General features: G+C 67.1%; 54 protein-coding genes (1 of these 54 cut by a window edge). 23 read left to right on the top strand and 31 right to left on the bottom strand.

Annotation, left to right across the window (positions count from 1 at the left end):
- The 5 genes from JX613_RS11205 to JX613_RS11185 all read right to left on the bottom strand — a co-directional run.
- On the bottom strand, nt 1-498 hold the start of the coding sequence (locus JX613_RS11205) for a TIGR03862 family flavoprotein (protein WP_207101547.1). The gene continues 711 nt to the left of window position 1, outside the view; the window shows 498 of its 1,209 coding nt (coding positions 1-498); its start codon is at nt 496-498; its stop codon lies off the left edge, out of view.
- Nucleotides 495-1,523: a DNA polymerase III subunit delta gene (gene holA / locus JX613_RS11200; protein ID WP_207101546.1), complete on the bottom strand. Its 1,029-nt coding sequence runs from the start codon at nt 1,521-1,523 to the stop codon at nt 495-497. The genes JX613_RS11205 and holA overlap by 4 nt, the downstream gene beginning before the upstream one ends.
- 7 nt (nt 1,524-1,530) lie before the next feature.
- Nucleotides 1,531-2,013, bottom strand: a complete 483-nt coding sequence (gene lptE, locus JX613_RS11195) for an LPS assembly lipoprotein LptE (protein ID WP_207101545.1) — start codon at nt 2,011-2,013, stop codon at nt 1,531-1,533.
- Nucleotides 2,000-4,537 carry a leucine--tRNA ligase gene (gene leuS, locus JX613_RS11190; protein WP_207101544.1) on the bottom strand — a complete coding sequence of 846 codons (2,538 nt, stop codon included), beginning with the start codon at nt 4,535-4,537 and terminating at the stop codon, nt 2,000-2,002. Before leuS ends, lptE begins: the two co-directional genes overlap by 14 nt.
- A 93-nt stretch (nt 4,538-4,630) precedes the next feature.
- Entirely contained in the window at nt 4,631-5,110 is a 480-nt protein-coding gene (locus JX613_RS11185; RefSeq protein ID WP_207101543.1) for a DUF3576 domain-containing protein, read from the bottom strand.
- A gap of 268 nt (nt 5,111-5,378) precedes the next feature.
- Here JX613_RS11185 and JX613_RS11180 point away from each other — a divergent pair, with 268 nt between their 5' ends.
- The 7 genes from JX613_RS11180 (at nt 5,379) to hspQ (ending at nt 11,799) form a co-directional block, all read left to right on the top strand.
- Nucleotides 5,379-6,413: a porin gene (locus JX613_RS11180; RefSeq protein ID WP_207101542.1), complete on the top strand. Its 1,035-nt coding sequence runs from the start codon at nt 5,379-5,381 to the stop codon at nt 6,411-6,413.
- A gap of 70 nt (nt 6,414-6,483) precedes the next feature.
- Nucleotides 6,484-7,137, top strand: a complete 654-nt coding sequence (locus tag JX613_RS11175; protein WP_207101541.1) for a YggS family pyridoxal phosphate-dependent enzyme — start codon at nt 6,484-6,486, stop codon at nt 7,135-7,137.
- Nucleotides 7,138-7,225: 88 nt separating this feature from the next.
- Nucleotides 7,226-8,371 (top strand): phosphoserine transaminase, encoded by a 1,146-nt coding sequence (locus tag JX613_RS11170; protein WP_207101540.1) that lies wholly within the window; start codon nt 7,226-7,228, stop codon nt 8,369-8,371.
- 115 nt (nt 8,372-8,486) lie between these two features.
- Nucleotides 8,487-10,076: a phosphoglycerate dehydrogenase gene (serA, locus tag JX613_RS11165; protein WP_207101539.1), complete on the top strand. Its 1,590-nt coding sequence runs from the start codon at nt 8,487-8,489 to the stop codon at nt 10,074-10,076.
- Between the two features lie 55 nt (nt 10,077-10,131).
- Nucleotides 10,132-10,869, top strand: a complete 738-nt coding sequence (locus JX613_RS11160) for a metallophosphoesterase (RefSeq protein WP_207101567.1) — start codon at nt 10,132-10,134, stop codon at nt 10,867-10,869.
- Nucleotides 10,860-11,333: a CreA family protein gene (locus tag JX613_RS11155; RefSeq protein WP_207101538.1), complete on the top strand. Its 474-nt coding sequence runs from the start codon at nt 10,860-10,862 to the stop codon at nt 11,331-11,333. Before JX613_RS11160 ends, JX613_RS11155 begins: the two co-directional genes overlap by 10 nt.
- Before the next feature lie 133 nt (nt 11,334-11,466).
- The gene (hspQ, locus tag JX613_RS11150) at nt 11,467-11,799 is read left to right on the top strand and encodes a heat shock protein HspQ (RefSeq protein ID WP_207101537.1); all 333 of its coding nucleotides are present in this window, start codon (nt 11,467-11,469) and stop codon (nt 11,797-11,799) included.
- Here hspQ and JX613_RS11145 read toward each other — a convergent pair.
- On the bottom strand, nt 11,792-12,274 hold the full coding sequence (locus tag JX613_RS11145) for an ATP-binding protein (protein ID WP_207101536.1): 483 nt from the start codon (nt 12,272-12,274) through the stop codon (nt 11,792-11,794). The two genes, hspQ and JX613_RS11145, sit on opposite strands and share 8 nt — an antisense overlap.
- Nucleotides 12,275-12,313: 39 nt before the next feature.
- Nucleotides 12,314-12,634 carry an STAS domain-containing protein gene (locus JX613_RS11140; protein WP_207101535.1) on the bottom strand — a complete coding sequence of 107 codons (321 nt, stop codon included), beginning with the start codon at nt 12,632-12,634 and terminating at the stop codon, nt 12,314-12,316.
- 285 nt (nt 12,635-12,919) lie between these two features.
- Between JX613_RS11140 and JX613_RS11135 the strand changes: the two genes are divergently transcribed.
- The 5 genes from JX613_RS11135 (at nt 12,920) to JX613_RS11115 (ending at nt 19,444) form a co-directional block, all read left to right on the top strand.
- Nucleotides 12,920-14,329 (top strand): circularly permuted type 2 ATP-grasp protein, encoded by a 1,410-nt coding sequence (locus tag JX613_RS11135; protein WP_207101534.1) that lies wholly within the window; start codon nt 12,920-12,922, stop codon nt 14,327-14,329.
- Between the two features lie 10 nt (nt 14,330-14,339).
- On the top strand, nt 14,340-15,296 hold the full coding sequence (locus JX613_RS11130) for an alpha-E domain-containing protein (RefSeq protein ID WP_207101533.1): 957 nt from the start codon (nt 14,340-14,342) through the stop codon (nt 15,294-15,296).
- The gene (locus JX613_RS11125; RefSeq protein WP_207101532.1) at nt 15,296-16,138 is read left to right on the top strand and encodes a transglutaminase family protein; all 843 of its coding nucleotides are present in this window, start codon (nt 15,296-15,298) and stop codon (nt 16,136-16,138) included. Before JX613_RS11130 ends, JX613_RS11125 begins: the two co-directional genes overlap by 1 nt.
- A gap of 206 nt (nt 16,139-16,344) precedes the next feature.
- Entirely contained in the window at nt 16,345-17,070 is a 726-nt protein-coding gene (locus tag JX613_RS11120; RefSeq protein ID WP_207101531.1) for a proteasome-type protease, read from the top strand.
- Nucleotides 17,071-17,164: 94 nt separating this feature from the next.
- Nucleotides 17,165-19,444, top strand: coding sequence for an NADP-dependent malic enzyme (locus JX613_RS11115; RefSeq protein ID WP_207101530.1), 2,280 nt, complete (start codon nt 17,165-17,167; stop codon nt 19,442-19,444).
- 81 nt (nt 19,445-19,525) lie between these two features.
- On the opposite strand, the gene JX613_RS11110 is transcribed toward JX613_RS11115, so the two are convergent.
- Nucleotides 19,526-19,936, bottom strand: coding sequence for a YbhB/YbcL family Raf kinase inhibitor-like protein (locus JX613_RS11110; RefSeq protein WP_207101529.1), 411 nt, complete (start codon nt 19,934-19,936; stop codon nt 19,526-19,528).
- Nucleotides 19,937-19,994: 58 nt separating this feature from the next.
- Nucleotides 19,995-20,933 carry an oxygen-dependent tRNA uridine(34) hydroxylase TrhO gene (gene trhO / locus JX613_RS11105; protein ID WP_207101528.1) on the bottom strand — a complete coding sequence of 313 codons (939 nt, stop codon included), beginning with the start codon at nt 20,931-20,933 and terminating at the stop codon, nt 19,995-19,997.
- Nucleotides 20,934-21,030: 97 nt separating this feature from the next.
- Between trhO and pncA the strand changes: the two genes are divergently transcribed.
- Together pncA and pncB are read left to right on the top strand one after the other, a co-directional pair.
- Nucleotides 21,031-21,627 carry a bifunctional nicotinamidase/pyrazinamidase gene (gene pncA / locus JX613_RS11100; RefSeq protein WP_207101527.1) on the top strand — a complete coding sequence of 199 codons (597 nt, stop codon included), beginning with the start codon at nt 21,031-21,033 and terminating at the stop codon, nt 21,625-21,627.
- Between the two features lie 4 nt (nt 21,628-21,631).
- Nucleotides 21,632-22,924 carry a nicotinate phosphoribosyltransferase gene (gene pncB, locus JX613_RS11095; RefSeq protein WP_207101526.1) on the top strand — a complete coding sequence of 431 codons (1,293 nt, stop codon included), beginning with the start codon at nt 21,632-21,634 and terminating at the stop codon, nt 22,922-22,924.
- On the opposite strand, the gene JX613_RS11090 is transcribed toward pncB, so the two are convergent.
- The 6 genes from JX613_RS11090 to JX613_RS11065 all read right to left on the bottom strand — a co-directional run bounded on the left by JX613_RS11090 (nt 22,921) and on the right by JX613_RS11065 (nt 27,153).
- A complete protein-coding gene (locus JX613_RS11090; protein WP_207101525.1) occupies nt 22,921-24,357 on the bottom strand; it encodes an inorganic phosphate transporter in 1,437 nt (478 codons plus the stop codon). The genes pncB and JX613_RS11090 overlap by 4 nt on opposite strands.
- A 9-nt stretch (nt 24,358-24,366) precedes the next feature.
- Nucleotides 24,367-24,819, bottom strand: a complete 453-nt coding sequence (locus JX613_RS11085; protein WP_237168509.1) for an NUDIX hydrolase — start codon at nt 24,817-24,819, stop codon at nt 24,367-24,369.
- Nucleotides 24,816-25,238, bottom strand: coding sequence for an alternative ribosome rescue aminoacyl-tRNA hydrolase ArfB (gene arfB / locus JX613_RS11080; protein WP_207101524.1), 423 nt, complete (start codon nt 25,236-25,238; stop codon nt 24,816-24,818). Before arfB ends, JX613_RS11085 begins: the two co-directional genes overlap by 4 nt.
- A 63-nt stretch (nt 25,239-25,301) precedes the next feature.
- On the bottom strand, nt 25,302-26,174 hold the full coding sequence (locus JX613_RS11075; RefSeq protein ID WP_207101523.1) for a nitrilase-related carbon-nitrogen hydrolase: 873 nt from the start codon (nt 26,172-26,174) through the stop codon (nt 25,302-25,304).
- Nucleotides 26,171-26,755, bottom strand: coding sequence for a GNAT family N-acetyltransferase (locus JX613_RS11070; RefSeq protein ID WP_207101522.1), 585 nt, complete (start codon nt 26,753-26,755; stop codon nt 26,171-26,173). Before JX613_RS11070 ends, JX613_RS11075 begins: the two co-directional genes overlap by 4 nt.
- The gene (locus tag JX613_RS11065) at nt 26,752-27,153 is read right to left on the bottom strand and encodes a ketosteroid isomerase-related protein (RefSeq protein ID WP_207101521.1); all 402 of its coding nucleotides are present in this window, start codon (nt 27,151-27,153) and stop codon (nt 26,752-26,754) included. The genes JX613_RS11070 and JX613_RS11065 overlap by 4 nt, the downstream gene beginning before the upstream one ends.
- A gap of 139 nt (nt 27,154-27,292) precedes the next feature.
- On the opposite strand from JX613_RS11065, the gene JX613_RS11060 reads away from it, so the two are divergent.
- A complete protein-coding gene (locus tag JX613_RS11060; RefSeq protein ID WP_207101520.1) occupies nt 27,293-28,681 on the top strand; it encodes a phosphohexomutase domain-containing protein in 1,389 nt (462 codons plus the stop codon).
- A gap of 243 nt (nt 28,682-28,924) precedes the next feature.
- On the opposite strand, the gene JX613_RS11055 is transcribed toward JX613_RS11060, so the two are convergent.
- From JX613_RS11055 to cysQ, 8 genes are all read right to left on the bottom strand, one after another.
- Entirely contained in the window at nt 28,925-30,322 is a 1,398-nt protein-coding gene (locus JX613_RS11055) for a hypothetical protein (RefSeq protein WP_207101519.1), read from the bottom strand.
- A complete protein-coding gene (locus JX613_RS11050) occupies nt 30,319-32,007 on the bottom strand; it encodes a DUF5927 domain-containing protein (protein WP_336512297.1) in 1,689 nt (562 codons plus the stop codon). The genes JX613_RS11055 and JX613_RS11050 overlap by 4 nt, the downstream gene beginning before the upstream one ends.
- Nucleotides 32,004-33,032, bottom strand: coding sequence for a glycosyltransferase family 2 protein (locus tag JX613_RS11045; protein WP_207101518.1), 1,029 nt, complete (start codon nt 33,030-33,032; stop codon nt 32,004-32,006). Before JX613_RS11045 ends, JX613_RS11050 begins: the two co-directional genes overlap by 4 nt.
- Nucleotides 33,033-33,125: 93 nt before the next feature.
- Complete coding sequence (locus tag JX613_RS11040) at nt 33,126-34,175, bottom strand: glycosyltransferase family 2 protein (RefSeq protein ID WP_336512296.1); 1,050 nt, start codon at nt 34,173-34,175, stop codon at nt 33,126-33,128.
- Nucleotides 34,172-35,158 carry a UDP-glucose 4-epimerase GalE gene (gene galE, locus JX613_RS11035; RefSeq protein WP_207101517.1) on the bottom strand — a complete coding sequence of 329 codons (987 nt, stop codon included), beginning with the start codon at nt 35,156-35,158 and terminating at the stop codon, nt 34,172-34,174. The genes JX613_RS11040 and galE overlap by 4 nt, the downstream gene beginning before the upstream one ends.
- 4 nt (nt 35,159-35,162) lie before the next feature.
- On the bottom strand, nt 35,163-36,059 hold the full coding sequence (locus tag JX613_RS11030; protein WP_207101516.1) for a UTP--glucose-1-phosphate uridylyltransferase: 897 nt from the start codon (nt 36,057-36,059) through the stop codon (nt 35,163-35,165).
- Nucleotides 36,060-36,238: 179 nt separating this feature from the next.
- Nucleotides 36,239-37,039, bottom strand: a complete 801-nt coding sequence (locus JX613_RS11025) for a 3-deoxy-manno-octulosonate cytidylyltransferase (RefSeq protein ID WP_207101515.1) — start codon at nt 37,037-37,039, stop codon at nt 36,239-36,241.
- Nucleotide 37,040: 1 nt separating this feature from the next.
- Nucleotides 37,041-37,838, bottom strand: a complete 798-nt coding sequence (cysQ, locus tag JX613_RS11020; RefSeq protein WP_207101514.1) for a 3'(2'),5'-bisphosphate nucleotidase CysQ — start codon at nt 37,836-37,838, stop codon at nt 37,041-37,043.
- A 130-nt stretch (nt 37,839-37,968) separates the two neighbouring features.
- Here cysQ and JX613_RS11015 point away from each other — a divergent pair, with 130 nt between their 5' ends.
- From JX613_RS11015 to JX613_RS10980, 8 genes are all read left to right on the top strand, one after another.
- Complete coding sequence (locus JX613_RS11015; RefSeq protein WP_207101513.1) at nt 37,969-38,790, top strand: ABC transporter; 822 nt, start codon at nt 37,969-37,971, stop codon at nt 38,788-38,790.
- Between the two features lie 166 nt (nt 38,791-38,956).
- The gene (gene dnaK, locus JX613_RS11010; protein WP_207101512.1) at nt 38,957-40,873 is read left to right on the top strand and encodes a molecular chaperone DnaK; all 1,917 of its coding nucleotides are present in this window, start codon (nt 38,957-38,959) and stop codon (nt 40,871-40,873) included.
- 80 nt (nt 40,874-40,953) lie between these two features.
- Nucleotides 40,954-42,108, top strand: coding sequence for a molecular chaperone DnaJ (gene dnaJ / locus JX613_RS11005; RefSeq protein ID WP_207101511.1), 1,155 nt, complete (start codon nt 40,954-40,956; stop codon nt 42,106-42,108).
- A 48-nt stretch (nt 42,109-42,156) separates the two neighbouring features.
- Nucleotides 42,157-42,924 carry a RadC family protein gene (radC, locus tag JX613_RS11000; protein ID WP_207101510.1) on the top strand — a complete coding sequence of 256 codons (768 nt, stop codon included), beginning with the start codon at nt 42,157-42,159 and terminating at the stop codon, nt 42,922-42,924.
- Between the two features lie 262 nt (nt 42,925-43,186).
- On the top strand, nt 43,187-43,747 hold the full coding sequence (petA, locus tag JX613_RS10995; protein WP_207101509.1) for a ubiquinol-cytochrome c reductase iron-sulfur subunit: 561 nt from the start codon (nt 43,187-43,189) through the stop codon (nt 43,745-43,747).
- A gap of 12 nt (nt 43,748-43,759) precedes the next feature.
- Entirely contained in the window at nt 43,760-45,082 is a 1,323-nt protein-coding gene (gene petB, locus JX613_RS10990) for a cytochrome b (RefSeq protein ID WP_207101508.1), read from the top strand.
- Nucleotides 45,083-45,095: 13 nt separating this feature from the next.
- A complete protein-coding gene (locus JX613_RS20180; protein ID WP_207101507.1) occupies nt 45,096-46,514 on the top strand; it encodes a cytochrome c1 in 1,419 nt (472 codons plus the stop codon).
- Nucleotides 46,515-46,623: 109 nt separating this feature from the next.
- Nucleotides 46,624-47,499, top strand: coding sequence for a ribokinase (locus JX613_RS10980; RefSeq protein ID WP_207101506.1), 876 nt, complete (start codon nt 46,624-46,626; stop codon nt 47,497-47,499).
- Between the two features lie 3 nt (nt 47,500-47,502).
- Here the strand turns inward: JX613_RS10980 and phoB are convergent, their stop codons facing one another.
- From phoB to mutS, 8 genes are all read right to left on the bottom strand, one after another.
- Nucleotides 47,503-48,192 carry a phosphate regulon transcriptional regulator PhoB gene (gene phoB / locus JX613_RS10975; protein ID WP_207101505.1) on the bottom strand — a complete coding sequence of 230 codons (690 nt, stop codon included), beginning with the start codon at nt 48,190-48,192 and terminating at the stop codon, nt 47,503-47,505.
- A 4-nt stretch (nt 48,193-48,196) separates the two neighbouring features.
- The gene (gene phoU, locus JX613_RS10970) at nt 48,197-48,916 is read right to left on the bottom strand and encodes a phosphate signaling complex protein PhoU (RefSeq protein WP_207101504.1); all 720 of its coding nucleotides are present in this window, start codon (nt 48,914-48,916) and stop codon (nt 48,197-48,199) included.
- 17 nt (nt 48,917-48,933) lie between these two features.
- Nucleotides 48,934-49,734, bottom strand: coding sequence for a phosphate ABC transporter ATP-binding protein PstB (gene pstB, locus JX613_RS10965; protein ID WP_207101503.1), 801 nt, complete (start codon nt 49,732-49,734; stop codon nt 48,934-48,936).
- A gap of 21 nt (nt 49,735-49,755) precedes the next feature.
- Nucleotides 49,756-51,090, bottom strand: coding sequence for a phosphate ABC transporter permease PstA (pstA, locus tag JX613_RS10960; RefSeq protein ID WP_207101502.1), 1,335 nt, complete (start codon nt 51,088-51,090; stop codon nt 49,756-49,758).
- On the bottom strand, nt 51,087-52,292 hold the full coding sequence (gene pstC / locus JX613_RS10955) for a phosphate ABC transporter permease subunit PstC (protein ID WP_207101501.1): 1,206 nt from the start codon (nt 52,290-52,292) through the stop codon (nt 51,087-51,089). Before pstC ends, pstA begins: the two co-directional genes overlap by 4 nt.
- A 61-nt stretch (nt 52,293-52,353) precedes the next feature.
- Nucleotides 52,354-53,382, bottom strand: coding sequence for a substrate-binding domain-containing protein (locus JX613_RS10950; RefSeq protein ID WP_207101500.1), 1,029 nt, complete (start codon nt 53,380-53,382; stop codon nt 52,354-52,356).
- A gap of 126 nt (nt 53,383-53,508) precedes the next feature.
- Nucleotides 53,509-54,624, bottom strand: a complete 1,116-nt coding sequence (gene aroC, locus JX613_RS10945) for a chorismate synthase (RefSeq protein WP_207101499.1) — start codon at nt 54,622-54,624, stop codon at nt 53,509-53,511.
- A partial coding sequence (mutS, locus tag JX613_RS10940) for a DNA mismatch repair protein MutS (protein WP_207101498.1) occupies nt 54,621-56,167 on the bottom strand: 1,547 nt, incomplete at its 5' end. The genes mutS and aroC, both read right to left, overlap by 4 nt.

Below are 56,167 nucleotides of genomic sequence, written 5' to 3'. Positions count from 1 at the left end.
CGCCAGCACCGCCACGCGCGGCCGGATCACCCGCAGCCCATCGGGCGTGTCGAACCGGAACCCGCCGCCGATCCAGCGCCAGCGGGTCCGCAGTTCCACTCCACCCGCGCGCAACCGCCCAAGCCAGGCCCGCAGCAGGGGCGAGGCCTTCATGCCCACCGGAAACACCCGCCCCGTGGACCCGGTGAATAGCTCAACCCCCAACCCGCGCGCCCAGGCCATGACCTCGGCGGGACCAAAGGCCCTTTCACTTTGGCCTAAATATCCCAGGGTCCGGGGCAGCGCCCCGGTTCCAACGGTGAACCTTTGCGCGAACGCCGGAAACGGCTCGTCCTTCGTCAGGTTCAGCCCCGACTTCCCCGCCATCAGGAATTTTCGCGCGGGCGTGGGCATCGCCTCGGCCACGACCACCCTGCGGCCCGGCGCGGCCAGGGCCTCGGCCGCCATCAGCCCCGCAGGCCCCGCGCCGATCACCAGCGCATCGACGGCTTCGCTCACCGTCGCCCTCGGGGCGTCATCGCCAGGCGGATCAAGGCGCGCTCCACCAGCGCCATCTGCGGCGCGCGCGTCGAACTGCGCAGCATCAGGTCGCAGTCCAGCAGCGACCGCACCGCTTCCTCCAGCGGGCCCATGCCCCAGCCTTGCGCCTGCCGGGCCATGCGGTCGCGGCGGGGGCCGAAGACCGGCGGACGCATCCTGGACAGCGCCACCCCCGGCCCGGCGGGGTCGGCTGCGGCCAGGTGAAGCGCGCGGAAATGGCGCAGCGCGGCGATGCAGAGCGTGACCGGGTTTACACCCTGCCCCTCGATCCGGCGCATCATGGGGCCGAACTCGGCCTCGCGGCGTTCGGCGACGATGTGGATCAGCTCGTCCAGATCGGCCTCGATGGTGGCGGGGGCCATCAGGGCGATTTCCTCCCCTGTCAGGGGGGTATCGTCGCCATGCTTGTAAAGCCCGATCTTCTCGATGGTCTGGCGCAGGTCGCCGGGATCCAGCGCGCGCGCCAGCGCCATCATGTCCTTCATCGCGGGGGGCGGCACCTGGCGCAGACCGGCATCGGCCAGCCAGCGCGCGATCTCCTCCTCGCCCGGCGGATCGTCATAGATGGGGGCGGTGACAGCCGTGGGATGCGGCTCGAACAGCTTGCGCAGGGCCGAGGCCTTGCCCAAGGCCCCCGCTGTCACCACCATCGCCGCATCGCCCGGCTTCCATTCCGACAGCGCGGCGCGAATCGCATCCGCGGCAAGGTCCGGCGCATCCTCGACCAGCACCACGCGGGGGCCGGGAAAGAAGCCCACCTCCTTGACCGCGTCCAGCAGCCCTGCGGGATCCTTGCGCAGCCCCGCGCCGGGCAGGCGGGTCAGGCGCATCTCCTCGTCGGCCTTTTCGCCGACCAGCGCCTTGACCGCCTCGGCGCGCTTCATCGCGACGCGCATGGCGTCCTGCCCATAGATCAGCAGCGCCGGGCGCGAGGGGTCAGGCCGCGCCAGATAGCGCGCGATTTCCGCGCCCTTGAGGATCATGCGCGGGTCATTCGGGCAGTTGGCTTGCTGCCGCCAACAGCCGCGTGACGACCTGGTCGGCCAGCATCTCGGCCAGGCGGGACCGGGCGTCGCCCTCGGCCGACAGGGTGGCGATGGTGGTGCCGGTCGTGGAATAGGAGGAAAAGTTGCTGACCCGCCCCTGCGCCAGCACCCGGCCCGCCCGGTCGGTCAGCGCGAAATCGGCGGTGCCGTTCAGGGAATAGCGGTTCGTCACCTCGTCCGTGGTGATGGCCTGCGGCACGACGCCTACGGTGATGCGGTAATCCAGGTCGTAATCCGTCCCCTCGCCCCCCAGGCGTTCGCCCAGGCGGCGGTTGAAGGCGAAATCCTGGTAGGTCTGGGGATCGCGCGGGCGGACCTTGCCGAACAGCCGCCGGCCCGCCCCGTTCGGGCCATAGACCGGCGTCAGCCCGCAGCCCGCCAGTGCCAGCAGCCCCAGAAGCGCGGTCCGGCGGTCAGGCGACCACATTGACGATCCGCCCCGGCACGACGATCAGCTTCTTGGGCGCGGCACCCTCCAGAAAGCGGCGCACGGTCTCATCCGCCAGCACCATGGCCTCGATCTGGTCCTTGGGCATGTCCTTGGCCACGCTGATCTCGGCCCGGCGCTTGCCGTTGATCTGGATCGGCAGGGTGACGGTATCATCCTCCAGCATCAGGGGATCGGCCTTGGGCCAGGGCGCATCGACCAGCAGGCCTTGGCCCCCCGCCATGGCCCAGACATCCTCGGCCAGATGCGGCACCATCGGTCCCATCAGCTGCGCCATGATCCGCAGCACGGCGCGGCGGGCCTCGCCCCCGGCCCTGGACTTGCCCACGGCGTTTGCCAGTTCATAGATCTTGGCGACCGCCTTGTTGAAGGCGAAGCCCTCGATGGCCTTGGTCACATCGTTGATCGCCCGATGCGCGGCGCGGGTCAGGTCGGGATCCTCGGCCCCCTCGCCCGCCTCGTCGGCCAGGCGCCAGACGCGGGCCAGGAACTTGTTCGCGGCCTCGGCCCCGGCCGAGGTCCATTCCACATCGCGTTCGGGCGGGCTGTCGGACAGCATGAACCAGCGGGCAGTATCGGCGCCGAAACTGGCGACGATGTTGACCGGGTCCACGACGTTCTTCTTCGACTTCGACATCTTGGCCGAGTGGATGATCTCGACCGCCGTGCCATCCGCCAGTTTCCCGTCCGTCACATCCTCGGGCAGGTGATAGACTGGCCGTCCCCGGTCGTCGCGGGTCATGTAGATCTCGTGCGTCACCATGCCCTGCGTGAACAGCGCGTCGAAGGGCTCCTTCGCGCTGTCCGGCAGATGCCCGGTCTTGACCATCGCGCGGGCGAAGAAGCGCGAATAGAGCAGGTGCAGGATCGCGTGCTCGATGCCGCCGATATACTGGTCCACGTTCATCCAGTAATCGGCATCCGCCCGGTCAGTGGGCGTCGCCGCGTGGGGCGAGGTGAAGCGCGCGTAATACCAGGACGAATCGACGAAGGTGTCCATCGTGTCCGTCTCGCGCAGCGCCGCGCCGCCGCATTGCGGGCAGGTGGCCTGCCGCCAGGTCGGGTGGCGGTCCAGAGGGTTGCCGGGCACGTCGAAGGTGACATCCTGCGGCAGCAGGACGGGCAGGTTCTCCTTGGCCTCGGGCACCGTGCCGCAGGTGTCGCAATGCAGGACCGGGATCGGGCAGCCCCAATAACGCTGGCGGGAAATCCCCCAGTCGCGCAGGCGGAACTTGGTCACGCCCTCGCCATAGCCATGAGCCTCGGCATGGGCGATGGCGGCGTCCACGGCGGCCTCGCCGGTCTGGTCGGCCGCGCCGCTGAAGCCGCGCACATAGGTGACGGTCTCGGATTTCAGCGGAACGTAGGGTGCCTTTGCGACCAGCGCGTCGGCCTGCTCCACCGACATGCCGCGTTCGCCAAAGGTCGCCCGGATCGGCAGCCCGTATTTCGTCGCGAACTCGTGGTCGCGCTCGTCATGGGCGGGGCTGCCGAAGATCGCGCCGGTGCCGTAGTCCATCAGCACGAAATTCGCGATCCAGATCGGCAGGTGCCAGTCCGCGTCCAGCGGATGCTTCACGGTCAGGCCGGTGTCGAAGCCCAGCTTGGGCGCGGTCTCGATGGCTTCCTCGGTGGTGCCGATCTTGCGGCACTCCTCGACGAAAGCCGCCACGCGCGGATCGGCCGCTGCCAGGTCGCGCACCAGCGGATGATCCGGCGACAGCGCCACGAAGGACGCCCCCATCAGCGTGTCGGGGCGGGTGGTATAGACCTCGATCGCGGCAAAATCCTCGGGCGCATCGACCGTCTCGAACCGGAACTGCAGCCCGCGCGACTTGCCGATCCAGTTCGACTGCATCAGCCGCACCTTCTCGGGCCAGCCGGTCAGCCCGTCCAGCGCCGACAGCAGCTCATCGGAATAATCCGAGATGCGGAAGAACCACTGCGTCAACTCGCGCCGTTCGACCGTGGCGCCCGACCGCCAGCCCTTGCCGTCGATCACCTGTTCATTGGCCAGCACCGTCATGTCCACCGGATCCCAGTTCACCTGGGCCGACTTGCGGGTGATCAGGCCGGCATCGAGCATGTCCAGGAACATCGCCTGCTGCTGGTGGACGTAATCGTCGTCGCAGGTGGCGAACTCGCGGCTCCAGTCGATCGACAGGCCCAGCGGCTTCAACTGGTCGCGCATGGTGGCAATGTTGGCATAGGTCCAGTCGCGCGGATGGCCGCCCTGCTCCATCGCGGCGTTTTCCGCGGGCATCCCGAAGGCGTCCCATCCCATCGGGTGCAGCACGGAATACCCCTGCGCGCGCTTGAAGCGGGCCACCACGTCGCCCATCGTGTAGTTGCGCACATGCCCCATGTGGATCCGCCCCGAGGGATAGGGGAACATCTCCAGCACGTAATACTTGGGCCGGTCGTCCCGGGTGGCGGTAAAGCTGCCCGCATCCGCCCAGGCGGCTTGCCAACGGGATTCGCTGCTGGAGGGATCATAGGGCATGGTGCGGACCTTTGGCGTCATTCGTCGCCGCAGGGTTTATACGCCGCCCCCTATCGGGTCCAGCCCGTAGGGTGGGGTTTCACCCCCCCACCCTCACAACCGCCCGTCCTGGATCCGCAACTGCCGCGCCCGGGTCAGGATCGCGTCCTCGACCGCGCGCACGGTGCCGGGTTCCACCGCCGCCCCGCCCGGCCCCTGCAACGACAGCTTGAGGCTGCGCGCGTCCAGCGCCGGATCGGCGATCTTGATCGTGGCGCGATAGGACCGCCCCCCGCCCGGCGGCGTGCCGTAGCCCGTCTGGATCACGCCGGTGAAGGGATCGACCATCTGCACCGGCAGGAAGTTCAGCACCTCCAGGCTGGCGTTCCACAGGTACTTGTTCACGCCCACGCTGGTGTTGGGGTTTTCCGAACTGCGGAACGTGTCCCAGATGGTGGTGCGGCGAACCTCGGGGCGCATGTCGGAACCGCCATAGGACGCGCTGTTCCGCGCGCCATTGCTGCCCCCGCAGGCGGCCAACCCGGCGCAAAGCGCGGCTGCGATCACCAGGCGCGCGGCTTGTGCGGTTTTCATGCGGTCCCCCGTCTTGTCGGCGTCTTTCTTGTCGGCGCCAGCTTTAGCGCGGATCGCCCCCGCCCCACAAGCGCCTTGGTCCCCAAGGCCGGGCATGGCCGCAGGGCCGTTCACAAGAGAGTGTGGCCCTTGTGCATCACAGAATCCGCCGTGGCCGGGGCACCAGCGCGATTCCGTTGCATCACGGGAAAGGACAGGGGAAACAAGGCAGCATACCCAAGGCGGTAATGCCGGTTTGGGCATCAGAGAGACAAGAGGGAACTTGACCATGAAAAAGGCTCTTATCGCCTCCACCGCGCTGGTCCTGATCGCCGGTGCCGCCGCCGCCGACGTGACCATCTCGGGTTACGGCCGCACCGGCGTGATCTATTACGAAGACGGCCTGCAGAACCAGGTGGTCGAAGACGGCATCCTCCGCAGCGGCAACGACACCCAGATCATCTCGCGCCTGCGGATGAACATCGACGCCGCGACCTCGACCGACCAGGGCGTTGACTTCGGTGCCCGCTTCCGGATGCAGTGGGACCAGAACAGCGACAACGCTGGCGAACTGAACGCCGGCAAGCTGTATGTGACCTCCAGCGGCCTGACCGTTGAAATCGGCAACGTCGACACCGCGCTGGACTCGGCCGGCCTGATCTATGGTTCGGAACTGGGTTCCTATGACCGTTCGGTCGGCGGCAACGCCCTGGGCGCCTTCTACGCCTATGAAAGCGAAGCCTATGGCGACGAAGACCGTTCGGGCATCGCCGCGACCTATGCCGTCGACAACCTGGAAGTTCGCTTCTCGTATGTCGACCCGGACCAGACCGGCCTGAACGAAGACAGCACCATCGGTGACGTCAAGGAAGAATACAGCTTCTCGGTCGACTACACCTGGAACGAGCGTCTGGAACTGTCGGGCGGCTTCGCGCTGAACGGCGCTGGCGTCGACGATCACGACGTGTACTTCGTGGGTGCCCGTTACGCGGTCATGGAAAATGCCCGCATCGGCCTGAACTGGATCGACAACGGCGAAGCCGGCAGCATCACCGGCATCAGCAGCGACCCGACCAACCCGCTGATCGTCGAGGACTTCGGCAACACGGTCACCCTGTACGGCGACTATACCCTGGCCGACGGCCTGACCAACATCGAAGCCTATATCGCCAACAACAGCGGCGATTGGACGCAGAAAGAAACCGACAACGCGTTCGGTATCGGCGTCAACTACGACTTGGGCGGTGCCCGCCTGGGCGCCTCGCTGCAGCGCGACTACCAAGAGCGCGTGACCGCCGACATGGGCGTGCGCTTCGACTTCTGATCCCCGGATCGGTCGTCAAACTTGAGGAGCGGGCCTTGCGCCCGCTCTTTTCTTTTTGTCTTGTCGCACCATGGGACTGGATGACATCAAGCGCCGCATCGCTGCGGCCGAGGAAGGGGCCGGACGCGCGCCCGGCAGCGTCACGCTGATCGCGGTCAGCAAGGTGCAGCCCGCGGACCGCGTGACCGCCGTGCTGGACGCGGGCCACCGCGTCTTTGGCGAGAATTACGTGCAGGAAGCGCAGGGCAAATGGCCCGGCTGGCGCGACTGTTATCCGGGCGTGGAATTGCACATGATCGGCCCCCTGCAATCGAACAAGGCCAAGGCTGCGGTGGAGTTGTTCGACGCCATTCACACCCTGGACCGCATGACCCTGGCCCGCAAGCTGGCCCAGCAGATCAGCCAGGGCGCGCGCCAGCCGCAGTTGTTCATCCAGGTCAACACCGGGGACGAGCCGCAGAAGGCCGGGATCCTGGCCGACGAACTGCCGGTCTTCCTGTCCTCGTGCCGCGACCTTGGCCTGTCGCCGCAAGGCCTGATGTGCATCCCGCCCGAAGGCTGCGATCCCCTGCCCCATTTCCGCCTGCTGCGCGCCCTGGCGCAGGATCACGGCCTGCCGAACCTGTCCATGGGCATGAGCGCCGATTTCGAGGCGGCCATCGCCGAGGGCGCGACCCATGTCCGCGTCGGTTCCGCCATCTTCGGCGCGCGCGACTACGGCTAGATTTTTCTTGCGAAACGCCTTGGTCCCGCGTATGTCCGGCGGCGGGACACCCTTCCCCAACGAAGGGCCATATAGCTGGAAGGCTAGCATGAAAGATCTGACGATCCCGGCTGCGCGCCCGGTCAATCCGCGCTTCTCCTCTGGCCCCTGCGCCAAGATCCCCCACTACACCCTGGACATGCTGTCGGACGCCCCCCTGGGCCGCTCGCACCGCGCCGCCGTCGGCAAGGCCAAGCTGGCCGAGGCGATCGAGCTGACGCGCGAGGTCCTGGGCGTTCCCGCCGACTACCGCATCGGCATCGTCCCCGGTTCCGACACCGGCGCGGTCGAGATGGCGATGTGGTCCCTGCTGGGCGCAAGGCCCGTCGAGATGCTGGCCTGGGAAAGCTTCGGCGAAGGCTGGGTCACCGATGCCGTCAAGCAACTGAAGCTGGACGCGACCGTCCGCAAGGCCGAATACGGCCAGATCGTGGATTTCGCGCAGGTCGATTTCGACAAGGATGTCGTTTTCACCTGGAACGGCACCACCAGCGGCGTGCGCGTGCCGAACGGCAATGCGATCCCGTCGGACCGCGCAGGCCTGACCATCTGCGACGCGACCAGCGCCGCCTTTGCGATGGACCTGCCCTGGGACAAGCTGGATGTGGTGACCTTCAGCTGGCAGAAGGTGCTGGGCGGCGAGGGCGCGCACGGGATGCTGATCCTGTCGCCGCGCGCGGTGGAACGTCTGGAAACCTATGTCCCCGCCTGGCCCCTTCCGAAAATCTTCCGCATGACCAAGGGCGGCAAGCTGATCGAGGGCATCTTCAAGGGCGAGACGATCAACACGCCCTCGATGCTGGCGGTCGAGGATTACCTGGTCGCGCTGAAATGGGCGCAATCCCTGGGCGGCGTGAAGGCGCTGATCGCGCGCGCCGATGCCAATGCGGCGGCGGTGCGGGATTTCATCGCGGACAAGGACTGGATCGCCGACCTGGCCGATGATCCGGCCACGGCGTCCAACACCAGCGTCTGCCTGCGCTTCACCGATCCGGCCATCAAGGACGGTGCGGCCTTCGCCAAGGCCGTTGCGAAACGGCTGGAGAAGGAAGGCGTGGCGCTGGACGCGGGGGCCTATCGCGACGCGCCGGCGGGGCTGCGGATCTGGTGCGGATCGACCGTCGAGACCAGCGATGTCGCGGCGCTGATGCCCTGGATCGAATGGGCCTATCGCGCCGAACTGGCGGCGCAATAGTTGCGTCCCGCGATGGCCGGGGGGCCAGCCCCCCGGACCCCCCGGGATATTTTCATGAAGAAGATGAACACAACGCCCTTGGGTGAAGGGTGCCGCATGAAAAGGATGAACTGACATGCCGAAGGTTCTTGTCTCCGACAAGCTGTCGGAAACCGCCGTCCAGATCTTCCGCGACCGCGGGGTCGAGGTCGATTACCTGCCCGACCTGGGCAAGGACAAGGACAAGCTGGCCGCCGTGATCGGGCAGTATGACGGGCTGGCGATCCGGTCCGCGACCAAGGTGACGGAAAAGCTGTTGCAGAACGCGACCAACCTCAAGGTGATCGGCCGCGCCGGGATCGGGGTGGACAACGTGGACATCCCGGCGGCGTCGAAAAAGGGCGTGATCGTGATGAACACGCCCTTCGGCAACAGCGTCACCACCGCCGAACACGCCATCGCCATGATGTTCGCCGTGGCCCGCCAACTGCCGGAGGCCAGCGCATCCACCCATGCGGGCAAGTGGGAAAAGAACCGCTTCATGGGGGTCGAGCTGTTCAACAAGACCCTGGGCGTGATCGGGGCGGGCAATATCGGGTCGATCGTCATCGACCGCGCCCTCGGGCTGCACATGAAGGTGCTGGCCTATGACCCCTTCCTGTCGCCCGAGCGCGCCAAGGAGATCGGCGCGACCAAGGTCGAACTGGACGAGCTGCTGGCGAAATCCGACTTCATCACCTTCCACGTTCCGCTGACGGAAAAGACCCGCAACATCCTGTCGCGCGAGGCCATCGCGAAACTGAAGCCCGGGGTGCGCATCATCAACTGCGCCCGCGGCGGCTTGGTCGATGAGGAGGCGCTTGCCGATGCGCTGAAGGAAGGCCGCGTCGCCGGTGCCGCCTTCGATGTCTTCGCGGTCGAGCCCGCCACCGACAGCCCGCTGTTCAACCTGCCCAACGTCGTCGTGACCCCGCATCTGGGCGCATCCACCACCGAGGCGCAGGAGAACGTGGCCCTGCAGGTGGCCGAGCAGATGTCGGATTACCTGCTGACGGGCGCGGTGCAGAACGCGCTGAACATGCCCTCGGTCACCGCCGAGGAGGCCGCCGTCATGGGGCCCTGGATCAAGCTGGCGGGCCATCTGGGCGCCTTCGTGGGCCAGATGACCGAGGAGCCGATCAAGGCGATCAATGTCCTTTATGACGGCGTGGCGGCAACGATGAACCTGAACGCGCTGAACGCGGCGGTGATCGCGGGCGTGATGAAGGCCACCAACCCGGACGTGAACATGGTGTCCGCTCCCGTGATGGCCAAGGAACGCGGCGTGCAGGTGGCCACCACCACCCAGGACAAGGCGGGCGTGTTCGAGGGTTACATCAAGCTGACGGTCGTCACCGACACGCGCGAACGGTCGATCGCGGGCACGGTCTTCAGCGACGGCAAGCCGCGCTTCATCCAGATCCGGGGCATCAATGTCGATGCCGAGGTGGGCGCGAACATGCTTTACACCCGTAACAAGGACGTGCCGGGCGTGATCGGCGCGCTTGGCATGACGCTTGGCGACCTGGGCGTGAACATCGCGAACTTCACCCTGGGCCGGTCGGCGCAGGGCAACGACGCCATCGCGATCCTGTATCTGGACGAGCCGATCAGCGACGCCGCCCTGGCCGCGCTGCAGGCCACCGGCAAGTTCCTGCAGGCCCGCCGGTTGCAGTTCGAGGTTTGACGATCCCGCCGCGTCCCCTTACGCAGGGGGCGCGGCTTTTTCGAGCGGGGCGATGATGCGGCTTTACGTCATTGGCGATGTCCACGGGCATCTGGACCAGCTGAAGGCCGCGCATGACCGCGTCTTCAGCGACGGCGGCCGGGATGCGGTGATCGCCCATGTGGGCGACCTCATCGACCGGGGGCCGGATTCGCGCGGCGTGGTCGAATACCTGATGACCGGGCAGGCGCAGGGGCGGCCCTGGACCGTCACGCGCGGCAATCACGACCGCTTCCTGCCGCAATACCTGCTGCAACCCGACTGGGTCGATCCCTCGCTGAGTTCCCGGGAACACTGGACGCTGCATTCCGGCCTGGGCGCGCCGGAAACGCTGCGGTCCTATGGCGTCGATACCGCCCTGCCGCCCGAGCGGATGCTGGCCGAGGCCAAGCGCGCGGTGCCTGCCGCCCATGTCACCTATCTGGCATCCTTGCCGCTTTATTTCCTGCATCCCCTAGCCCTGGTCGTTCATGCGGGCATCCGGCCCGGCGTCGATCTGCAGGACCAGGTCGAGGAGGATCTGGTCTGGATCCGGCAGGATTTCCTGAACAGTCCCGTGGACCACGGCACGCTGGTGGTCCATGGCCACACCGCGATCCGGACCGCCACCCATTACGGCAACCGCCTGAACGTCGATGGCGGCGCAGCCTATGGCCGCCCCCTTTGCGCCGTGGTGATCGAGGACGGCGCGGTGCATCTTCTGACCGACGGGGGCCGCGTCCCCCTGCAACCGGAGAACCTGCCATGCGAATGATCGCCGCCGCCGTCCTGATGCTGCCCGTCCTGGCCCCCGTCCTGACCCAGGCAGAGGAAATCGCCCAGGTCGGCGTGGACTGGATGGGCAACGACATCGTCATCGAGGCCATTGCCGATCCCGAGGTGGGCGGCGTGACCTGTCACCTCGCCTATTTCGAGCGATCCGTCTTGGACCGCCTCAGCCAGGGCAACTGGTTCGAGGATCCCTCGAACAGCGCCATCCAGTGCGCCCGCACCGGAGCCATCGACGTGGGCAGGCTGCAGCCGGGCCAGCCCGCCGACGTGTTCAGCGAAGGGCGCTCGCTGTTGTTCAAGTCGCTGCGGGTCAAGCGCATCTATGACGCGGAAAACCGCGTGCTGGTCTATCTGGCCCATGCCAGCGAGCTGAGCGAGGGCTCGGCCAAGATGTCGATGTCCACCGTGCCCCTGCTGGCCGGGGACACGGGCGGCGCCGCAGACTGAGGCTTTCCGGCTGTGGCCCCCGGGTCGCGGCGGCTGCCTCAAATCGTGCAAATGCTGGTGATCTGGTGGACAGAATCGCCCGGCGGGATTAGAACGCCCGTCAGCCTTGTCCACCAAGCGCAGCGGAACATTCATGCAGGCACATCACCGAATCGCCAAATACGGCCTGGGCCAGGTCGTCCGTCACCGGAACCGTCCGTTCCGCGGGGTGATCTTCGACGTGGACCCCGAGTTCGCGAACACCGAGGAATGGTATGATTCGATCCCCGAGGACGCGCGCCCGGCCAAGGACCAGCCCTTTTATCACCTTTATGCCGAAACCGAGGCCACCTATTACGTCGCCTATGTCTCGGAACAGAACCTGATGCCCGACCAGTCGGGCGAGCCCCTGGACCATCCCGAGGTGGTCGAGATGTTCGGCGATTTCGAGAACGGGCGCTATCCGCTGATGGGCGTGCTCAACTGACGGGGGTATAGGGCACGGTGAAGGCCAGGCAGTTGCGGGGGCCTTCGCGGTAATAGCACAGCGATTGCGTCAGCCCCTGGATCAGGAACCAGCCGAAGCCCCCTTCCGGCAGATCCAGCGGATCCAGCGCGGGCAGGCTGCGCGGCTTGAGGCAATCGGCGGGCAGCCTGCTGCCGTCATCGGTGATCGCGCAGGACAGGCCGTTGTCCTGCATCACGATGCACAGGTGCATGCAGCCCGACCCCACGCCCTGGGTTGCCGCATGTTCGGCGACGTTGTTCATCACCTCGGCCAGGACCAGTTCCAGCCGGCCCATCGCGTCGGCATCGACCGCTGACGCAAAGCGGTTGCGCATGTCCACCAGTGTCTTGCGCACCTCATGGGGATCGGCGCGCAGGACACGGTGAAACATCGGCTGCGACCTGGTCACGGGGCGCGATTGCAGCCCGGCATTCTGCCGTTCGATCGAACTCATCACACTGACTCCACAAAAAAACTGTTGCCGCCCTCATTCCTACGGGGCGCTGGCGGATCCTATCTGGAAGACGCTGTCCATCCGCGTCAGCCGGAACACGCGTTCGACATTGGGCGTCAGCCCGTCCAGAACCAGCGGCAGCGATTCAGGCAGGGCCTTGCGCACCGCGATCATCGCGCCAAGGCCCGAACTGTCCATGAAATCGACATGGCGCATGTCCATCCGGACGGGCTTTCTGACACGCAGCACGATCTCGCGCAGGCGGTCCTTGAACCGGGTGGCGATGGCTGCGTCGATGCGCGCATCCTCGACCGTGATGATCAGCTGGTCTTCGGTTTCGGTAACGGTCAATGTCGGCATTCTGTTCCCCTGCGCTTCCCCGGCCAGACCTAGGGCAAAAAGATTACCATCCGGTAAGCGCGGTTGCAGGTTCCTTGCCTGCGGTCGGAACCCGGTCTTTCCCTTGCGTCCTGCCCAAAACTTCGGCACGCCCGCCTCCTGCCGCCGGGCGCTGCCCATCTTCGGGTCCATCCCTGCGGAACTTTCGCGCAGCAACCGCCATTCCCCTGTGGACTTGGCAAAAACCGTCTCTGATCATCAGGGGGAAGAAGGCCTGCGAAGGGTCCGGTGTCAGCGGGTGGACGAATGAACTATTACAACGAGATGTTTGAGGGATCGCAGGTCCGCGAGCCCTATGCGCGGCTCAGCGAGTGGGTCGAGACGATGCCCGCCGATTTCCGGCAGATGAAGCAGGCCGAGGCCGAGGCCCTGTTCCGCCGCATCGGCATCACCTTCGCGGTCTATGGCGAGGGGGGCGACCCGGACCGGCTGATCCCCTTCGACATGATGCCCCGCGTCTTCGAGCAGGCCGAGTGGCGCAAGCTGGAACGCGGCATCAAGCAGCGGGCGCGCGCGCTGAACGCCTTCCTGCGCGACGTTTACGGCCGGGCCGAGATCGTGCGCGCGGGCCGCATCCCCGCCCGGCTGGTTTATCAGAACGAGGCCTACGAGAAGGCCGTGGTGGGCATCGTGCCACCGCGCGGCGTTTATTCCCACATCATCGGCATCGACCTGGTGCGCACCGCCAAGGACCAGTTCTTCGTGCTGGAGGACAACTGCCGCACCCCGTCGGGCGTCAGCTACATGCTGGAAAACCGAGAGATCATGATGCGGATGTTCCCCGGCCTGTTCCGGGCCAACCGGATCGAGCCGGTGGACCAGTATCCCGACCTGCTGCGCCGCACGCTGGAATCGGTGGCCCCCGCCAAGTGCCACGACCGCCCCACCTGCGTGGTCCTGACGCCCGGCCATTTCAACAGCGCCTATTACGAACACAGCTTCCTGGCGAACCTGATGGGCGTCGAACTGGTCGAGGGGGCCGACCTGTTCGTGGACGGCGAATTCGTCTATATGCGCACGACGCAGGGGCCACGGCGCGTCGATGTGATCTATCGCCGGATCGACGATCCGTTCCTGGATCCGCTGTGCTTCCGCCCCGATTCGATGCTGGGCGTGCCGGGGCTGATGGATGTCTACCGCTCGGGCGGGGTGTCGATCTGTTCGGCCCCGGGCGCGGGCGTGGCCGACGACAAGGCGATCTATACCTTCGTCCCTGAAATGGTCCGCTTCTATCTGGGCGAGGAACCCTTGTTGCAGAACGTCCAGACCTGGACGCTGTGGAAGGACGACGATTACCGATACGTCATGGAAAACCTGGCCGACCTGGTGGTGAAGGAGGTCCATGGCTCGGGCGGATACGGGATGCTGGTCGGTCCCAAGTCCACCAAGGACGAGATCGAGGCCTTCCGCGCCAAGATCGAGGCCAATCCCGGCAACTACATCGCCCAGCCGACGCTGGCCCTGTCGACCTGCCCCACATTCGTCGAAGAAGGACTGGCCCCGCGCCATGTGGACCTGCGGCCCTATTGCCTGTGCGGCGACCGGATCGAGCTTGTGCCGGGGGGCCTCACGCGCGTGGCGCTGCGCGAGGGCAGCCTTGTCGTGAACTCGTCGCAGGGCGGGGGCGTCAAGGACACCTGGGTTCTGTCGGAATAAGGGGACGCACATGCTCAGCCGCACCGCCGCCAACCTGTTCTGGATGGGCCGCCACCTGGAACGCGCCGACACCGCCGCCCGCCTGCTGGACGTGGGCCAGCGGATCACGCTGCTGCCCAACACCGCCTCGGGCTATCAGAACGAATGGAACTCGCTGTTGCAGGCGTCCGGCACCGCCACCCTGTTTGCCGAGAAATACGGCGAGATCAGCCAGGAAAACATCGAGGAATTCATCTTCTTCGACCGCGACAACCCGTCATCGGTGATGTCCTGCATCGAACGGGCGCGCGAGGCGGGCCGGATCGTGCGCACGGCCCTGACCAGCCAGGTCTGGGACGCGCTGAACGTGGCCTACCAGGATCTGCGCAAGCTGGAAAAGACGCCGTGCGACAGGATCGACACGGGCTCTCTGACGGATTTCACGACCAGCCACACCTCGACCGTGCGCGGCGCGATCAATGCCACGCAGCTGCGCAACGACGGCTGGCATTTCATGAACCTGGGCTATGGCCTGGAACGGGCCGATGCCACCGCGCGCCTTCTGGACGTGAAATACTATGTCCTGCTGCCCCGGATCGAGTTCGTGGGATCGGGGCTGGACACCTATCAATGGCAGGTGATCCTGCGGGCCTTGTCGGCGCATCGGTCCTATCACTGGGCTTACGGCGGCGACATCACGGCGGCCCGGGTGGCGGATTTCCTGATCCTGAACGGCGAAAGCCCGCGCTCGCTGATCACCGCGCTCTACGAGGCGGTCTGGAACCTGGAAGGCATCGCCAAGCGCTATGGCGAGACGGTGCCCACCAACGCCCGCGACAAGGCGCGCGAGGTGCTGGGCCGCCTGCAGGCCCATGACATCGACATGATCTTCGACGAAGGCCTGCACGAGTTCCTGACCTGGTTCATCGGCGAGATCGGCACCATCTCGACCCTGGTCCATGAAGACTATCTGCTGGGGGGGTCGTGATGAAGCTGCGCATCGTTCACCAGACGGTTTACCGCTATGACCGGCCGGTCCGGAACATGGTGCAAAGCCTGCGCCTGACGCCCTCGATCTTCGAGGGGCAGCGCACGCATGACTGGCTGATCGAGGTATCGGGCGGCGTGCGCGGCCCGGGTTTTCGCGACGGCGCCGGCGACTGGATCGAGGGCTGGACCGTGCGCGGCCCCACCGCAGAGGTGGCCGTCACCGTCACCGGCCGGATCGAGACGCGCGACACCGCGGGCGTGCTGCGCGGCCATCGCGAGCTGATCCACCCGCTGGCCTATGGCCGCGACACGGCGGCGACCAAGGCAGATGCGGCGCTGAAGGATCTGGCCGCATCGGTCGCCGGGGCGTCGGATTCGCTGGATCTGGCGCACAGGCTGTCGTCGGCCGTGTCGGACGCCATCGCCTATGTCCCGGGCGAGACCGGGTTCCACACCACCGCCGCCGAGGCGCTGGAACAGGGCAAGGGCGTCTGCCAGGACCATGCCCATGCCCTGATCGCCCTGGCGCGTCTGCGCGACCTGCCCGCGCGCTATGTGTCGGGCTACCTGCAGGCCAGCGCGGCGGCCGAGGCGCACGAGGCCGCCCATGCCTGGGCCGAGATCCATGTGGACCGCCTGGGTTGGGTGGGCTTCGATCCGGCCAACCGCTGCTGCCCCGATGAACGCTATGTCCGGCTGGGATCGGGGCTGGACGCCTCTGACGCCGCGCCCATCCGGGGCATCGCCGCGGGCCAGGGGATCGAGACGATGGATGTCGCGGTGAATGTCGAGGAGGTGGAACGCTTCCAGGCGCAAAGCCAGGGCCAGACGCAAAGCTGAAAAAAGGGGGCTGCCGCCCCCTCTTGGCCTGTGGCCAATTATCGGGCCTGCCGGCCCCTTCTCCGCTGAAAAAGGTCCACTGGACCTTTTTCCGGGCGCTCCGAAGCCCGGCGGATATTTGGGCCAAGGTGAATGAAAAGGACGGATTGCGACAGGGTCCGGCGGCCTTTAGATTGCGGCGCGATCATCACGGGGAAGACGCGGCCATGACCTATTGCGTCGGCTTGAAGCTGGATGCCGGACTGGTGCTGCTGTCGGACACGCGCACCAATGCCGGAATGGACAACATCGCCACCTATCGCAAGATGTTCTTCTTCGAGCAGCCCGGCGAACGCGCCATCGTGGTGATGACGGCGGGATCGCTGTCGGTCACGCAGACCACCCTTGCCCGCCTGAACGAGGCCATCAACGACGAGATGGCGGACGAGACGACCTCGATCATGAAGGCCCAGACCATGCTGCAGGTCGCCACCATCATCGGCGACACGCTGTCGCGCACCCGGCGCGAGATCGCCGAACAATGCCGCGACCTGCGCCAGCAGGCATCGGCCAGCATGATCGTCGCGGGCCAGCGCTGCGGCGGCGACATGCGCATGTACCTGATCTATCCCGAGGGCAACTTCATCCAGGCGACCGAGGACACGCCCTTCCTGCAGATCGGCGAACACAAATACGGCAAGCCCATCCTGGACCGCGTGGTCACGCCCGCGACCAGCCTGGCGGACGCGCAGAAAGCCGTGCTGCTGTCGATGGATTCGACACTGCGGTCCAACCTGTCGGTGGGGATGCCGCTGGATCTGGCAATCATCGAAAAGGACGCCTGTTCTGTGACCACCCGCCGCCGGATCGAGGATGGCGACGCCGATTTCGCGCGGATGAGCGCGGCCTGGTCCGCCGCCCTGCGCGACAGCTTCGTCAAGGTCACGATCTGACCCGCGCGTTCGCGCAACACAACCTTGCCCGCGAAGCCTGTTGAGCCAGCGGTGACGCGACGTTAAACGGGACCACCAGTCCCGGAGAAGCACCATGGCCGACAAGACCCCCCGCAGCGCCCGCATCACCCCCGAGGAGGCCCTCGCCTATCACATGGAGCCGCGACCGGGGAAATTCGACGTGGTGGCATCCACCCCCATGGCCACGCAGCGCGACCTGTCGCTGGCCTATTCGCCGGGGGTTGCCGTTCCCGTCCAGGCCATCGCCGACCGGCCCGAGACGGCCTATGATTACACCACCAAGGGCAACATGGTCGCCGTGATCTCCAACGGCACGGCCATCCTGGGGATGGGGAACCTGGGCGCCTTGGCGTCCAAGCCGGTGATGGAGGGCAAGGCGGTGCTGTTCAAGCGCTTCGCCGACGTGAATGCCATCGACATCGAGCTGGACACCGAGGACGCGGACGAATTCATCAACGCCGTGCGCCTGATGGGCCCGACCTTCGGCGGCATCAACCTGGAAGACATCAAGGCGCCCGAATGCTTCATCATCGAGCAGCGCCTGAAGGAATTGATGGACATCCCCGTCTTTCACGACGACCAGCACGGCACGGCGGTGATCTGCGCGGCGGGGCTGCTCAATGCGCTGGAACTGTCGGGCAAGCGGATCGAGGACGTGAAGATCGTCCTCAATGGCGCGGGTGCCGCCGGGATCGCCTGTCTGGAACTGCTGAAATCCATGGGCGCGCGGCATGAAAACTGCATCATGGCCGATACCAAGGGCGTCATCTACCAGGGCCGGACCGAGGGGATGAACCAGTGGAAATCGGCCCATGCCGTCGTGACGGATGCCCGCACGCTGGAGGATGCGATGAAGGGCGCCGACGTGTTCCTGGGCGTGTCGGCCAAGGGCGCGGTCACGCAGGCGATGGTCGAAAGCATGGCCGACAACCCGGTGATCTTCGCCATGGCCAACCCCGACCCCGAGATCACGCCCGAGGATGCCCATGCCGTCCGCCCCGACGCGATCGTCGCCACCGGGCGCAGCGATTACCCGAACCAGGTGAACAACGTCCTGGGCTTTCCCTATCTGTTCCGCGGCGCGCTGGACATCCACGCCCGCGCCATCAACGACGAGATGAAGATCGCCTGCGCCGAGGCCCTGGCCAAGCTGGCGCGCGAGGATGTCCCGGACGAGGTCGCCGTGGCCTATGGCCGCAAGCTGCAGTTCGGGCGCGACTACATCATCCCGACGCCTTTTGATCCGCGCCTGATCCATGTCATCCCGCCTGCGGTGGCGCGTGCGGGCATGGACACCGGCGCCGCCCGCCGCCCGATCATCGACATGGAGGGTTACGTCCAGTCGCTGAAGAACCGCATGGATCCGACCGCCGCGATCCTGCAGGGCATCCACGCCCGCGCCCGCCAAAGCCAGGCCCGCATGATCTTCGCCGAAGGCGACGACCCCCGCGTGCTGCGCGCGGCCGTGGCCTGGCAGCGCGGCGGCATGGGCCAGGCCCTGGTCGTGGGGCGCGAGGCCGATGTGAAGGAAAAGCTGGAGGCGGCGGGGCTTGCCGACGCCGTGCGCGAACTGACGGTGGTGAACGCTGCCAATTCCCGGCACCTGGATGCCTATCACGAATTCCTCTACGCCCGCCTGCAACGCAAGGGCGTGGACCGCGAGGATGCGCACAAGCTGGCCAACCGCGACCGCCATGTCTTTGCCGCGCTGATGCTGGCGCATGGGCATGGCGACGGGTTGGTGACGGGCGCGACCCGCAAGAACGCCCCGGTCCTGGCGCAACTGGGCCATGTCTTCGACCTGCGCCCGCAGGACGGGGCGGTGGGCATCACCGCCGTGCTGCACAAGGGCCGGATCGTGCTGATCGGCGACACGCTGGTCCATGAATGGCCCGAGGCCGAGGATCTGGCCGACATCGCCACCCGGGGCGCCGCCGTGGCGCGCGGCCTGGGGCTGGAACCCCGCGTGGCCTTCCTCTCCTTCTCGAACTTCGGTTATCCGGTCAGCGAACGCGCCATCAAGATGGCCGAGGCGCCCAAGGTCCTGGACCGGCGCGGCGTCGATTTCGAATACGAGGGCGAGATGACCGTGGACGTGGCGCTGAACATGGAATCAGCCGCGCGCTATCCCTTCAGCCGGTTGACCGGGCCTGCCAACGTCCTGGTCGTGCCCGCGCGCCATTCGGCATCCATCAGCGTGAAGCTGATGCAGGAAATGGCGGGCGCCACGGTGATCGGCCCGATCCTGACCGGCGTGCCGCAGCCGATCCAGATCTGTTCCACCACCTCGACGGTGAACGACATCCTGAACATGGCGGCGATTTCGGCAGGCGGGTTGGGGACGGGGCGGTAAGGGACGCGGCGTTCAGAAAACCGGAAGGAAGCCCGCGTCCTGCCGAAGGGGCGGGCTTCCTTCCGATCCGGTTCCTGAAAATCACTCGGGATATTGCCGGGACGCTTGAGCGGTGCCCAGCACCTTCCCTTTTCGACCTGGCTGATCCTTGGCCGTTGCGGTCCAGACGTAAGTATGGCTGCCATTGGGAGGGCACGGGCTCTTGTACTTGAAGACACCCGGCGGGACCGTCCCATCGGTGCTGATCCCAACGGCTCCTCCGCCGTGCCTGTAGGACCGGGCATCAAGATCCGTCAGCTTGAATTCGACAACCTGGGTGCCAGCCGGAAGGCCTTTGACCGCAAAAGCCGGACTGGCCACCGTCTTGGGGTTTCCGGTCGTGCAACTTGCCAATCCGTCCCAGGAAAACTCGATCTGGAATTCGGATCCGAAAGCCGGTGCCGTCATGCATGCCGCGGAAAAAAGGGCAGCCGTTGCCAAGCGCATTCTCATTCTTTCAATGCTTCTCCAAGGATAGATTTGCTGAAATATGCATGGCCTTCTGTTCGGATCAAGAAAATGCACTGTTCCGCTTTGAAGAAAAATGTGCAGGATTTTCCATACCATCCGCAAACAACTCGCCCCGCGCGACCTGCCGCTGGCGTTCGCGGAACCGTGCCCGGTCAGCCTCGTCGTATTCGCCCACGCAGCGGTGGCAACTCACGCCTTCCTCGTATTCCGGCCTTTCGCGGTCCTCGGGGGCCAGGGGGCGGCGGCAGGCGTGGCATAGCCCGTGGCGGCCTTGCCGCAAGCCGTGGGTCAGGCTGACGCGGCCGTCGAAGACGAAGCATTCGCCCTGCCACAAGCTGTCGGCCTGGGGCACCTCCTCAAGATATTTCAGGATCCCGCCCTTAAGGTGGAAGACCTGATCCACCCCCTGCGACAGCAGCCAGTTCGTCGATTTCTCGCAGCGGATGCCGCCGGTGCAGAACATGGCGATGCGCTTGCCCGCGAAGCGGTCCGCATTGGCCTGCCACCAGGCGGGAAAGTCGCGGAAGGACCGCGTGCCCGGATCGACGGCGCCCGCGAAGGTGCCGATATCCACTTCGTAATCGTTGCGGGTGTCGATCACCGCCACATCGGGCGCGCTGATCAGGGCGTTCCAGTCGGCAGGTTCCACGTAATGGCCGACCGAGGCCGTCGGATCGACATCGGGCTGGCCCATGGTCACGATCTCTCGTTTCAGGCGCACCTTCATCTTGCCGAAGGGCATCGCCCCCGCCGTGCTTTCCTTCCACGCCAGCGTTTCGCAGCCCGGCAGGGCGCGGATATGGGCCAGCACCGCGTCGATCCCCTCGCGCGTGCCGGCGATGGTGCCGTTGATGCCTTCCGCCGCCAGCAGCAGCGTGCCGCGCACTCCATGGGCGCAGGCAACCTTTGCCAGCGGGTCCTTCAGGGCGGCGGGATCGGGGAAACGGGTGAAATGATACAGCGCGGCGACGATGGGCATGGATCGGCCCATAGCCAGCAATGCCCGCGCTTTCAAGACAGGACCATTGACCCGGGGGCCATCAGTTCCTAGGCATTGTCACAATCACGGAGGGCGGATGGCACGCGCATTGATCGTCATCGACATGCAGGTCGATTTCTGCCCCGGCGGCGCCCTGGCCGTGGCGGGCGGGGACGAGATCGTCGGTCCCATAAACGCGCTGATGGGTGATTACGACGCGGTGGTGCTGACGCAGGACTGGCACCCGGCGGACCACGCCAGCTTCGCCGCCACCCACCCGGGCGCGGATCCCTTCAGCCTGACCGACATGCCCTATGGCCCGCAGGTGCTGTGGCCCACCCATTGCGTGATCGGCACCCAGGGCGCGGAGTTCCACCCCGGCCTGGACCTGAACCGCGCCGACCTGGTGATCCGCAAGGGGTTCCGGGCGGGGATCGACAGCTATTCCGCCTTCTTTGAAAACGACCGCCAAACCCCCACCGGCCTTGCCGGATACCTGCGCGACCGGGGGCTGTCGGATCTGTTCTTCGTGGGCCTCGCCCATGATTTCTGCGTCGCCTGGAGCGCGGTTGACGCCGCCCGCCTGGGCTTTTGCGCCACCGTGATCGAGGATGCGACCCGCGCCATCGACCTGGACGGCAGCCGCGACCGCGCCCGCGCCGAGATGGCTGCGGCTGGCGTCAGACTGGAGTAAGCCGATGGTTGACATCGCCACCCGCGTTTATAACCACAAATGGAAGATCGACCCGATCGTGCGGTCGCTGATCGACACGGACTTCTACAAGCTGTTGATGTGCCAGTCGATCTTCCGCAACCGGCCCGACACCATCGTCCGCTTCAGCCTGATCAACCGCACCAGATCCATCCGCCTGGCCGACCTGATCGACGAGGGCGAGCTGCGCGAACAGCTGGACCATGTGCGCGGGTTGCGGCTGACGCGCGGCGAATCCACCTGGCTGCGCGGCAACACCTTCTACGGCAAGCGCCAGATGTTCCGCCCCGACTTCATGGAGTTCCTGGAAAACCTGCGCCTGCCCCCCTATCAGCTGGAAAAGCGCGACGGCCAGTACGAGCTGACCTTCGAGGGCAAATGGCCCGAGGTGATGCTGTGGGAAATTCCCGCCCTGGCGATCCTGATGGAACTGCGGTCCCGCGCCGTGCTGGAAACCCTGGGCCGGTTTGAATTGCAGGTGCTTTACGCCCGCGCCATGACGCGGCTTTGGGAAAAGATCGAAACCCTGCGCGGCCTGCCCGACCTGCGCATCGCCGATTTCGGCACCCGCCGCCGCCACAGCTTCCTGTGGCAGGACTGGGCCGTGCAGGCCATGATCGAGGGCTTGGGCGAGCGTTTCACCGGCACCTCGAACTGCCTGATCGCCATGCGCCGCGACATCGAGGCCATCGGCACCAATGCCCATGAACTGCCCATGGTCTATGCCGCGCTTGCCGACACCGACGAGGAGTTGCGCCGCGCCCCCTATGAGGTTCTGGCCGACTGGCACGAGGAACATGACGGCAACCTGCGCATGATCCTGCCCGACACCTACGGGACCGAGGGTTTCCTGGCGGGCGCGCCCGACTGGCTGGCGGGCTGGACCGGCATCCGCATCGACAGCGGCGACCCCGCCCAAGGGGCCGAAACCGCGATCCGCTGGTGGCGGGATCGGGGCGAGGATCCGCGCAAGAAGCTGGTGATCTTCTCGGACGGGCTGGATGTCGCCAAGATTGTCGAACTGCACCACCAGTTTCATGGCCGCGTCAAGGTCAGCTTCGGCTGGGGCACGCTTCTGACCAACGATTTCCGGGGGCTGGTCTCGGGGGACGGGCTGGCGCCCTTCAGCCTGGTCTGCAAGGCGGTCTCGGCCAATGGCCGTCCCACCGTCAAGCTGTCGGACAACCCCGCCAAGGCCACCGGCCCGGCCGAGGAGATCGCGCGCTATCGCCGCGTCTTCGGGGCGGGTCAGCAACCGCGGCTGGAGGTGGTGGTCTAGACACCCGCCAGCCACAGCATCGCCAGGCAGCACAACCCGCCCAGAAGCGCCGTGACCGGAACCGTGACCACCCAGGCGGCGGTGATGGTCGCCACATGGCTGCGGCGGATCAGCTGGCGGCGGCGGCGTTCCTCGACCGGCAGGGCGGCCCGCTGGCGGTCGGCGCGGCGGTCCAGCCATTCGCGTACGAAGCCCACGCCGAAGACGCCCCCCACCGCCACATGGGTCGATGACACCGGCAATCCCCAGGCAGAGGCGGCCAGCACGATCATCGCGGTGGCCAGGGTGATGCAGAAGGCGCGGGCGGGGTTCAGGCGGGTGATCCCCTCGCCCACCATGCCGACCAGGCGGCGGCCGAACAGCACCGCGCCAAGCGCGATGGCCGTGCCCGCCACCGCCAGCAGCAGCAGCGGCACGGGCAGCGGACCGTGGTGGTCGGGGGTCAGGATCACCAGCAGCGGCCCCGCGACATTGCCCGCATCGCCCGCGCCATGGGCGAATGCCATCATCACGGCGGCAAACAGCAGGGGCTGGCGCAACAGGCGCTTCATCCCCGGCTTGTCGTCCCCGGTCTCGGCCAGCAGCCGGCTGACGCGGCAGCGCATCAGCCCTGCCACGGCCAGCCCCGCGACCGCGCCGGGCAGCAGGGCAAGGGGCAGGCGCAGCGACAGCGCGGGCAGCAGGGCCGCGATATAGGCGACAAACAGCCCGGCCATGGCCCCTATCAGCGGCGGCAGCCAGGCGCGGGCGGCTTGGCCGCGATCCGCCGCCTCGGCCACCCTGAGCCGCAGCAGCGCCAGCAGCCCACCGGCCAGGACGGCCGCCGCCAGGGGCGTCAGCATCCAGGCCAGGGCCATGGCGGCGATGCCCCCCCAGGACACGGCCGCCGACCCCGCCGCCGCCAGCCCCGCACCGGCAATCGCCCCCACGATGGAATGCGAGGTCGAGACCGGCAGGTTCGCCCCCGTGGCGATCGTGATCCAGCCCGCCGCCGCGACCAGCGCGGCCAGCATGACGATCTGCCCCGCCGCCCCGGTCAGGACGGCGATGTCCACGATCCCCTCGGCCAGGCGATGGGTGACGGCATGGCCCGCCACGGCCGCGCCCGCGATTTCCGCCAGCCCCACCAGCGCAAGCCCGGGCCCGATGGCGATGGCCCCTGCGCCCACCGCAGGGCCCAACGCGTTCGCGATGTCGTTCGCCCCGATGGACAGGCCCAGCCAGCCCGCCACGATGAAGCCCGCGCTGACCGCGATCAGGCCGGGCTGCTGGCCGGTGACGCCCAGGGCCAGGAAGATCAGCGACACCGCCAGCAGGATGCCCGCGCCCAGCCGCAACACGGGGCGGACGGCATGGAACTGCGCGGATTCGACAATGGTGATCCGCCCCAGATCCTTGTCGAGTGTGCGATAGTCGCGGTCGGGACGGGTCATGCCCGCATGTCAGCCGGACGCCTTCGGCAATGCAAGCAGGATCTTCTTCAAGCCGGGCTCAACCACCAGTTGCGCCGCCTCCTGCGGCGAAAACCAGCGCCGCTTGCGCTGCCCGGCCTCGGGGAAGTCGGGGCGGATCTGGCCCGCATCCATCAGGAAGACGCGCACCTCGACCGGGACGGACCAGCCCCGGTCCTGTTCCTTGTCATAGCGGTAACGGCCGATCTCGGCCTCGTGGACATGGCCCTCAACGCCCGCCTCCTCCCAGGCCTCGGTGGCGGCGGCGCCGGGCAGGGTCTTGCCCTCCATCGGCCAGCCCTTGGGGATGACCCAGCGTCCCGTGCCCCGGCTGGTGATCAGCAGCACATCGCCGTTTTGCGGGCGGCGGCAGATCGCGCCGACCTGCATGGCGGCGGGGCGCCAGCCCAGCAGCAGGCGCAGCGACTGGCCCCAGGGCTTCATTCGCCATCCTCCACCCGGCCGCGCAGGGCCTTGACCTCGCCCCGGGTGGCCTTGGCCTTGAGGCGGCGCTGCTGGCTGCCCCAGGTGGGCTTGGTCGCGACCCGGCGCTTGACGGGTTCGGCGGCGCGGTTGATCAGGTCGGCCAACCGTTCGCGGGCGATTTCCCGGTTGCGGGCCTGGCTGCGGGTTTCCTGCGACAGGATCACCACCGCGCCGTCGCGCGTCCAGCGCCGCCCCGCCAGCCGTTCCAGGCGGCGCTTGACGGCGTCAGGCAGGTTCGGGGACCGCGCGGCTTCGAACCGCAGTTCGACCGCGGTTTCGACCTTGTTGACGTTCTGCCCGCCCGGCCCTTGGGATCTGGTGAACTGTTCGGTCAGCTCCCACTCCTCGATCGCGATGGTGTTGTTGATATGCAGCATGGCCGCGGACTATGGCACGAAAAGACGCCGCGAACAGCGCCGATGAGTCATAGAACGGAATGGTCAAGAAAAGGTTTCCGTCCGCGTCAGCCCGATGCCGTCGCTTTCCGGCCAATGGGCATGGGGCAGGACCGCGCCTTCCTGGCGGCTTCGGGCCACGCGGGACAGATCGACATCCGCGAAAACCCAGCCGGGCCGGTCCATGGGGCCTTCGGCGATGATCCCGGTTTCCGGCCAGAACCCGTCGGGCGGGCCATAGACCGCCGCCCGGCCCCGGTTTTCGTCCAGCGCGGGCATCCAGTCGCAGGCCCCGACCGTGGGGGCCTGCACCACGACGCACTGGCTTTCCAGCGCGCGCGCCATCGCGCCGATGCGCACGCGGTTGAAGCCCGCCACCGTATCCGTGCAGCTTGGCACCAGCAGCAATTCCACCCCCGCCTGGGCCAGCACGCGTCCCAGCAGGGGAAATTCGCTGTCATAGCAGATCAGGACGCCGATCCGGCCCAGGCTTGTGTCGAAGACCCGCAGACCGGGGTTGCCGGTCACGTCCCAATCCTCGCGCTCGAACCGGGTCATGATCTGCTTGTCCTGATGGCCGATGATGCCGTCCGGGCCATAGAGGAGCGCGCGGTTGACCGGGCGCGGGCCGTCGAACACCGGACCCGAGGCGCCGAGGATGTGGCACCCATGCGCTGCCGCCAGCCGCCGGTGCAGCGCCTGGACCTGCGGCCAGTGCCGCGCGACCTCGTGCAGCGACGCTTCCAGATCGCCCGCCACGGCGCGCCCGCCCAGCGAGGCAAGCTCCATCGCGCCGTATTCGGGAAAGACCAGCAGGTCGGCGCCATCGGCCTCGGTCACCCAAGCGGTCAGCTTGGCCTCGTAATCGGCCATGCTGTCGAACCAGTCGATGGGATAGGCGGCGGCGGCGATCCTCACAGGGGGCGCATCCAGAATTGCAGGGGTTTTTCGGTCTCGGCAGAATCGCCCAGATCCTTCCACGAGAAATGCGCGATGACGCCCGGCAGCGGCGCGTATCCGCGCTTGCGCCAGAAATCGTCCAGCGGGCGGTAATCGGCGGGCCGGGCCGGGTGATCGGGGGGCCGGATCACGCTGCAAAAGGCGCTGAAGGTCAGGCCCAGGGCGCGGGCATGGGCTTCGCGCGCATCGAAAAAGGCGTGGCCGATGCCCTGGCCGCGATAATCGCGCAGCAGCACCGATTCGGCGCAGTAGAAGATCTGGTCCAGGGGTTCCGGCCGGTCCGCGAAGGCCGCCGCGAAATCGGCGGCGTGGTCGGCCATGGGCGCGCCGGTGGCGGCCCCCACGACCCGGCTGCCATCCATCGCCGCCACGACCACCGCACCGGGCGACTGATAGGCGCGCAGGTAATCGCGTTCGTAATCGGCATCCCCGTCATAAAGATAGGGAAAATCCCGGAACACGCGGATGCGCAGACGCGCGACATCTTCCAGCGCGGCGGCCAGCGCCTCTCCGGTCAGGACGCGCGTCGTGACACTCATTGGCTGACCTGCCGCATCCAGTCGGCCAGGTTGTAATAGGTCGTCACGCGCGCGATCTGGCCCTCGCGGATGGTGAAGAAGCTGCCTGCGGGCAGGCGATAGGTCTGGCCCCTGGCCTCGGGCAGGCCCTCGTCGGTCTTCAGGTAGGTGCCGTTGACCACGAATTCCGCCGCCGCGCGGTCGCCCGATTCATTGGCGAAGATCACCATGTCAGTCAGCGTTTCCTTGTAGCTGGCGGTCATGTGCGCGTTGAAGTCCGCAAACAGCGCCTTGCCCCGGCGGATGCCGCCTTCGTTGACGTGGTGTTCCACATCGTCATGCAGCAGGGCCAGCATGTCGTCGGTGCGGCCCGCGTTGAAGGCCTCGTAATAAGCGGCGATCAGGGATTTCGTGTCCATTTTGCCCTTCCGTGCGTTTGCCATCCTGTATCGCGGCGCGTGCCCGGCGTCATGTGGTCCGAAGGGACCAATCGCTTGAACTTCCGGGCCAAGCTGCTAGCGATTGACCCAACCTCTTGCGCATAAAGGATCCGCGCCCATGACCGACCGCAGCAACCTTGGCCCCCGAGAGATCACCTGTTTCAAAGCCTATGACGTTCGGGGCGAGTTGGGCAAGAACCTGGACGCGGACGTGGCCTATCGCATCGGCCGCGCATTCGCCCAAGCCCGCGGGGCCAAGCGCGTGGTGGTGGGCCGCGACAGCCGCGAAACCTCGCCCGAGCTTGCCGCCGCGCTGATCGACGGGCTGACGGATGGCGGCGCCGACGTTCTGGACCTGGGCCTGGCCGGGACCGAGGAGGTGTATTTCCACACGGGCTTCCACGACACCGACGGCGGGATCGAGGTCACGGCGTCCCACAACCCGATCAACTACAACGGCATGAAGATCGTGGGCCGGGGGTCCGCCCCGCTGGATCCGGCGACCGAGCTGCCGCCCATCGTGGAACTGGCGACGGCGGGCCGCTTCGCGCCCGCGGCCAAGGGCATCGTCACCGACTTCAGCCATGCGCGGGCGGATTACGCGCGTGCCATGGCGGATTTCGTGGACGTCTCTGTGCTGAAGCCCATGAAGATCGTGGTGAACGCCGGGAACGGCACGGCAGGCCCGACCTTTGACGCCATCGCGGCGGAACTGGAGCGTCGCGGCGCGCCGCTGACCTTCGTGCGGATGCACCATGATGTCGATTCCAGTTTCCCCAACGGCATCCCGAACCCGCTGCTGCCGGAAAACCAGCCGGTCACGGTGGAAAAGGTCAAGGCCGAGGATGCTGACTTGGGCGTGGCCTGGGACGGCGATTTCGACCGCTGCTTCTTTTTCGACGAAAACGGCCGCTTCATTCCCGGCGAATACATCGTGGGCCTGCTGGGCGCGGCCTTCCTGGAAAAATCCCCGGGCGAGAAGATCGTCCACGACCCCCGCGTCATCATGAACACCCGCGCCATGATCGCGGAAGCGGGCGGCGAGGCGGTGGTCAGCAAGACCGGCCACGCCTTCATCAAGCGCAAGATGCGCGACGTGGGCGCGATCTATGGCGGAGAGATGTCGGCGCATCATTATTTCCGCGACTTCTATTATTGCGACAGCGGCATGATCCCCTGGCTGTTGATGGTGGAACTGCTGTCCCGGAAGGGCAAGACCCTGGCCGAACTGCTGGAGGAGCGGATGCGGCTTTATCCCTCCTCGGGCGAGACGAACTATCACATCGACGACCCCGATGCGGCCATCGCGCGGCTGATCGAGAAGTATGAGCCGCAGGCGCAGGGCCGCGACGACCTGGACGGCGTGTCGCTGGATTTCGGCAACTGGCGGTTCAACCTGCGCAAGTCGAACACGGAACCCGTGGTGCGCCTGAACCTGGAAGCCGACGGGGACGCGGGTTTGGTCAAGGAAAAGCAGGCGGAGCTGGCGGCGCTGTTGCAGGGCTGAGGTCTGACTGGCGACGGCCATCGCCGTCGCCATGTCGCGACATATCCACCCGCACCGCCGGGCCTCAAAGGCCCGGCCAGCGCCCGCCCCGCCCCCAGGCGGGCGCTTACACGCCCCCCTCGGGTCGGGCGCTGGCCTGATGTGGTCGCGGGGTTGCACCGTATCTGATGGCGCCGTCGCACGGCGGGCGGGGAAATGCTCGTCGCATTTCCTGATCCCGCCCGGTCGGCGGCATCCCAAGACCTAGGGCATCAAGTCGAACCCGAAGGTCACATAGTCGCGCAGATAGGCCGCCTGGGCGGCCTCGGCCAGTTTCGGATCGCGCAGGGCGTCCGGCACGGGGGCCGCCGCCACCTTGTCCAGACCAGCATCCGCCACCCCCGCCGCCCGGGCCAGATGGCCCAGATCCTCGGCTAGGCGGTCCTCGCGCACCAGCATGTCGGGCACGGCGAAGCGGGCGAAGCCCGACAGGACCTCAGTCTGGCTGGCCCACAGCGGATGGGTCGGCAGCGAGGTCTGGCCGTTCAGGTTGCGGCGCAGGAAAGCCAGGAAATCCGCGAAAACGGCCATGCGCCGGTCGCCCGCCAGGTCGGCCAGCCCGTCCTCGGGCGGCAGGGCCACGCGGTGCAGGCGGCGCAGCACCTCGCGCTGTTCGGGATTGCCGCGCGCCAGCAGGTGGCCGAAGGCGTCCCATGCCCGCAGCAGGGGATGGCGCAGCACGGCGAAGCTGCGATGGCCGGGGCGCGCGCGCTTCCACTGGCGCAGGGTCGATTGGGTAAAGCCGGTTTCCAACGCGCCAAGGCCTGACAGCCAGTCCCGGATCGCCCCCTCGGGGCCACCTTTCACCGGCATGAACAGCAGCCCCCGGCCCGCATCCGCCGCGACAAAGCCGGGCACGGCGGGCCCGCGCCGGGGCTCGAACACCGGCACGCGATGGATCTGGAAGGGGTCCATGTCCCGCAGGTCGTCCTGCATGGCCGCGAAATTCGCGACCTTCCGCGCCAGTTCCTGCGGGTTCTGGGGCACCTGGTCGCGGCCGGGCTCCACCCGCTCCAGGTCGGGGCGGCCCAGCCAGTGCAGCAGGCCGGTCATCACGTCCGCGTCGCGCAGGTCGTCGTAATCCAGCCAGAAGGCCGCCTGCCCCGTCACCTGCAAGCGGCTGATCACCCCGCGCCGGAATTCATCGGCCGCGGCCTGCATCTGGCGGAACTCGGCCCCGTCATAGGTGATGCGCGCGGGGATCGGGGTTTCCGACTCGTTCAGCTTCCACTGGTTCGTTTCCCAGGCCAGCCGGGTCGAGACATAGCTGTCCAGCGCGTTGCGCGTCAGGATGATCTTGGCGCAGGCCCGGTCCTGGATGATGGGTTCCAGCACGCGGGGGTCGTGGTCGTGGAAATAGCGGAACCCCGGCAGATGCCCCGGCCTGTCGGTCAGCCTGGCCAGCAGCGGCAGGGGGTCGGCCTCGCGTTCGGCGCGCGTCACCCCCAGCATCTCGTCCTTGTCGGGCCAGCCCATCATGTAGGGGTTGAAGGCCTCGCCGAAGCAGGTGACGCCCTTGACGGCGTTCAGCGTCGCCTCCAGGAGGTTCGACCCGGTGCGCATCTCGGCAAAGATCACGAAGCTGCGGAAAGCCTGGTTCATTCTGCGGCCGCCCTTTCATGGGTCAGAAGTTCGATGGGGGGCAGATCCTCGCCTGTCAGGCGTGGGCGCAGGCCCGAATTGCGCAACCGCCGCAGCATCCCGTCCAGCCCGGTCAGGTCGCGCATCGCGGGCCAGGCGGTCACGGGCGGGGAATGGGGGTCGATCTGCAGCATGAAGTCCCGCAGGATCGCCTTGGGATTCATCAGGAACTCGCCCAGGTCGTGCTGATGCAGCCGGGCGCGCACCCAGACCGAGTTCAGCACCTCCAGATGCTCAAGCTCGATCCGTTGCAGCTGCGCGAAGGCACGGCGCACGTCGTCGAAGGGCATCCCGGAATGCAGAAGCGGCAGCTTCCAGGCGCCGGTGACGACCAGCATATGGGCGTTGGGATCGGTCGCCATGAACCAGTTCAGCGCCTGGTTGTCGCGCGGGCTGAACTGGAACACCTGCATCCGGTCGGTGATGCGGATCAGCGATGTCAGGAAGCCCTGCGGGTCGCGGTCGCGCACCTGGGGATGGGACGAGATCGCCCCCGGCCCGACATGCGGACGGCCCGCGAACTCGGCCCCCTCGGGGCCCAGCAGGTGGCCGTGGACATCGCAGGCAAGGTGCCGGCGCAGCCAGTCCTCGAACCCGTGGAAGATGTCGCCCGGTCCCTGGATCACCGCATAGGGGGCCGAGGTCTTGCCGTTTTCCGCGTCCTTGCGGGGAAAGCGGCTTTGCATGTAAAGCCCCGGCCGCCCCAGCACCCGGCGGCGCACGGTCTGGTTGATGACGCGCGAAATCCGCGCGGGCTGCGGCGGATCGACCTGCGGGGGGCCGTCAGCGGGCAGCGGGAAATGCGACACCAGCCGGGATGCGCCGGGCCAGACCTTGCGGGCCACGAAGCAGCGCGATTCGGCCAGCATCGGGATATGGTCGTCGTAAAGCAGATAGGGCCGGCCCATGTGGTCGAACTTGGCCATGGTCAGCGACCAGCTTTCGATGCGGGTCGAATGGCGCCGCACCAGGGTCTGGAAATAGCTTTCGTCGGGGATCCAGACCAGGCGGAAGAAGCGGTCGAACTCGGCCCGACGCGGATCCTCCAGGATCGCGCGCAGGGTCCTGGCCGTCAGGCACCACCATTGCGACCCCAGATGCGGGGACAGCCCCCCGGGCATCCGCCGCCGGATGCCCCATCGCCGCTGCCAGGCCACGAAGCGGTCGAACAGCCAGCGGTGCTTCTTCCAGTCGAAGGGAAAGAACAGCGTGAAGCGTTCCTCGTTCAGCCCGCCCACGGTCCAGCCGACATCATGGCTGCTGACGCTTTCGATATGGTCGCGGTCGGGATCGGCCCCCAGATAGGCGACCAGGTCACGGACCGGCCGCAAGGGCAGGCAGGACCCCGAGGCGAGATAAACATGGGTCGTGTCGGGAAAGCGCGCCAGCAGCTCCGTTGCCGCGTCCTGGGTGGCGCGCACCAGGCTGAAGCGGCCCCAGGAACAGCGGTGGCGCTTGGTGAAGACGATGCGGTCGCAATCCTTCAGCGCCTCGCGCAGCCCGGCCAGGCGCGCGGCGCCCACCTTGGCATCGACATGGATCGCCACCCGCGCCCCGCCATCGGTCCAGATGCGCGCCAGCCGCGCCACCATGCCCAGATCCCCGTGGCACAGCAGCACCACGCCAAGGCGCACCGCCGCCGTCACGCCCAGTTCCCGCGAGAGATCAGGCCCAGATCCTCCAGCTGCCGCCAGCCCTCGTATTCGCGCGATTCGCTGCACCACAGCTGCACGCCGCGATGCAGGCCCGCGTGATAGGCGCGGTATTCCTGGCTGTTGCCGTAATGCTGGCGGCGGTCCAGCTCCTCGGCCGACTTGGTCGCGAAACTCGACAGGAACTTGGCGTGCAGAAGACAGCCCGAAACCTGCTCGCCCCCGTCCTCGTCATAGACCAGGTTCAGCCCGCGCGGCAGCAGCATGTGGGTGGAACTGACATAGGCGTAACGCCAGTGCCACTTGACCAGCGGGATCTTGTTCAGCGCGGGCCCGGACAGCGGATCCTGGGCAAAGAAGGCCCGCGTCCGGGGGCCGCCCTGGATCCACAGGTTGCCGTAACGGGGGTTCTTCTGGATCGTGTAGTTGGCGGGGTCGAACCAGCGGGCGACGCGGAAGGGATCCTCGCCTTCGGCGCAGATCGCATCCTCGACCGGGCCTTTGGGATACATGTCCAGAAGCATGGCCGGAAAGGACCGCCGCCCCGAGGCATCCAGCCAGCTGGTCAGCGCCGCCAGCGGACGCCGGTCGCAATGGGGATAAACCAGGAATTCGTCGGGATCGACCGTCAGGCACCAGTGCCCCCGGCCATGGCGCAACAGCAGCCAGTTGATCCAGTCCATGCCGAAGCGCGCGCCCTTGTAGCTGCCCTCGGACCACCACAGGGACACGTCGGGCTGCGCGCGCAGGTAATCCGCGCTGCCATCCGTGCTGGCATTGTCCACCATCAGGAAATGCTGCACGCCCAGGGCCCGGTAATAATCCAGGAACCAGGGCAGCCGGATGCGTTCGTCGCGCAGGGTGACAAGGCACAGGATGTCGCCCGGCGCGATCTGCCGGGTGCGGTCCGACAGGGGCCGCAGTGCCCGCCTGCGCCGGATCGCCCGCCCGATCAGGCGCTGGCGTTCCACGCGGCGGCGCAGCCGCTTCATGATCGGATGCGCGCCTAGTCCCGGCATTGCCATCCTTGCCTGTCTGAACCGCATCGTTCGTTTGCCATGATGCCTGCAATGCCAAGGCCGCCCGTATTTGGCAAGACCGCCCGAGGGCCGTCAACCTCTGGTCGCAAGCCAATCCCCCGCGCCCATCAGCCCCAGGTCCAGCAACTGCCGCCAGTCGCGATACCGGACCGAGCCCTCGTGCCACAGGACCGGGGCCTGCGTGATGGCCTGGTGATAAGGGCGATAGGGCCGGGGGTCGATGAAATGCTGACTGCGGTGCAGTTCCTCGGCCGCGCGGGCGGCGCTGTCGGGCAGGAACTTGCTGTGCAGCAGGATGCCCGACAGGCGCGGGTCGCCGGGGCCGTCATATTCGTCGTTGAGGCGCGGCGGCAGCAGGGAATGGGTCGAGTTGACGTAAACATACCGCCGGTTCCAGCGCACCAGCGGCAGCTTGTTCAGCGTGGGGCCGCGTTCGGGCGCGTCGGGAAAGAACACCCGCTCGCGCACCCCGCCCCGCAGGATGCGGTTGCGCTTGGGGGGAACGACCGCGCAGCGATAGGGGGCGGGGTCGAACCAGGGCAGTTGTTCGGTCAGCGGGGCCCCTGGCCCGGCCTCGGCCCGGTCCAGGGGGCCGCGCGGATAAAGATCCAGCATCATCGCGCCCATGGCGGGACGGCCCGCGGCCTCCAGATGGGCCACCAGATCCGGCAGCGGGCGGCGGTCCCAATCGGGATAGATCAGCAATTCATCCGCATCGGCGGTCACGCACCAATGGCCGTGGCCGTGGCGGATCAGCAGCGCCCCCAGCCAGTCCATTCCGAAGCGGGAGGCCCGGTATCCCCCCGCAGCCCGCCACAGCGACACGTCCGGCTGGCCGTGCAGGAAGGCGTCGGTGCCGTCGGTGCTGGCATTGTCCACGACCAGGAAATGCCGCACGCCCAGGCGGCGGTAATGATCCAGGAACTGAGGCAGGCGCCGCATCTCGTTGCGGACGGTGGCAAAGGCCAGGATGTCCCCGGGCCGGATCGCCGCCGTGCGGCAGGCCAGCGGCGTCAGGTCACGGGCCGCGCGGATGCAGCGCCACAGCAGCTTGCGCCGCTTCCACCGCTGGCGCCAGGCCGACCACGCCCGGCGCATCGCGGTCGGGCTTGGGCGCGTCACGCCTGATAGACGCCGTTCTGGTGCCAGCGCCAGGCATCCGCGATCATCTGCGGCATGGTGGACCGCTGCGGCTGCCAGCCCAGCTCCGCCTTGGCCCGCGTGCTGCCGCAGACGAGCTTGACCGCATCCCCGCCCCGGCGCGGACCATCGACCATCGGCACGGGCCGGTTGGTGACATGGCGGGTGGCGTCCACGACCTCTCGCACGGAAAAGCCCGATCCCGTGCCCAGGCAGAAGACACGGCTGCCCTGCCCCGCGCGCAGCCATTCCAGCCCCTTCACATGGGCATCCACCAGATCCATCACATGGACATAGTCGCGGATGCAGGTACCGTCGGGGGTGGGATAATCAGTCCCATGCACGGTCAGCGCGGCGCGCTTGCCATCCACCGCGTCCAGGATCAGCGGGATCAGATGCGTCTCGGGGCGGTGATGCTCGCCCACCTCGCCGTCAGGGTCGGCGCCCGCCACGTTGAAGTAACGGAAGATGACCGAGCGCAGCCCGTGCGAGGCGCCGAAATCAACCAGCATGTCCTCGATCGCGCGCTTGGAGGCGCCATAGGCGTTGAGCGGCGCCTGCGGCGTGTCCTCGTCCAGAACCTCGCCGTCGCGGTCGCCATAGGTCGCGCAGGTCGAACTGAAGACGAAATCCAGGCAGCCCGCATGGATGGCCGCCTCGATCAGGTTCAGCGATCCGGTGACGTTGTTGCGCCAGTATTTCCCCGGCTCGGCCATGGCCTCGCCCACCTGGCTCAGCGCCGCGAAATGCAGGACGGCCAGCGGACGATGTTCGGCAAAGGCCGCGTCCAGCGCCGCACGGTCCAGCAGGTCGGCCTGCACCAGGGGGCCGAACTTCACCGCGTCGCGCCAACCGGTCGAAAGATTGTCCAGCGTCACCGGCACATAGCCCGCCGCCGCCAATGCCTTGCAGGCGTGCGAGCCGATATAGCCCGCACCCCCGGTCACCAGAACTGTCTGCGGCATATGCTTATTCGGCCGCCCGGCGCAGGGACATGATGTCGTGCAGGTATTCGGCGAATTCTTCCTTCAGCTCGTCGCGTTCCAGGCCAAAGGCCACGGTCGCCTGCAGGAAGCCCGCCTTCGACCCGCAGTCGAAGCGCTGGCCGCGGAAGCGCAGGCCATAAACGCCGCGCCCGGCCTCGATCTCGTCGGCGATGGCGTCGGTCAGCTGGATTTCCCCGCCCGACCCGGCCTTCAGCTTGTTCAGGTTCTGCATGACGGTCGGCGCCAGGATATAGCGGCCGATCACCGCCAGGTTCGACGGCGCGGTGCCCAGCGGGGGCTTTTCGACCATGCCGCGCGCCTTGACGATGGCGCCCATGTCCTCGGCCACGTCAAGGACGCCATAGGCCGAGGCCTTCTCGGGCGACACTTCCATGGTGGCGACCATGCTGCCGCCGGTCTCGCCATAGGCCTCGATCATCTGCTGCAGGCAGGGCGGATCGCCCATGATCACGTCGTCGGTCAGCACCACCGCGAAGGGCTCGTCATCGGTCAGCAGCCGGCGCGCGCACCAGACCGCGTGGCCCAGGCCAAGCGCCTTGTGCTGGCGGATATAGGCGATGGCGCCCGATTCCATGTTGGTGCCGCGCAGGGTTTCCAGCAGGTCGGTCTTGCCCGACTTCTTGAGGCTGCTTTCCAGTTCATGCGCGTGGTCGAAGTAATCTTCCAGCGCGCCCTTGCCGCGCGAGGTGACAAAGATGAACTCGGTGATGCCCGCGGCCCGCGCCTCGTCGATGGCGTACTGGATCAGCGGCCGGTCCACCAGCGTCATGATCTCTTTCGGGATGCTTTTCGTGGCGGGAAGAAAGCGCGTGCCCAGACCAGCTACGGGGAAGATGGCCTTGGTTACCTTACGAGTCATGAATTGACACCTTTGTTCGATCCTTGCGGCAGCCATAGGCTGAACGGAGCATAACGCCAAGTCACCCGCAAATGTTTCATTCTGCAAGCCGAATCACAGCGGCGTCGGCAATTTGACGCCCAGGCAATCATGAAGACCAAAGGCGATTTTCCCCAAATGCGCCCGAATCACAAGGCGCTTCAATCCAGGCCCATGTCCTTCATCATGGCCTCCAGGCGGGGGACATCCTCGGGGTTGTTCAGTTCCCAGAACTGGCGGCCATGCGCCTCGACCTCGACGCAGAGGATCCGGCGGCCGCGTTCCAGGAACCGCAGCTGCTCCAGCCCTTCCAGGCACTCCAGCGGGCCCTCGTCCCAGGTGGCGTATTCGGCCAGGGCCGCAGGGCGATAGGCATAGACGCCGACATGGTGGAAGACCGGGCTTGGCGCGTCGGGACCGATGTCGCCCGCCGCGAAGGGGATCACTTCCTTGGAGAAATAGAGCGCCTGCCGGTCATGGCCGAAAACCGCCGTGGTCCCGCCGACGCGGCCCGCATGGCGGTCAGCGATCAGATCCGCGCGCATCCGCCCGGTGCAGCGCAACACGGGCGTCGCCACGTCCGAGGCAGGGTCGGCGCGCAGGCCCGCCACCAGATCCTCGACGAACCAGGCCGGCGTCAGGGGCGCGTCGCCCTGCAGGTTCACCACGATGTCAGGGGTGACCCCCAGGTTCGCCACGGCCTCGGCGCAGCGTTCGGTGCCGTTGCGGCAGGTGGTGGCGGTCATCACCACCTCGGCCCCGAAGGCTTCGGCATGATCGCGGATGCGGTCGTCGTCGGTGGCGACAACCACGCGGTCCACGCCCGACACGGCCAGGGCGGCGTCCCAGCTGCGCCGGATCAGGCTGCGCGGCTGGCCGGACGCGCCACGAAGATCGACCAGCGGCTTGCCCGGATAACGGGTCGAGGCATGGCGGGCGGGAATGACGATCAGCACGGACATGTCAGGCCTTCACCAGCAGCACGCCCGGGGCAAAGGCGATGAAAAAGGGGTTCTCGAAGCCCGGCTTGCCATAGGCCAGGGCCGTGTGGTCGTCAAAGCGCACGACCTCTCCGCCCGCGCCGCGCAGGACCGCGTCGCCCGCCGCCGTGTCCCATTCCATCGTCCGGCCAAGGCGGGGATAGAGATCCGCCTCTCCGGTCGCAACCAGGCAGAACTTCAGCGAGGATCCGGCGCTGGTCATGTCGCGCACGCCGTATCGGGCGATATAGTCGTCGGTCGCCGCGTCCCGGTGCGACTTCGAGGCCACCACCATCAACCCCCGGTTGTCGGGGATCGGGTTGACGCCGATGGGAATGGTCTCGCCCGGCGTGTCGCCGAAGGGGCCATGCTCCTCGACCGAGCGGCCGTCGGCGGTGGTATAGAACAGCCGCCCCTTGGCCGGGGCATAGACCACGCCGCGCAGGGGCACGCCGTCTTCGACATAGGCGATGTTGACCGTGAAATCGCCGCGCCGCTGCACGAATTCCTTGGTGCCGTCCAGCGGATCGACGATCAGGAAGGTCCGCGCGGTCTGGGCGTGGCTGGCGGCCTGCTCCTCGGTGATCAGGGGGATGTCGGGGAAAGCCGCGCGCAGTCCTTCGGCGATCAGCGCGTCGGCGGCTTCGTCCGCGGCGGTGACGGGCGATTCGTCGGACTTGGCGCGGACGGCGAAATCCTCGGCCTCGTAGATTTCCATGATGCGCGCCCCGGCCTGCAACGCCAGGCGCCGCATTTCCAGTGTCAGTCGTTCAAATTGCATCCAGTTTCCTTCCGAGACGGCCGGTTCAGCGCAACCCTGCCGATTGTGACGGGGGGCAGACCTCCTTATGATCGGGGCCGACGGCTTGGGCAAGCGCCCGCGGGCCGGAAGGCGAAAGGGAAACGCGGGCGTGTTCAACCAGCGGAAGAACGACACGATCATCGGGGCCGCGGGAACGACGCTGGGCCTGATCTATCACCAGACCGTCTACAACCTGCGCAACGACCATCGCAACGCCATCGTGGGCCTGCTGCTGACCATCATGCAGTCGCTGATCTTCGTGGCCGCCTTTATGTTGTTCTTTCTGTTCTTCAAGGTGCGCACCTCCCCGATCCGGGGCGACTTCATCCTGTACCTGCTGTCGGGCGTCTTCATGTTCATGGCCCATACCCAGGCCTCGGGCGCAGTGGCGGGCAGCCATTCGGTGTCGGGCGGGCTGGTCAAGCACGAACCGCTGAACCCGGCGATCCTGATCGCCTCGGCGGCGATGGCGGTGCTGTATCGGCAGACGGTCAGCTGCATCGCGATCCTGGGGCTGTATCATGTCGTCATCGCGCCCATCCATTTCGACTACTGGCCGGGCTCGCTGGGCATGTACCTGCTGGCCTGGTTTTCGGGGGCCTGCACGGGGCTGGTCTTTCTGGGCATCAGGCCTTGGTCGCCGCGCGGATCCAAGCTGGTGACCACGGCCTATCAGCGCATCAACATGTTCGCGTCCGGCAAGATGTTCGTGGCCAATGTGATCCCGAATGCAATGCTGCCCTGGTTCCTCTGGAACCCGCTGTTCCACATCATCGACCAGCAGCGGGGATTCGTGTTCATCAACTACACGCCCCTGAAGACCGATCCGCTTTACGCGCTGTGGTTTTCGCTGGCCGCGATGATGATCGGCCTGCTGATCAACTTCACCACCCGCAAATACGAATCGCTCAGCTGGAACGCGGCTGGCTGACAGCCTGCAAATTGCCCGCATCGGGCGCTTGCGGGGGTTGAAACCATGCCTATATACACCCCGAAGCGTCCGGGCAGCCGGACCTGGAAACGTGTTTTTGGGATCGGACCTCGGGGGCCGAAACGGACCCGAAGTCCAGTGAAATCGCCGCAAGAAGGAAACAAGCATGTCAAAAGTCATCGGCATCGACCTCGGCACCACGAACAGCTGCGTCGCGATCATGGACGGCAGCCAGCCCAAGGTCATCGAGAACAGCGAAGGTGCCCGCACCACCCCGTCCATCGTGGGCTTCACGGATGGCGAACGCCTGGTCGGCCAGCCCGCCAAGCGCCAGGCGGTCACCAACCCCACCAATACCGTCTTTGCCGTCAAGCGCCTGATCGGCCGCCGCGTCAGTGACGAGGCCGTGGAAAAGGACAAGAAGCTTGTCCCCTACAACATCGTGGACGGCGGCAACGGCGACGCCTGGGTCGAGGTGCGGGGCGAGAAGTATTCCCCCGCCCAGGTCAGCGCGATGATCCTTCAGAAGATGAAGGAAACCGCCGAATCCTATCTGGGAGAGACGGTGACGCAGGCCGTCATCACGGTGCCCGCCTATTTCAACGACGCGCAGCGCCAGGCGACCAAGGACGCGGGCAAGATCGCGGGCCTGGAAGTCCTGCGCATCATCAACGAACCGACCGCGGCCGCGCTGGCTTACGGTCTGGACAAGAAGGACAGCAAGACCATCGCGGTTTATGACCTGGGCGGCGGCACCTTCGACATCACCATCCTGGAAATCGACGACGGCCTGTTCGAGGTGAAATCGACCAACGGGGACACGTTCCTGGGCGGCGAAGACTTCGACATGCGCATCGTCAACTATCTGGCGGACGAGTTCAAAAAGGAACACGGCGTCGATCTGACCAAGGACAAGATGGCCCTTCAGCGCCTGAAGGAAGCCGCCGAGAAGGCCAAGATCGAGCTGTCGTCGTCGAGCCAGACCGAGATCAACCAGCCGTTCATCTCGATGGACAAGAACAGCGGCACGCCGCTGCACCTGGTCATCAAGCTGACCCGCGCCAAGCTGGAAAGTCTGGTTGCCGACCTGATCAAGCGCACCATGAAGCCGGTGGCCGATGCCATCAAGGACGCGGGCGTGTCCAAGTCCGACATCGACGAGGTGGTCCTGGTCGGCGGCATGACCCGGATGCCCAAGGTGATCGAGGCCGTGACCGAGTTCTTCGGCAAGGAACCCCACAAGGGTGTGAACCCCGATGAAGTCGTGGCGCTTGGCGCGGCCATCCAAGCCGGCGTGCTGCAGGGCGACGTGAAGGACGTGGTCCTGCTGGACGTGACGCCTCTGTCGCTGGGGATCGAGACGCTGGGCGGCGTCTTCACCCGCCTGATCGACCGCAACACCACGATCCCGACCAAGAAGTCGCAGATCTTCTCGACCGCGGAAGACAACCAGAACGCTGTGACGATCCGGGTGTTCCAGGGCGAGCGCGAGATGGCCGCGGACAACAAGCTGCTGGGCCAGTTCAACCTGGAGGACATCCCGCCCGCGCCGCGCGGCTTGCCGCAGATCGAGGTGACCTTCGACATCGACGCCAACGGCATCGTCTCGGTTTCGGCCAAGGACAAGGGCACCGGCAAGACCCAGAACATCACCATCCAGGCCTCGGGCGGCCTGACCGACGAGGATATCGAGCGGATGGTGAAGGACGCCGAGGCCAATGCCGAGGCCGACAAGCAGCGCCGCGAACTGGTCGAGGCCCGCAACCAGGCCGAAAGCCTGATCCATTCGACCAGGAAGTCGCTGGAGGAACATGGCGACAAGGTGGACAGCTCGACCGTCGAGGCGATCGAACTGGCCGTGGGCGCGCTGGAAGAATCGCTGAAATCGGACGACGCGGGCAAGATCCGCGGCGGCATCCAGAACGTGATGGATGCGTCGATGAAGCTGGGCGAGGCCATCTACAAGGCGCAGCAGACCACCACGGACGGCGGCGACGATGATGGCGACCAGCCGCGCAACGTCGATGACGACATCGTGGATGCCGATTTCGAGGATCTCGGCGAAGACAAGAAGCGCGGCTGATCCGGGCCGCACCCTTTCGGGGCCGGTCCGCGGGATGACGCGGGCCGGCCGTTTCGTTGGGGAACCAGACAGGACAAAAGATGGCCAAGCGTTGCTATTACGAGGTTCTGGGCGTGACGCGCGGGGCATCGGCCGAGGAGATCAAGAAGGCCTATCGCCAGAAGGCGAAGGAGCTTCATCCCGACCGCAACAAGGACAATCCCCAGGCCGAGGCGCATTTCAAGGACGTCAACGAGGCTTACGATTGCCTCAAGGATGAACAGAAGAAGGCCGCCTATGACCGCTTCGGCCATGCCGCCTTCGAAGGCGGCGGCGGTTTCGGTGGGCGCGGCGCCCATCCCGGCGATTTCGGCACCGCCTTCGCCGATGTCTTCGAGGATCTGTTCGGCGACATGATGGGCCGGCGCGGCGGGGGCGGCGGCCGGTCCCGCGCCCAACGCGGCCAGGATCTGCGCTACAACCTGCGTGTCAGCCTGGAAGAAGCCTATGCGGGCCTGAAGAAATCCATCACCGTCCCGGGATCCGTCGCCTGCGAGGAATGCGAGGGCACCGGGGCCGAGGGCGCGACCCAGCCGACCGCCTGCCCGACCTGCGCGGGCATGGGCAAGGTCCGCGCCCAGCAGGGCTTCTTCACCGTCGAGCGCACCTGTCCCACCTGCGGCGGCCAGGGCCAGATCGTCAAGAACCCCTGCAAGGCCTGCCACGGCGCGGGACGCACGGAACGCGAACGCACCCTGTCGGTGAACATCCCGGCGGGCGTCGAAACCGGCACCCGCATCCGCCTGGCCGGTGAGGGCGAGGCGGGCCTGCGCGGAGGGCCTGCGGGCGATCTCTATATCTTCATCGAGGTCCAGGAACACCCGATCTTCCTGCGCGACGGCAAGGTCCTGGCCTGCCAGGTGCCGGTCAGCATGGCCACCGCCGCCCTGGGCGGCGAGGTCGAGGTGCCCACCATCGACGGCGGCCGCGCCCGGGTGAAGGTTCCGGCGGGCAGCCAGTCGGGCCGCCAGATGCGCCTGCGCGGCAAGGGGATGCCCCCCCTGCGCCACGGCCCCGGCGCCACGGCCGAGGCGGGCGACATGCTGATCGAGCTGGTCGTCGAAACCCCCGTGAACCTGACCGCCCGGCAGCGCGAGCTGCTGCGGGAATTCGAGGCCGAGCAGGCCGACAACAGCCCGCAGTCGGACAGCTTCTTCAACAAGGTGAAAAGCTTCTGGGACGGGATGCGGGGCTGACAGGCCCCGTTAACCGTTTCTTCACCGGCCCGGGTCCATGCTGCTGCCATGGACCCGAATCGCACCTTTGGCGAAATGCCCTTGCCGCTGTTCCAGCCCGCCATGGACGAGGCGGTCCCCGCGCCGCTGCCCCCCGGCAAGGCGCCGTCCTATCTGGCCGATCACCGCGCCCGGCTGCGCGACCGCTTCATGACGGGCGGCGCGGGCGCCATGCCCGATTACGAACTGCTGGAACTGGTCCTGTTCCGCGCCATCCCCTGCCAGGACGTGAAACCCCTGGCCCGCCGCCTGATCGAGACCTTTGGGGATTTCAACCGCGTGCTGACCGCCCCCGCCGCGCGCCTGGAACAGGTCGCGGGCGTCGGCCCTGCCGTTGTCACCGAACTCAAGATCGTCGAGGCGGCGGCGCAGCGCATGGCCCGCGCCAAGGTGATGCACCGCCCGGTGCTGTCCGGCTGGGACGCGCTGCTGGATTACTGCCACACCGCCATGGCGCATCGGGAAATCGAGCAGTTCCGCGTCCTTTACCTCGACCGCAAGAACGTCCTGATCGCGGACGAGGAACAGGCCCGCGGCACCGTCGATCACGTCCCTGTCTATCCGCGCGAAATCATCCGCCGCGCGCTGGAACTGAACGCCTCGGCCCTGATTCTGGTCCACAACCACCCTTCGGGCGATCCGACCCCCTCGGACGCGGACATCACCATGACCGCCCGCATCGCCCAGGCCGCCGACAGCATGGGAATCACCATCCACGACCACCTGATCATCGGCAAGTCGCGCGAACTCAGCTTCCGCAGCCAGGGCCTGCTTTGACGTCTTCTTCATGAAAATATCCTCGGGGGTGAAGGCCGCTTGCGGCCGAGGGGGCTGAAAGCCCCCTGCCCGCCCCCGCCTGCGACGAAATGCCCGCGGCAATTTTCCAACACAGATTGGTCGATGGCCCAGGGCAGGCTGGCTTACCGGCTGGACTGACAAGGAATTGAAGGCTAGAACCGCCCCCGCGAAGGCTGCGATCACACGCGGCCCGGATTGTCGTATCGGCCGGCCAATCCGGCCCGAATTGGAGAATACACCCGTGTCCCACGCAGATGACCACGTAGGCACCCGGAGGGATTTCCTCTATTATGCCACGGCGGGCGCAGGCACGGTGGCCGCCGGAGCCGCCGCCTGGACGCTTGTGAACCAGATGAACCCCTCGGCCGACGTGCAGGCCCTGGCCTCCATCCAGGTCGATGTCAGCGGGGTCGCGGAAGGCACCCAGCTGACCGTCAAGTGGCTGGGCAAGCCCGTGTTCATCCGCCGCCGCACCCCCGAGGAGATCGAGGCCGGCCGCGCCGTCGCCCTGACCGACCTCATCGACCAGAGCGCGCAGAACGCCAACGACCCGACGCTGGAAGCCACCGACCAGAACCGCACCCTGGACGAGGCCGGCGAATGGCTGGTCCAGATCGGCGTCTGCACCCATCTGGGCTGCGTGCCCATCGGCGACGGCGCGGGCGATTTCGGCGGCTGGTTCTGCCCCTGCCACGGCAGCCATTACGACACCGCCGGGCGGATCCGCAAAGGCCCGGCCCCGCAGAACCTGCACATTCCCGTCGCCGAGTTCCTCGACGACACCACCATCAAGCTGGGCTGAGGAGGGATCTCGATGGCCGGAATTCCGCACGACCATTACGAGCCCAGGACGGGCTTTGAAAAGTGGCTTTACCGCCGCCTGCCGATCGCCGGGGTGATCTATGACACGATCATGATCCCCACCCCGAAGAACCTGAACTGGATGTGGATCTGGGGCATCGTGCTGATGTTCTGCCTGGTGCTGCAGATCGTCACCGGCATCGTGCTGGTGATGCACTACACGCCGCATGTGGACATGGCCTTTGCCTCGGTCGAACACATCATGCGGAACGTGAACGGCGGCTACATGCTGCGCTATCTGCACGCGAACGGCGCATCGCTGTTCTTCGTGGCCGTTTACCTGCACATCTTCCGCAACCTGTATTACGGCAGCTACAAGGCGCCGCGCGAAGTCACCTGGATCATCGGGATGCTGATCTATCTGGCGATGATGGCCACGGCCTTCATGGGCTATGTGCTGCCCTGGGGCCAGATGTCCTTCTGGGGCGCGACCGTGATCACCGGCCTTTTCGGCGCGGTCCCGGGCGTGGGCGGCGCGATCCAGCAATGGCTACTGGGCGGACCGGCGGTGGACAACGCCACGCTGAACCGCTTCTTCTCGCTGCACTACCTGCTGCCCTTCGTGATCCTGGGCCTGGCGATCGTCCACGTTTGGGCCTTCCACACCACCGGCAACAACAACCCCACCGGGGTCGAGGTGCGCCGCACCAGCAAGGAAGACGCCCAAAAGGACACCCTGCCCTTCTGGCCCTATTTCGTGCTCAAGGATCTGTTCGCGCTTGGCGTGGTGCTGGTCGTGTTCTTCGCGGTGGTGGGCTTCATGCCGAACTACCTGGGCCACCCCGACAACTATATCGAGGCGAACCCGCTGGCGACGCCCGCCCATATCGTGCCGGAATGGTACTTCCTGCCCTTCTACGCGATCCTGCGCGCCTTCACGGCGGATGTCTGGATCGTGCAGATCGTCCAGTTCCTGTCCTTCGGCATCATCGACGCCAAGTTCTTCGGCGTGCTGGCGATGTTCGGCGCGATCCTGGTCATGGCGCTGGTGCCCTGGCTGGACACCAGCCGCGTGCGCTCGGGCCGCTATCGCCCGCAGTTCAAGTGGTGGTTCTGGCTGCTGGCCTTTGACTTCATGCTGCTGATGTGGTGCGGCGCGATGCCGGCCGAGGAACCCTATGCCTCGATCTCGCTGATCGCCTCGGCCTATTGGTTCGCCTATTTCCTGGTCATCCTGCCCCTGCTGGGCGTGATCGAGAAGCCCGAGCCGATGCCCGCCACCATCGAGGAAGACTACCTGGCCCATTACGAAGCGCCCACGCGCATGGCCGAGTAAGGAGAGCGATAGAATGATCCTGAGAACCAAGACGCTCTCGGCGGCGCTGGCCCTGGCGATCTCTGCCGGGGGCGCGGCCCTTGCGCAGGACGCGGCCACGCCCGCCCCGGCCCCCGCCCAGGGGACCGGAACGCAGCAATCGTCCGAACCCGCAGCCACCCCGGCCCCCGCCGGGCAGGCGGATGCGACCCCCGCCCCGGCCACCTCGCCCGACGCCACGGTCGAGGCCGGATCGGGCCTGTCCCCCACCGGCGAACGCGCGACCGCGCCCACCCAGTCGTCCGAGCCGACCTCGCCCCAGAACGCGGGTGAGCAGACCCCGATGGAAGCCCCCGAGGTTCCCGCGGTGACAACCGCGCCGGACGCAGGCGGGAACGCTGCTGCCGAAGGCGACACCGGGGCCGCTCCGGCGGCCGAGGAAGCGCCCGCCGCCGACGCTGGGGCGGAAACTGCCCCGGCAGCCGCCGAAGCCCCGGCCGCCGATCCTGCGGCCGATGCCGATGCCGATGCCGGTGCCGAGCCTGCCGGTGACGCCGTCCAGCTGACCGAAGGCGACGAGGCCGCCGTTCCGGCCGAGACCACGGGCACGGTGGTGGCCCCCGAAGGGCATGACGACATCGAGGGCACGCCCGAGGATGCCGCAAGCGATGCCGAGCCCGACAATGCCGAGGGCGGGGAAGAACACGCCGCCGCCGCCAGCCACGGCGCCCCGCATATCGAGGATATCGCCTACAGCTTCGAGGGTCCGTTCGGCAAGTTCGACCAGTTCCAGCTGCAGCGCGGGTTGCAGGTCTATACCGAGGTCTGCTCGTCCTGCCACGGCATGAAGTTCGTGCCGATCCGCACCCTGCATGACGACGGCGGCCCCGGCCTGCCCGAGGATCAGGTCCGCGCCTATGCCGCCAACCTGAACCCGGTCCTGGATCCCGAGACCGGCGAGGAACGTCCCCGCCTGCCCACCGACCACTTCCCCACCATCACGGGCGAGGGCATGGGCCCGGATCTGTCGCTGATGGCCAAGGCCCGCGCGGGCTTCCACGGCCCCTACGGCACCGGGATCAGCCAGCTGGTGAACGGCATCGGCGGGCCGGAATACATCCACGCGATCCTGACCGGCTACACGGGCGAGGAGATCGAGCAGGCGGGCACCGTGCTGTATCAGAACACCGCCTTCTCCAGCGGCAACATCGCCATGCCGCCGCCCTTGTCGGACGACCTGGTCACCTATGCGGACGGCACGCCCGCGACGGTCGATCAGATGGCCCGCGACGTGTCGGCCTTCCTGATGTGGACCGCCGAACCCAAGCTGACCCATCGCAAGCAGGTGGGGCTGGTGTCGGTGCTGCTGCTGGTCGCGCTGACCTCGCTGCTGTATCTGACGAACAAGCGGCTCTGGGCGCCGCACAAGCGCAAGTTGCATCAAAAACACTGATCGGCCTTTTCGACGATCCCGACGCGCCCCCTTTGGGGCGCGTTTTTCATTGCTGGACAAGCCGCCCGGTTCCGGCAACATCGCCCCTCGAAAAGGGAGCATCCATTCCATGGCAATCTGGAACCTCGGCTCGATCAATATCGACCATGTGTATCGGCTGGACCACCTGCCCCGCCCGGGCGAGACGCTGGCCGCCCTCGGCTATGCGCAGGGGTTGGGCGGCAAGGGCGCGAACCAGTCCATCGCAGCCGCCCGCGCGGGGGCCATCACGCATCACCTGGGGGCGATGGGCGCGGGCGACGACTGGGTGATCCAGCGGCTGGCCGACCGGGGCATCTGCACCGCCCCCATTGCCCGCCTGCCGGGCGAGGTCACCGGCCACGCCAATATCCTGCTGGACCGCCAGGCCGAGAACGCCATCGTCATCCATCCGGGCGCCAACCGGGCCATCACGCCCGCCATGCTGGAAAAGCCCCTGTCGGCCATCAAGCCGCAGGACACGCTGCTGATCCAGAACGAAACCAGCTGCCAGGTCGAGGCCGCGCGGATCGCGCGGCAGGCGGGCGCCCGCGTGATCTATTCCGCCGCGCCCTTCGACATCGCGGCGGTCCGCGCCATCCTGCCCCATGCCACGATCCTGGCCATGAACGCGGGCGAGGCCGCCGAACTGTTCGCGGCCATTCCCGGCGACCTGCCGGTCCAGGGCCTGCTGATCACGCGCGGGGCCGAGGGGGCGGAATACCGCGACCTGACCACCGGCACCCTCCACAGGCAGGCGGCCTTTGCGGTCAATCCGGTCGATACGACGGGGGCGGGCGACACCTTTGCCGGCTATTTCGCCGCAAGCCTGGACCGGGGGGATCAGGTTCCCGCCGCCCTGCGGCTGGCGGCGGGCGCGGCCGCCCTGAAGGTCACGCGGCACGGGGCGGGCGATGCCATCCCCGGACTGGAGGAGGTGCTGGCCTTCCTTGCCAACCGGACCTGACGCCTAGCCCAGCGAATAGCCCGTGCCGCGCACCGTGCGCACCGGGTTGTCGCCGCCGTTCTGCATCAAGGCCTTGCGCAGGCGGCCCACATGCACGTCGATGGTGCGCGTGTCCACATAGATGTCGCGCCCCCAGACCCGGTCCAGCAACTGTTCGCGCGTCCAGACCCGGCCCGGCTTTTCCATCAGCGTGGACAGCAGCCGGAATTCCGTCGGGCCCAGGTGCAGCGCCTGGCCCGCGCGGAAGACGCGGTGTTCGGCGGCATCCAGGATGATGTCGCCAAAGGACAGCCGTTCGCCCATGCTGGCGGGCCGCGTCCGGCGCAGCTGCGTGCGCAGGCGGGCCATCAGTTCCACCACGGAATAGGGCTTCACCACGTAATCGTCGGCCCCGGTTTCCAGGCCGCGCACCCGGTCGGTTTCCTCGCTGCGGGCGGACAGCATGATGATAGGGATCGACCGGGTGGCGGGATCGGCCTTGACCTGGCGGCAGACCTCGATGCCGGACACCCTGGGCAGCATCCAGTCCAGCACCATCAGGTCGGGCTGTTCCTCCTGCACCAGCAGCAGCGCGTCCTCTCCGTTGTCGGCGACAACGACGGCAAAGCCCTCGGCCTCAAGGTTGTATTGCAGCACCTCGCGCTGCGCGCCCTCGTCCTCGACCACCAGGACGCAGGGGGATTGGCGTGCCATCGCGTCAGCCCCCCGTGTCGGGGCTGATCCCCGGCACGCTGTTGTCCTTGGGGCGGCTTTCGTCGGGCAACTCGCCCGTGACCAGATAGATCACCTGTTCGGCGATGGCGGTGGCAAGATCGCCCATCCGTTCGACGTTCTTGGCGATGAAATGCAGGTGCATGCAGGCGGTGATGTTGCGCGGGTCTTCCATCATGTGGGTCAGGAATTCGCGGAACAGGGCGTTGTACATCTGGTCCACCTCCAGGTCGCGCTGGCGCACGTCGCCTGCCAGCCCGGCATCGCGGCGGATATAGCTGTCCAGCGCGTCCTGGACCATCTTGCCCACCGCCCCGCTCATCCGGCGGAGCGCCAGGCCCGCGCCGTCGATGGGGGGCATCTGCGACAGCACATGGGTGCGCTTGGCCATGTTCTTGGCGTAATCGCCCACCCGTTCCAGCGCATGGGCGATCTTCATCACCGCCAGCACCATGCGCAGGTCGGTGGCGGTGGGGGCGCGCAGGGCGATCAGGCGGGCCGCGTCCTCGTTGATCTGCAGTTCCAGCGCGTCGATGGCCTTGTCGCGGCGGCGGACCTGTTCGGCCAGGTCCACGTCGCTGGTTTCCAGCGCGGTGGCGGCATCGGAAATGGCGGCCTCGACCATGCCGCCCATCTTGACGGCCAGGGCCTGGATCGTTTCCAGGTCGCGGTCGAAGGCCGAGGAGATGTGCTTCTCGCGGTTCATGTGTCCTGCCCCCTGTGTCAGCCGATCCGGCCCGAGATATAGGCCTCGGTCCGGCTGTCCTTCGGCCTGGTGAAGATGTCGTCGGTGTCGCCGTATTCGACCAGGTTGCCCAGGTGGAAGAAGGCGGTCTTCTGGCTGACGCGCGCGGCCTGCTGCATCGAATGGGTGACGATCACCACGGAAAACCGGCTGCGCAGTTCCTCGATCAGTTCCTCGACCTGGGCGGTGGCGATGGGGTCCAGCGCAGAACAGGGTTCGTCCATCAGCAGGACTTCGGGGGACGTGGCGACCGCGCGGGCGATGCACAGCCGCTGCTGCTGGCCGCCCGACAGGCCGGTGCCGGGTTCCCCCAGCCGGTCCTTGACCTCGTTCCACAGGGCCGCGCCGCGCAGGGCGCCTTCGACGATGCCGTCCAGTTCGGCGCGGTTGCGGGCCAGGCCATGGATGCGGGGGCCGTAGGCCACGTTGTCATAGATCGACTTGGGAAACGGGTTCGGCTTCTGGAAGACCATGCCGACCTTGGCGCGCAATTGCACGGGATCCACCCGGCGGTCATAGATGTCCTCGTTGTCCAGCAGGATCCGGCCCTCGACCCGGGCGATGGGGATGGTGTCGTTCATGCGGTTGATGCAGCGCAGAAAGGTGGACTTGCCGCAGCCCGAAGGGCCGATGAAGGCCGTCACGGTCTTGTCCAGGATGTCCACGTCCACGTCCTTCAGCGCGTGCTTGTCGCCGTAATAGACCTGCACCTTGCGGGCCTGGATCTTGATGTCGTCGGGGGTCACGGCATTCTCCACGCGGCGGTTCGTATCGTACATATGGGGGTTCCCTTGGGGCGTTTACCAGCGGCGCTCGAACTTGCGGCGCAGCCAGATGGCCAGCACGTTCATGCACAGAAGAAAGACCAGCAGCACGATGATCGCCCCGGATGCCCGCTCGATGAAGGCCGGATCCGACCGCTGCGTCCAGTTATAGACCTGCACCGGCAGGGCCGATGCCGGGTCGAACAGCCCTGATGGCAGCCCCGAGGGGATGTCGCGGATAAAGGCCACCATGCCGATCAGCAGCAAGGGCGCGGTTTCCCCCAGGGCTTGGGCCAGGCCCAGGATCATGCCGGTCAGGATGCCGGGCGTCGCCAGCGGCAGGACATGGTGGAAGACCGACTGCATCTTCGACGCGCCCACGCCCAGGGCCGCGTCGCGGATCGACGGCGGCACGGCCTTCAGCGCGGCGCGGGTGGGAATGATGATGCGCGGCAGGGTCATCAGCGTCAGCACCAGCCCGCCCACGATGGGCGCCGATTGCGGCAGGCCCGCAAAGTTGATGAAGGCCGCAAGCCCCAGGATCCCGAAGACGATCGAGGGCACCGCGGCGAGGTTCGAGATGTTGACCTCGATGATGTCGGTACAGCGGTTCTTGGGGGCGAATTCCTCCAGATAGATGCTGGCCGCGATGCCGATGGGCACCGCCAGCACCAGCACCACCAGCATCATGTAGAACGACCCCACGATGGCCGCGCCCACGCCCGCCGCCTCGGGGCGCTGGTCAGAGGCGTCGGCAAGCCTCAGGAAGTTCCAGTTGAAGCGGGTGACGATCATCCCCCGGTCGGCCAGCGCCTGCGCCAGTTGCAACTGCCGGGGCGAGGTGTTGCTGTCGCGCTCCGCGCTTTCCATCGTCACGCGGCCCTTGAAGTAGCCGTCGATGCGGCCTCCGGTCAGCACGTCGAATGCGACGGTCTGGCCGACAAGCTCGGGTTCGGCCAGCACGCGGTTGCGCACCTGGGCCGAGGCTTCCCTGGAAACCAGCCCCTTGATGTCCTTCTCCGTCAATCCCTCGACCTGGATGGCCTCGCGCGCGACGGCATCCCCCACCGCCTTGTCCAGCACCTTGCCATAGGTCAGGGTCAGCACCTTGGCCATTTCGGCCGGGTCGCGGTTGCCCTTGGGGTCCAGGACGGCTGCGTCCAGCGTGACGGGGATGTTCAGGTAGGTCTGGCGAAAGGCCCCCGCCCCGTCCGTCAGGATCGTCGCCAGCAGCACCACAAGCGCGATCATGGAAATGGCGATGGCCCCGATGCCATACCAGCGAAAGCGTCTCTCGGCGGCGTTGCGGGCCCTGGTGCGCGCATCCTGCCGCAACAGGGATGCGGGCTTGCGGTCGGGATTATCGGTCATTCGTATTGCTCGCGATATTTGCGCACGATGATCAGCGCAACCACGTTCAGCGCCAGGGTGATGACGAACAGCGTCAGCCCCAGGGCGAATGCCACCAGCGTCTCGGGCGAGTTGAAGTCGCTGTCGCCGGTCAGCTGGCTGACGATCTTGACGGTGATGGTGGTCATCGCCTCCAGCGGGTTGAGGCTCATCTGGGCTGCGGCCCCGGCGCCCAGGACCACGATCATGGTTTCCCCGATGGCGCGGCTGGCGGCCAGAAGGACCGCGCCGACGATGCCCGGAAGGGCCGCGGGCAGCACCACCTGGCGCACGGTTTCCGACGGGGTGGACCCCAGGCCAAGCGCCCCGTCGCGCAGGGATTGCGGCACGGCGTTGATGATGTCGTCGCTGAGCGAGCTGACGAAGGGGATCAGCATGATCCCCATGACCAGCCCGGCGGTCAGGACCGAGGTGCCCGAATTGCCGAGCCCCAGCGGTTGCGCAAAGTAATCGCGCAGCAGCGGCCCCACGGTGATCAGCGCGAACAGGCCATAGACGATGGTGGGGATGCCCGCCAGAACCTCGATGGCCGGTTTCACGACGCCGCGCACCCGGCGGGACGCGTATTCGGACATGTAGACGGCGGCGAACAGCCCGATGGGCACCGCCACCAGAAGCGCGATGGCCGAGACATAGAGCGTGCCCCACAGCAGCGGCACGATGCCCAGTTGCGAATTGCCCTGGAAGCGCGGCGTCCATTCGGTGCCGAAGAAGAAGGTCTTCCAGTCGTAAAGCTGGAAGAAGCGTCCGGTCTCGAAGACCAGCGACAGGATGATCCCCAGCGTGGTCACGATGGCGATCAGCGAACACAGCATCAGAAGGCCCAGCACCATGCGCTCGACCGCGTTGCGGGCCTGGTAGCCCTGGCCGATCCGCGTGACGCCGATGCCAAGGCCCGCGATCGCGGCGACCAGGGCCAGGATGCCGATGACCGGCATGGCCCCGACCGTCAGCACGCCCGCCAGGCGCAGCATCGACCCTGCGGCCAGCACCGCCAGCGGCGGCAGCAGCGCGGTCAGGGCGACGCTGGCGCCGTGATAGGTCGGGCGGCTGTGCAACTGGCGCGCGTCCGGCCCGGCCGAGGCGAAGGCGCGGCTGCGGCCGACGATGTAACCGGCGGCGGCCAGCAGGAATGTTGCAAGAATGGCCCATGACAGCGGCATTCGGGCGGTCCTTCACGGAAAAGCGGAAAGGCGGCACGGGCTTTCCCGTGCCGCCCGGGCGTTATTGCAGGGTCGTCCCGGCGGCGACGGCTTCCTGGGTCGCGGCCAGATCCGGATCCGAGACCAAGCCATATTCGGCCAGCGGGCCATCGGGACCGGCGATCTCGTCGGCCACGAAGAATTCGACGAATTCCTGAAGGCCCTGGATTTCGCCGATATGCGCCTTCTTCACATAGAAGAACAGCGGCCGCGACACCGGGTATTCGCCCGAGGCGATGGTTTCCGTGGACGGCGTGACGCCGCCGATGGTGCCGACCTTCAGCTTGTCGGTGTTGTTCTCATAGAAGGACAGGCCGAACACGCCGATCCCGCCCGGCGAGGACTGGATGCGGGCCAGGGTTTCGGTGTAATCGCCGTCGATGTCCACGGCGCGTCCATCGGTGCGCAGCGTGGTGCAGGCTTCCTCGGCCGCGTCCTCGTCCATGCCGGATGCGGTGAAGGCCTCCATGGCGCCCGATTCCTCGCAACCGGCCAGGATCACCTTTTCCTCGAAGACCTCGCGGGTGCCGTGCTTGGTGCCGGGGATGAAGGCCAGGATCTCCTGCCGGGGCAGATCGGGGTTCACGTCCGACCAGTTGGCGGCCGTGTTGTCCACGACCTGGCCGTCGCGCACCACCTTGGCGGACAGGGCGTTGAACCAGTCGGCGGGGGTATAGGCGAAGTCCGGGCCGCTTGCGGCATTGGCGAAGACGATCCCGTCATAGCCGATGCGGATTTCCATGATGTCGGTCACCCCGTTGGCGGTGCAGGTGTCGCGTTCCGCGTCGCGGATCGGGCGGCTGGCATTGGCGATATCGATGGTGTTCGGACCCACGCCCTCGCAGAATTTCTGCAAGCCTCCGCCGGTGCCGCCGGATTCGACGACCGGGACGGGGAAATCCATGTTCTCACCGAACAGTTCGGCCACGATGGTGGAATAGGGCAGCACGGTGGACGACCCCGACACCTGGATCTGGTCGCGGGCGGCCGCAGCCGTGGCCGAGGCGGCGATCACGGCCAGGGCTGAGACGGTGAGTTTCACGGTGGACATGGATCTCTCCTGTTTTCTTCACGCCCAAAGGCTGGGGCTAGGCGTGACCTAAGCGTCCGTGGTGACGCTTGTGCGAAAGAAGCGTGACCCTTTTATGACAGCGGGCCGGTTTTTGACAGTCCCGCGTCAGTTTTCCGGCAATGCGCCGATCCGGCCCCGCTGCCCGCCGGTCTGGGCGCGGTCCATGAGCAGGTGGTCCAGGATCACGCAGGCGGCCATGGCCTCGGCCACGGGCACGGCGCGGATGCCCACGCAGGGGTCATGGCGGCCCTTGGTGATGAGGTCGATCTCGCGGCCCTGCCGGTCGATGGTGCGGCGGGGGGTGGTGATGGAACTGGTCGGCTTGACCGAGAAGCGGACCACGATCGGCTGGCCGGTGCTGATGCCCCCCAGGATGCCGCCCGCGTGGTTGGACAGATAGATCGGGCCATCGTTGCCCATGCGGATCTCGTCGGCATTGTCGGTGCCGGTCAGGGCGGCGGCACCCATGCCCTCGCCGATCTCGACGCCCTTCACGGCATTGATCGACATCATCGCGGCGGCCAGGTCGGTGTCCAGTTTCGCATAGACCGGCGCGCCGAGGCCGGGCGGGCAGCCCTCGACCAGCACCTCGACGGCAGCGCCGACGCTGTCCTGCGCCTTGCGGATGCCGTCCAGGTAGTCGGACCACTGGTCCACGGCACTGGCGTCGGGCAGGAAGAACGGGTTGTCGCCGATAGCATTCGCGTCGAACTTCGCGCGGTCCAGGTGCAGCGTCCCCATCTGCACCATGTATCCGGTGATCCGCAGGTCGGGCAGCAGGTCGCGCAGCACGGCCTGCGCCACGCCGCCCGCCGCGACCCGCGCCGCGGTTTCGCGCGCGCTTGACCTGCCGCCGCCGCGATAATCGCGATGGCCGTATTTCAGGTGATAGGTGATGTCGGCATGGCCGGGGCGGAAGGCCTGGGCGATCTCTCCGTAATCCTTGGACCGCTGGTCGGTGTTCTCGATCATCAACTGGATCGGCGTGCCGGTGGTGCGGCCCTCGAAGGTGCCCGACAGGATGCGGACCTGGTCGGCTTCGCGGCGCTGCGTGGTGTGCTTCGACGTGCCGGGGCGGCGGCGGTCCAGGAATTGCTGGATCCAGGCCTCGTCCAGGGCCACGCCGGGGGGCACGCCATCGACGGTGGCGCCCAGGGCGGGGCCGTGGCTTTCGCCCCAAGTGGTGAACCGGAACGCGCGGCCGAAGGTGTTGAAGCTCATGCAGTCTCTCCGGTCAGGGCTTTGAGTTCATAGATCAGTTCCAGCGCCTCGCGCGGGGTCAGGGCGTCGGGGTGGATGTCCCTCATGCGCGCGTCCAGCGGGCTTTCCTTGGGCTTGGGCGCAACAGGCGCGGGCGGCACGGCGCGGAACAGGGGCAGGTCGTCGATCAGGGCGGCGGGACGGGCCGCGCCGTCCCGTTCTCCCGATTCCAGCGCGTCCAGCACGGCGCGGGCGCGTTCGACCACCGATGCAGGCAGCCCCGCCAGACGCGCGACCTGCACGCCATAGCTGCGGTCTGCCGCGCCCTTGCGAACCTCATGGAGGAAGATCACCTCGCCTTCCCATTCGCGCACGGCGACGGTGGCGTTTTCCACGCCGTCCAGCTTGGCGGAAAGCGCCGTCATCTCGTGGTAATGGGTGGCGAACAGCGCGCGGCAGCGGTTGGCGGCGTGCAGATGCTCCATCACCGCCCAGGCGATGGACAGCCCGTCCCAAGTGGCGGTGCCGCGCCCGATCTCGTCCAGGATCACCAGGGCGCGGTCGTCGGCTTGGTTGAGGATCGCGGCGGTCTCGACCATCTCGACCATGAAGGTGGACCGGCCCCGCGCGAGGTCGTCGGCGGCGCCCACGCGGCTGAACAACTGGCTGACCAGGCCGATATGGGCGCGGCGGGCGGGGACAAAAGCCCCCGCCTGCGCCAGCACGGCGATCAGCGCGTTCTGGCGCAGGAAGGTGGATTTACCCGCCATGTTCGGGCCGGTCAGCAGCCAGATCGCCGGGGTTTCCCCTTCGGTCAGGGCGCAGTCATTGGCGACGAAGCTTTCCGCCTTGCGCTTCAGGGCGCGTTCCACGACCGGGTGGCGGCCCCCTTCGATCACGAAGGCGCGGCTGTCATCGACCAGGGGCCGCGTCCACCCCTCGCCCGTGGCGATGTCGGCAAAGGCTGCGGCCAGGTCGATCTCGGCCAGCGCGCGGGCGGCCTGCCCGATGGGGGCGGCGCGGTCCAGCACCGCCGCGCGCAGGCGGTCAAAGATGGCCCGCTCGATTTCCAGCGCGCGGTCGCGGGCGTTGAGGATCCGCGTCTCAAGCTCCGACAATTCCACGGTGGTGAAGCGGATCTGGTTGGCGGTGGTCTGGCGGTGGATGAAGGTCGCGTTCAGCGGCGGCGCCATCATGCGTTCGGCATGGGTGGTCGTCGTCTCGATGAAATAGCCCAAGACGTTGTTGTGCTTGATCTTGAGGCTTTGCACGCCCGCCAGCGCCGCATAATCGGCCTGCATCCCGGCGATCACGCCCCGGCCTTCGTCACGCAGCCGCCGCGTCTGGTCCAGATCGTCGTCGTAGCCCGCAGCCACAAAGCCGCCATCGCGGGCCAGCAGCGGGGGTTCCGCCACCAAGGCGTCGTCCAGCAGGCCGATCAGATCATCGTGCCCGGTCAGGTCGCGCGCGGCCTCGGCCAGCACCGGCGCGGCATCCCCCGGCAGCCGCGCCGCGATGGCCGCGCCCTGCGCCAGCCCCGCCCGGATCGCGGCCAGATCGCGCG

It is taken from the genome of Paracoccus shandongensis (genome assembly GCF_017315735.1).
Taxonomy (GTDB): domain Bacteria; phylum Pseudomonadota; class Alphaproteobacteria; order Rhodobacterales; family Rhodobacteraceae; genus Paracoccus; species Paracoccus shandongensis.
This window is presented reverse-complemented; position numbering and strand designations above follow the sequence as displayed.

What these genes read in the sequence shown, in the direction of transcription:
- galE (WP_207101517.1), bottom strand. Translation starts at nt 35,158, where the DNA reads ATGCCGCAGACAGTTCTGGTGACCGGGGGTGCGGGCTATATCGGCTCG.
- JX613_RS11180 (WP_207101542.1), top strand. Translation starts at nt 5,379, where the DNA reads ATGAAAAAGGCTCTTATCGCCTCCACCGCGCTGGTCCTGATCGCCGGT.
- leuS (WP_207101544.1), bottom strand. Translation starts at nt 4,537, where the DNA reads ATGCCCTATGATCCCTCCAGCAGCGAATCCCGTTGGCAAGCCGCCTGG.
- JX613_RS11065 (WP_207101521.1), bottom strand. Translation starts at nt 27,153, where the DNA reads ATGGACACGAAATCCCTGATCGCCGCTTATTACGAGGCCTTCAACGCG.
- JX613_RS11115 (WP_207101530.1), top strand. Translation starts at nt 17,165, where the DNA reads ATGGCCGACAAGACCCCCCGCAGCGCCCGCATCACCCCCGAGGAGGCC.
- radC (WP_207101510.1), top strand. Translation starts at nt 42,157, where the DNA reads ATGGACCCGAATCGCACCTTTGGCGAAATGCCCTTGCCGCTGTTCCAG.
- JX613_RS11090 (WP_207101525.1), bottom strand. Translation starts at nt 24,357, where the DNA reads ATGACCCGTCCCGACCGCGACTATCGCACACTCGACAAGGATCTGGGG.
- dnaJ (WP_207101511.1), top strand. Translation starts at nt 40,954, where the DNA reads ATGGCCAAGCGTTGCTATTACGAGGTTCTGGGCGTGACGCGCGGGGCA.
- JX613_RS11140 (WP_207101535.1), bottom strand. Translation starts at nt 12,634, where the DNA reads ATGCCGACATTGACCGTTACCGAAACCGAAGACCAGCTGATCATCACG.
- JX613_RS11155 (WP_207101538.1), top strand. Translation starts at nt 10,860, where the DNA reads ATGCGAATGATCGCCGCCGCCGTCCTGATGCTGCCCGTCCTGGCCCCC.
- arfB (WP_207101524.1), bottom strand. Translation starts at nt 25,238, where the DNA reads ATGCTGCATATCAACAACACCATCGCGATCGAGGAGTGGGAGCTGACC.
- phoU (WP_207101504.1), bottom strand. Translation starts at nt 48,916, where the DNA reads ATGAACCGCGAGAAGCACATCTCCTCGGCCTTCGACCGCGACCTGGAA.
- JX613_RS11170 (WP_207101540.1), top strand. Translation starts at nt 7,226, where the DNA reads ATGAAAGATCTGACGATCCCGGCTGCGCGCCCGGTCAATCCGCGCTTC.
- JX613_RS11135 (WP_207101534.1), top strand. Translation starts at nt 12,920, where the DNA reads ATGAACTATTACAACGAGATGTTTGAGGGATCGCAGGTCCGCGAGCCC.
- JX613_RS11145 (WP_207101536.1), bottom strand. Translation starts at nt 12,274, where the DNA reads ATGAGTTCGATCGAACGGCAGAATGCCGGGCTGCAATCGCGCCCCGTG.
- JX613_RS11085 (WP_237168509.1), bottom strand. Translation starts at nt 24,819, where the DNA reads ATGAAGCCCTGGGGCCAGTCGCTGCGCCTGCTGCTGGGCTGGCGCCCC.
- JX613_RS11160 (WP_207101567.1), top strand. Translation starts at nt 10,132, where the DNA reads ATGCGGCTTTACGTCATTGGCGATGTCCACGGGCATCTGGACCAGCTG.
- JX613_RS11185 (WP_207101543.1), bottom strand. Translation starts at nt 5,110, where the DNA reads ATGAAAACCGCACAAGCCGCGCGCCTGGTGATCGCAGCCGCGCTTTGC.
- JX613_RS10950 (WP_207101500.1), bottom strand. Translation starts at nt 53,382, where the DNA reads ATGTCCACCGTGAAACTCACCGTCTCAGCCCTGGCCGTGATCGCCGCC.
- JX613_RS11175 (WP_207101541.1), top strand. Translation starts at nt 6,484, where the DNA reads ATGGGACTGGATGACATCAAGCGCCGCATCGCTGCGGCCGAGGAAGGG.
- JX613_RS11110 (WP_207101529.1), bottom strand. Translation starts at nt 19,936, where the DNA reads ATGAGAATGCGCTTGGCAACGGCTGCCCTTTTTTCCGCGGCATGCATG.
- pstA (WP_207101502.1), bottom strand. Translation starts at nt 51,090, where the DNA reads ATGACCGATAATCCCGACCGCAAGCCCGCATCCCTGTTGCGGCAGGAT.
- trhO (WP_207101528.1), bottom strand. Translation starts at nt 20,933, where the DNA reads ATGCCCATCGTCGCCGCGCTGTATCATTTCACCCGTTTCCCCGATCCC.
- pstC (WP_207101501.1), bottom strand. Translation starts at nt 52,292, where the DNA reads ATGCCGCTGTCATGGGCCATTCTTGCAACATTCCTGCTGGCCGCCGCC.
- JX613_RS11060 (WP_207101520.1), top strand. Translation starts at nt 27,293, where the DNA reads ATGACCGACCGCAGCAACCTTGGCCCCCGAGAGATCACCTGTTTCAAA.
- hspQ (WP_207101537.1), top strand. Translation starts at nt 11,467, where the DNA reads ATGCAGGCACATCACCGAATCGCCAAATACGGCCTGGGCCAGGTCGTC.
- JX613_RS10980 (WP_207101506.1), top strand. Translation starts at nt 46,624, where the DNA reads ATGGCAATCTGGAACCTCGGCTCGATCAATATCGACCATGTGTATCGG.
- phoB (WP_207101505.1), bottom strand. Translation starts at nt 48,192, where the DNA reads ATGGCACGCCAATCCCCCTGCGTCCTGGTGGTCGAGGACGAGGGCGCG.
- serA (WP_207101539.1), top strand. Translation starts at nt 8,487, where the DNA reads ATGCCGAAGGTTCTTGTCTCCGACAAGCTGTCGGAAACCGCCGTCCAG.
- holA (WP_207101546.1), bottom strand. Translation starts at nt 1,523, where the DNA reads ATGATCCTCAAGGGCGCGGAAATCGCGCGCTATCTGGCGCGGCCTGAC.
- cysQ (WP_207101514.1), bottom strand. Translation starts at nt 37,838, where the DNA reads ATGCAATTTGAACGACTGACACTGGAAATGCGGCGCCTGGCGTTGCAG.
- JX613_RS20180 (WP_207101507.1), top strand. Translation starts at nt 45,096, where the DNA reads ATGATCCTGAGAACCAAGACGCTCTCGGCGGCGCTGGCCCTGGCGATC.
- pncA (WP_207101527.1), top strand. Translation starts at nt 21,031, where the DNA reads ATGGCACGCGCATTGATCGTCATCGACATGCAGGTCGATTTCTGCCCC.
- aroC (WP_207101499.1), bottom strand. Translation starts at nt 54,624, where the DNA reads ATGAGCTTCAACACCTTCGGCCGCGCGTTCCGGTTCACCACTTGGGGC.
- JX613_RS11045 (WP_207101518.1), bottom strand. Translation starts at nt 33,032, where the DNA reads ATGCCGGGACTAGGCGCGCATCCGATCATGAAGCGGCTGCGCCGCCGC.
- JX613_RS11125 (WP_207101532.1), top strand. Translation starts at nt 15,296, where the DNA reads ATGAAGCTGCGCATCGTTCACCAGACGGTTTACCGCTATGACCGGCCG.
- pncB (WP_207101526.1), top strand. Translation starts at nt 21,632, where the DNA reads ATGGTTGACATCGCCACCCGCGTTTATAACCACAAATGGAAGATCGAC.
- JX613_RS11070 (WP_207101522.1), bottom strand. Translation starts at nt 26,755, where the DNA reads ATGAGTGTCACGACGCGCGTCCTGACCGGAGAGGCGCTGGCCGCCGCG.
- JX613_RS11055 (WP_207101519.1), bottom strand. Translation starts at nt 30,322, where the DNA reads ATGAACCAGGCTTTCCGCAGCTTCGTGATCTTTGCCGAGATGCGCACC.
- JX613_RS11025 (WP_207101515.1), bottom strand. Translation starts at nt 37,039, where the DNA reads ATGTCCGTGCTGATCGTCATTCCCGCCCGCCATGCCTCGACCCGTTAT.
- petB (WP_207101508.1), top strand. Translation starts at nt 43,760, where the DNA reads ATGGCCGGAATTCCGCACGACCATTACGAGCCCAGGACGGGCTTTGAA.
- lptE (WP_207101545.1), bottom strand. Translation starts at nt 2,013, where the DNA reads ATGTGGTCGCCTGACCGCCGGACCGCGCTTCTGGGGCTGCTGGCACTG.
- JX613_RS11030 (WP_207101516.1), bottom strand. Translation starts at nt 36,059, where the DNA reads ATGACTCGTAAGGTAACCAAGGCCATCTTCCCCGTAGCTGGTCTGGGC.
- pstB (WP_207101503.1), bottom strand. Translation starts at nt 49,734, where the DNA reads ATGTACGATACGAACCGCCGCGTGGAGAATGCCGTGACCCCCGACGAC.
- JX613_RS11130 (WP_207101533.1), top strand. Translation starts at nt 14,340, where the DNA reads ATGCTCAGCCGCACCGCCGCCAACCTGTTCTGGATGGGCCGCCACCTG.
- dnaK (WP_207101512.1), top strand. Translation starts at nt 38,957, where the DNA reads ATGTCAAAAGTCATCGGCATCGACCTCGGCACCACGAACAGCTGCGTC.
- JX613_RS11120 (WP_207101531.1), top strand. Translation starts at nt 16,345, where the DNA reads ATGACCTATTGCGTCGGCTTGAAGCTGGATGCCGGACTGGTGCTGCTG.